At 67.2% G+C, this 56,073-nt stretch carries 51 protein-coding genes and 1 tRNA gene (1 of these 52 only partly in view); 24 read left to right on the forward strand and 28 right to left on the reverse strand.

From position 1 onward, the window contains the following. Positions 1-160: 160 nt before the first annotated feature. From ctrA to lptB, 3 genes are all read right to left on the reverse strand, one after another. A complete protein-coding gene (gene ctrA / locus NBV68_RS00360; protein ID WP_017665026.1) occupies positions 161-856 on the reverse strand; it encodes a response regulator transcription factor CtrA in 696 nt (231 codons plus the stop codon). Positions 857-1,060: 204 nt separating this feature from the next. Then, the gene (gene rpoN, locus NBV68_RS00365) at positions 1,061-2,557 is read right to left on the reverse strand and encodes an RNA polymerase factor sigma-54 (RefSeq protein WP_296306332.1); all 1,497 of its coding nucleotides are present in this window, start codon (positions 2,555-2,557) and stop codon (positions 1,061-1,063) included. Between the two features lie 10 nt (positions 2,558-2,567). Beyond that, on the reverse strand, positions 2,568-3,347 hold the full coding sequence (gene lptB, locus NBV68_RS00370; RefSeq protein WP_296306334.1) for an LPS export ABC transporter ATP-binding protein: 780 nt from the start codon (positions 3,345-3,347) through the stop codon (positions 2,568-2,570). A gap of 243 nt (positions 3,348-3,590) precedes the next feature. Here lptB and NBV68_RS00375 point away from each other — a divergent pair, with 243 nt between their 5' ends. Next, positions 3,591-3,968 (forward strand): hypothetical protein, encoded by a 378-nt coding sequence (locus tag NBV68_RS00375; RefSeq protein ID WP_296306335.1) that lies wholly within the window; start codon positions 3,591-3,593, stop codon positions 3,966-3,968. Positions 3,969-4,198: 230 nt separating this feature from the next. On the opposite strand, the gene ppa is transcribed toward NBV68_RS00375, so the two are convergent. Further along, positions 4,199-4,729: an inorganic diphosphatase gene (gene ppa, locus NBV68_RS00380; protein WP_073974905.1), complete on the reverse strand. Its 531-nt coding sequence runs from the start codon at positions 4,727-4,729 to the stop codon at positions 4,199-4,201. Between the two features lie 126 nt (positions 4,730-4,855). Between ppa and hisS the strand changes: the two genes are divergently transcribed. From hisS to NBV68_RS00415, 7 genes are all read left to right on the forward strand, one after another. Continuing rightward, positions 4,856-6,214: a histidine--tRNA ligase gene (gene hisS / locus NBV68_RS00385; RefSeq protein ID WP_296306337.1), complete on the forward strand. Its 1,359-nt coding sequence runs from the start codon at positions 4,856-4,858 to the stop codon at positions 6,212-6,214. Further along, entirely contained in the window at positions 6,211-7,278 is a 1,068-nt protein-coding gene (gene prfA, locus NBV68_RS00390; RefSeq protein ID WP_296306339.1) for a peptide chain release factor 1, read from the forward strand. Before hisS ends, prfA begins: the two co-directional genes overlap by 4 nt. Before the next feature lie 11 nt (positions 7,279-7,289). After that, entirely contained in the window at positions 7,290-8,111 is an 822-nt protein-coding gene (gene prmC / locus NBV68_RS00395; protein ID WP_296306398.1) for a peptide chain release factor N(5)-glutamine methyltransferase, read from the forward strand. A gap of 263 nt (positions 8,112-8,374) precedes the next feature. Continuing rightward, positions 8,375-9,175 carry a DUF4167 domain-containing protein gene (locus tag NBV68_RS00400; RefSeq protein ID WP_296306341.1) on the forward strand — a complete coding sequence of 267 codons (801 nt, stop codon included), beginning with the start codon at positions 8,375-8,377 and terminating at the stop codon, positions 9,173-9,175. 5 nt (positions 9,176-9,180) lie between these two features. Next, a complete protein-coding gene (lnt, locus tag NBV68_RS00405; protein ID WP_296306342.1) occupies positions 9,181-10,785 on the forward strand; it encodes an apolipoprotein N-acyltransferase in 1,605 nt (534 codons plus the stop codon). Between the two features lie 98 nt (positions 10,786-10,883). Further along, the gene (gene metK, locus NBV68_RS00410) at positions 10,884-12,095 is read left to right on the forward strand and encodes a methionine adenosyltransferase (protein ID WP_296306344.1); all 1,212 of its coding nucleotides are present in this window, start codon (positions 10,884-10,886) and stop codon (positions 12,093-12,095) included. 21 nt (positions 12,096-12,116) lie between these two features. Next, positions 12,117-13,310 carry a DUF418 domain-containing protein gene (locus tag NBV68_RS00415; protein WP_296306346.1) on the forward strand — a complete coding sequence of 398 codons (1,194 nt, stop codon included), beginning with the start codon at positions 12,117-12,119 and terminating at the stop codon, positions 13,308-13,310. Between the two features lie 10 nt (positions 13,311-13,320). Here the strand turns inward: NBV68_RS00415 and NBV68_RS00420 are convergent, their stop codons facing one another. Genes NBV68_RS00420 through NBV68_RS00445 form a run of 6 tightly spaced genes read right to left on the reverse strand, consistent with a single transcriptional unit; the run spans position 13,321 to position 18,281 of the window. Next, positions 13,321-14,472 carry a CaiB/BaiF CoA-transferase family protein gene (locus tag NBV68_RS00420; protein WP_296306399.1) on the reverse strand — a complete coding sequence of 384 codons (1,152 nt, stop codon included), beginning with the start codon at positions 14,470-14,472 and terminating at the stop codon, positions 13,321-13,323. A 2-nt stretch (positions 14,473-14,474) separates the two neighbouring features. Next, entirely contained in the window at positions 14,475-15,359 is an 885-nt protein-coding gene (locus tag NBV68_RS00425; RefSeq protein WP_296306347.1) for an alpha/beta hydrolase, read from the reverse strand. Next, positions 15,359-16,018: a 3-oxoacid CoA-transferase subunit B gene (locus tag NBV68_RS00430; RefSeq protein ID WP_296306350.1), complete on the reverse strand. Its 660-nt coding sequence runs from the start codon at positions 16,016-16,018 to the stop codon at positions 15,359-15,361. The genes NBV68_RS00425 and NBV68_RS00430 overlap by 1 nt, the downstream gene beginning before the upstream one ends. Next, entirely contained in the window at positions 16,015-16,341 is a 327-nt protein-coding gene (locus tag NBV68_RS00435) for a DUF5076 domain-containing protein (RefSeq protein ID WP_296306352.1), read from the reverse strand. Before NBV68_RS00435 ends, NBV68_RS00430 begins: the two co-directional genes overlap by 4 nt. Before the next feature lie 15 nt (positions 16,342-16,356). After that, entirely contained in the window at positions 16,357-17,559 is a 1,203-nt protein-coding gene (locus tag NBV68_RS00440) for a hypothetical protein (RefSeq protein WP_296306354.1), read from the reverse strand. Then, positions 17,559-18,281, reverse strand: coding sequence for a CoA transferase subunit A (locus NBV68_RS00445; RefSeq protein WP_296306355.1), 723 nt, complete (start codon positions 18,279-18,281; stop codon positions 17,559-17,561). The genes NBV68_RS00440 and NBV68_RS00445 overlap by 1 nt, the downstream gene beginning before the upstream one ends. A 565-nt stretch (positions 18,282-18,846) precedes the next feature. On the opposite strand from NBV68_RS00445, the gene NBV68_RS00450 reads away from it, so the two are divergent. After that, complete coding sequence (locus tag NBV68_RS00450; RefSeq protein WP_296306356.1) at positions 18,847-21,153, forward strand: CDC48 family AAA ATPase; 2,307 nt, start codon at positions 18,847-18,849, stop codon at positions 21,151-21,153. A gap of 43 nt (positions 21,154-21,196) precedes the next feature. Here the strand turns inward: NBV68_RS00450 and polA are convergent, their stop codons facing one another. Then, positions 21,197-24,037 (reverse strand): DNA polymerase I, encoded by a 2,841-nt coding sequence (gene polA, locus NBV68_RS00455; RefSeq protein ID WP_296306358.1) that lies wholly within the window; start codon positions 24,035-24,037, stop codon positions 21,197-21,199. A gap of 217 nt (positions 24,038-24,254) precedes the next feature. On the opposite strand from polA, the gene NBV68_RS00460 reads away from it, so the two are divergent. Continuing rightward, a complete protein-coding gene (locus tag NBV68_RS00460) occupies positions 24,255-24,542 on the forward strand; it encodes a hypothetical protein (protein WP_296306360.1) in 288 nt (95 codons plus the stop codon). 88 nt (positions 24,543-24,630) lie between these two features. Here the strand turns inward: NBV68_RS00460 and NBV68_RS00465 are convergent, their stop codons facing one another. Further along, on the reverse strand, positions 24,631-25,677 hold the full coding sequence (locus NBV68_RS00465; protein WP_296306361.1) for a serine hydrolase: 1,047 nt from the start codon (positions 25,675-25,677) through the stop codon (positions 24,631-24,633). 295 nt (positions 25,678-25,972) lie between these two features. On the opposite strand from NBV68_RS00465, the gene NBV68_RS00470 reads away from it, so the two are divergent. Next, positions 25,973-28,312, forward strand: coding sequence for a DUF305 domain-containing protein (locus NBV68_RS00470; protein WP_296306401.1), 2,340 nt, complete (start codon positions 25,973-25,975; stop codon positions 28,310-28,312). Between the two features lie 115 nt (positions 28,313-28,427). Continuing rightward, positions 28,428-28,994, forward strand: coding sequence for a hypothetical protein (locus NBV68_RS00475; protein ID WP_296306362.1), 567 nt, complete (start codon positions 28,428-28,430; stop codon positions 28,992-28,994). 7 nt (positions 28,995-29,001) lie between these two features. On the opposite strand, the gene NBV68_RS00480 is transcribed toward NBV68_RS00475, so the two are convergent. Continuing rightward, positions 29,002-29,865 carry a sterol desaturase family protein gene (locus NBV68_RS00480; RefSeq protein WP_296306363.1) on the reverse strand — a complete coding sequence of 288 codons (864 nt, stop codon included), beginning with the start codon at positions 29,863-29,865 and terminating at the stop codon, positions 29,002-29,004. A 228-nt stretch (positions 29,866-30,093) separates the two neighbouring features. Here NBV68_RS00480 and NBV68_RS00485 point away from each other — a divergent pair, with 228 nt between their 5' ends. Beyond that, positions 30,094-30,786, forward strand: coding sequence for a TonB-dependent receptor plug domain-containing protein (locus tag NBV68_RS00485; RefSeq protein WP_296306364.1), 693 nt, complete (start codon positions 30,094-30,096; stop codon positions 30,784-30,786). Between the two features lie 12 nt (positions 30,787-30,798). Next, complete coding sequence (locus NBV68_RS00490; RefSeq protein WP_366067196.1) at positions 30,799-32,418, forward strand: TonB-dependent receptor; 1,620 nt, start codon at positions 30,799-30,801, stop codon at positions 32,416-32,418. Between the two features lie 66 nt (positions 32,419-32,484). Here NBV68_RS00490 and NBV68_RS00495 read toward each other — a convergent pair whose 3' ends face one another. Genes NBV68_RS00495 through NBV68_RS00525 form a run of 7 tightly spaced genes read right to left on the reverse strand, consistent with a single transcriptional unit; the run spans position 32,485 to position 41,251 of the window. After that, positions 32,485-34,809, reverse strand: coding sequence for a glycosyltransferase family 2 protein (locus NBV68_RS00495; RefSeq protein WP_296306366.1), 2,325 nt, complete (start codon positions 34,807-34,809; stop codon positions 32,485-32,487). After that, positions 34,806-35,198, reverse strand: coding sequence for a GtrA family protein (locus NBV68_RS00500; RefSeq protein ID WP_296306368.1), 393 nt, complete (start codon positions 35,196-35,198; stop codon positions 34,806-34,808). The genes NBV68_RS00495 and NBV68_RS00500 overlap by 4 nt, the downstream gene beginning before the upstream one ends. Continuing rightward, a complete protein-coding gene (locus NBV68_RS00505; protein WP_296306369.1) occupies positions 35,195-37,270 on the reverse strand; it encodes a hypothetical protein in 2,076 nt (691 codons plus the stop codon). The genes NBV68_RS00500 and NBV68_RS00505 overlap by 4 nt, the downstream gene beginning before the upstream one ends. Next, entirely contained in the window at positions 37,263-38,417 is a 1,155-nt protein-coding gene (locus NBV68_RS00510; RefSeq protein WP_296306370.1) for an FAD-dependent oxidoreductase, read from the reverse strand. The genes NBV68_RS00505 and NBV68_RS00510 overlap by 8 nt, the downstream gene beginning before the upstream one ends. After that, on the reverse strand, positions 38,417-39,433 hold the full coding sequence (locus tag NBV68_RS00515) for a hypothetical protein (RefSeq protein WP_296306372.1): 1,017 nt from the start codon (positions 39,431-39,433) through the stop codon (positions 38,417-38,419). The genes NBV68_RS00510 and NBV68_RS00515 overlap by 1 nt, the downstream gene beginning before the upstream one ends. After that, positions 39,426-40,271: a sugar phosphate isomerase/epimerase family protein gene (locus NBV68_RS00520; RefSeq protein WP_296306373.1), complete on the reverse strand. Its 846-nt coding sequence runs from the start codon at positions 40,269-40,271 to the stop codon at positions 39,426-39,428. The genes NBV68_RS00515 and NBV68_RS00520 overlap by 8 nt, the downstream gene beginning before the upstream one ends. Continuing rightward, complete coding sequence (locus NBV68_RS00525; protein WP_296306374.1) at positions 40,268-41,251, reverse strand: hypothetical protein; 984 nt, start codon at positions 41,249-41,251, stop codon at positions 40,268-40,270. Before NBV68_RS00525 ends, NBV68_RS00520 begins: the two co-directional genes overlap by 4 nt. A 185-nt stretch (positions 41,252-41,436) precedes the next feature. Between NBV68_RS00525 and NBV68_RS00530 the strand changes: the two genes are divergently transcribed. Further along, positions 41,437-42,207 carry a hypothetical protein gene (locus NBV68_RS00530; protein WP_296306375.1) on the forward strand — a complete coding sequence of 257 codons (771 nt, stop codon included), beginning with the start codon at positions 41,437-41,439 and terminating at the stop codon, positions 42,205-42,207. Between the two features lie 6 nt (positions 42,208-42,213). Here NBV68_RS00530 and NBV68_RS00535 read toward each other — a convergent pair whose 3' ends face one another. From NBV68_RS00535 to NBV68_RS00565, 7 genes are all read right to left on the reverse strand, one after another. Then, complete coding sequence (locus tag NBV68_RS00535) at positions 42,214-42,582, reverse strand: nuclear transport factor 2 family protein (protein ID WP_296306377.1); 369 nt, start codon at positions 42,580-42,582, stop codon at positions 42,214-42,216. Positions 42,583-42,632: 50 nt separating this feature from the next. Further along, positions 42,633-42,866, reverse strand: coding sequence for a biotin/lipoyl-containing protein (locus NBV68_RS00540; RefSeq protein WP_296306378.1), 234 nt, complete (start codon positions 42,864-42,866; stop codon positions 42,633-42,635). 2 nt (positions 42,867-42,868) lie between these two features. Further along, the gene (locus NBV68_RS00545; RefSeq protein ID WP_296306379.1) at positions 42,869-43,855 is read right to left on the reverse strand and encodes an alpha-ketoacid dehydrogenase subunit beta; all 987 of its coding nucleotides are present in this window, start codon (positions 43,853-43,855) and stop codon (positions 42,869-42,871) included. After that, entirely contained in the window at positions 43,855-44,823 is a 969-nt protein-coding gene (locus NBV68_RS00550) for a thiamine pyrophosphate-dependent dehydrogenase E1 component subunit alpha (RefSeq protein ID WP_296306380.1), read from the reverse strand. Before NBV68_RS00550 ends, NBV68_RS00545 begins: the two co-directional genes overlap by 1 nt. Positions 44,824-44,848: 25 nt before the next feature. Further along, positions 44,849-45,613 (reverse strand): SDR family oxidoreductase, encoded by a 765-nt coding sequence (locus tag NBV68_RS00555; RefSeq protein ID WP_296306381.1) that lies wholly within the window; start codon positions 45,611-45,613, stop codon positions 44,849-44,851. 89 nt (positions 45,614-45,702) lie between these two features. Beyond that, entirely contained in the window at positions 45,703-47,511 is a 1,809-nt protein-coding gene (locus NBV68_RS00560; RefSeq protein WP_296306382.1) for a glycoside hydrolase family 15 protein, read from the reverse strand. A gap of 94 nt (positions 47,512-47,605) precedes the next feature. Further along, a tRNA-Thr gene (locus NBV68_RS00565) sits at positions 47,606-47,680 on the reverse strand. A 115-nt stretch (positions 47,681-47,795) separates the two neighbouring features. On the opposite strand from NBV68_RS00565, the gene NBV68_RS00570 reads away from it, so the two are divergent. Genes NBV68_RS00570 through NBV68_RS00610 form a run of 9 tightly spaced genes read left to right on the forward strand, consistent with a single transcriptional unit; the run spans position 47,796 to position 55,647 of the window. After that, positions 47,796-47,969 (forward strand): hypothetical protein, encoded by a 174-nt coding sequence (locus NBV68_RS00570; RefSeq protein WP_296306383.1) that lies wholly within the window; start codon positions 47,796-47,798, stop codon positions 47,967-47,969. Positions 47,970-48,023: 54 nt separating this feature from the next. Then, complete coding sequence (gene gpmA / locus NBV68_RS00575; RefSeq protein ID WP_296306384.1) at positions 48,024-48,710, forward strand: 2,3-diphosphoglycerate-dependent phosphoglycerate mutase; 687 nt, start codon at positions 48,024-48,026, stop codon at positions 48,708-48,710. Continuing rightward, positions 48,710-49,201 (forward strand): 5-(carboxyamino)imidazole ribonucleotide mutase, encoded by a 492-nt coding sequence (purE, locus tag NBV68_RS00580; protein WP_296306402.1) that lies wholly within the window; start codon positions 48,710-48,712, stop codon positions 49,199-49,201. The genes gpmA and purE overlap by 1 nt, the downstream gene beginning before the upstream one ends. Next, positions 49,201-50,268, forward strand: coding sequence for a 5-(carboxyamino)imidazole ribonucleotide synthase (locus NBV68_RS00585; RefSeq protein ID WP_296306385.1), 1,068 nt, complete (start codon positions 49,201-49,203; stop codon positions 50,266-50,268). The genes purE and NBV68_RS00585 overlap by 1 nt, the downstream gene beginning before the upstream one ends. Before the next feature lie 10 nt (positions 50,269-50,278). Beyond that, a complete protein-coding gene (locus NBV68_RS00590; RefSeq protein ID WP_296306386.1) occupies positions 50,279-50,767 on the forward strand; it encodes a dihydrofolate reductase in 489 nt (162 codons plus the stop codon). Beyond that, the gene (locus tag NBV68_RS00595) at positions 50,767-51,699 is read left to right on the forward strand and encodes a bifunctional riboflavin kinase/FAD synthetase (RefSeq protein WP_296306388.1); all 933 of its coding nucleotides are present in this window, start codon (positions 50,767-50,769) and stop codon (positions 51,697-51,699) included. Before NBV68_RS00590 ends, NBV68_RS00595 begins: the two co-directional genes overlap by 1 nt. Before the next feature lie 45 nt (positions 51,700-51,744). Continuing rightward, the gene (gene ileS / locus NBV68_RS00600) at positions 51,745-54,708 is read left to right on the forward strand and encodes an isoleucine--tRNA ligase (protein WP_296306390.1); all 2,964 of its coding nucleotides are present in this window, start codon (positions 51,745-51,747) and stop codon (positions 54,706-54,708) included. Next, on the forward strand, positions 54,705-55,241 hold the full coding sequence (gene lspA / locus NBV68_RS00605) for a signal peptidase II (protein ID WP_296306391.1): 537 nt from the start codon (positions 54,705-54,707) through the stop codon (positions 55,239-55,241). Before ileS ends, lspA begins: the two co-directional genes overlap by 4 nt. Then, positions 55,234-55,647: a DUF3035 domain-containing protein gene (locus tag NBV68_RS00610; RefSeq protein WP_296306392.1), complete on the forward strand. Its 414-nt coding sequence runs from the start codon at positions 55,234-55,236 to the stop codon at positions 55,645-55,647. Before lspA ends, NBV68_RS00610 begins: the two co-directional genes overlap by 8 nt. A 132-nt stretch (positions 55,648-55,779) precedes the next feature. Here the strand turns inward: NBV68_RS00610 and NBV68_RS00615 are convergent, their stop codons facing one another. Next, on the reverse strand, positions 55,780-56,073 hold the final stretch of the coding sequence (locus tag NBV68_RS00615) for a hemolysin family protein (protein WP_296306394.1). It continues 1,011 nt past the right edge of the window; 294 of the gene's 1,305 nt are visible here — the last part of the coding sequence; its start codon lies beyond the right edge, outside the window — the gene reads right to left on this strand; it ends in the stop codon at positions 55,780-55,782.

Below are 56,073 nucleotides of genomic sequence, written 5' to 3' on the forward strand. Positions count from 1 at the left end.
ACGCCCGGGGCATGACCACCCCGGGCGTCCACATCCCCTCCAAAACGGCGATCCGGCCCGAAGGACCGCGAGGCCACGCGGCCGAGCCGCAGGCGCTCGATCCCGCAGGGATCGAAACAGCGCCGAGGACGAGGGCCCGGATGGGCCCTCGAAAAACCGATTACGCCGCTTCGACCTCGGTCTCGCTGTCGCGCAGCACGTAGCCGCGGCCCCACACGGTCTCGATGTAGTTGTCCCCGCCGCAGGCCAGCGAGAGCTTCTTGCGCAGCTTGCAGATGAACACGTCGATGATCTTGAGCTCGGGCTCGTCCATCCCGCCATAGAGGTGGTTGAGGAACATTTCCTTGGTCAGAGTCGTGCCCTTGCGCAAGCTGAGCAGCTCCAGCATCGCATATTCCTTGCCGGTGAGGTGCACGCGGGCGCCATCGACTTCGACCGTCTTGGCGTCGAGGTTCACGGCGAGCTTGCCGGTGCGGATGACCGACTGCGAATGGCCCTTCGAACGGCGCACCACGGCATAGATGCGGGCGACCAGTTCTTCGCGATGGAAGGGCTTGGTGACGTAATCGTCGGCGCCGAAGCCGAAGCTGCGGATCTTCGAATCCATTTCCGAGATGCCCGAAAGGATCAGCACCGGGGTCTGCACCTTGGCGACGCGCAGCTTCTTGAGCACGTCGTAGCCATGCATGTCGGGCAAGTTCAGGTCGAGCAGGATGATGTCGTAATCATACAGCTTACCGAGGTCCAAACCCTCTTCGCCGAGGTCGGTCGAATAGACATTGAAGCCTTCGGTGGTGAGCATCAGCTCGATCGCCTTGGCGGTGGTCGGTTCATCTTCGATGAGCAGAACGCGCATTGCTGTACCCCTGTCTTACCCCTGGTAACCCCTGCTTAGGAGAGGTTGTCGCCTGTTAACCACGCCACTTCTCACCAAAAAAGGTTAATAAGAAGTTTAGGGCGTTAACTTTTTGGAGTGAGTCTTTCGAGTCACACCCCGGACGGGCGCGATGTCGAAGGCAGGCTAGGCGTTCAGGATTGGACCGTCGCCTGAGGGAAAATGCTAAGAGGCCCCGGCAAGCTTCCTGGCCCGCCGCCGCTCGGCGCTGGAACCCAGACCGATCGCCTCGCGATATTTGGCCACGGTGCGTCGGGCCAGATCGAAGCCTTCCTTCTGGAGCATTTCGGCAAGCTGCTGGTCGGAGAGGATGTTCTTCGCGGTCTCGGCGTCGATCAGCGCCTTGATGCGCGCCTTGATCGCGGCGCTCGATGCGCCTTCGCCGTCCGCAGAGGCCACCCCGCTGGTGAAGAAATACTTCAATTCGAACGTCCCGCGCTCGCACCACAGGTATTTGTTGCTGGTGACGCGGCTGACGGTGCTTTCGTGCATCCCGATCTGCTCGGCCACCTCGCGAAGGGTGAGCGGGCGCAGTTCGGACACGCCGCGGCGGAAGAAGCCGTCCTGCTGCTTCACGATTTCCGCGGCGGTCTTGAGGATCGTCTTCTGGCGCTGGTCGAGCGCGCGGATCAGCCAGTGCGCGTCGGCCAGCTTCTCCTTCAGCCAGCCTTGCGATTCCTTGTTGGTCGCGCCCGCGTTGAGTTCGAGATAATAGCCGCGGTTGACGATCAGCTTGGGCAGCGTCTCCTCGTTGATCGCGATGTCCCAGCCGCCGGCCGCATTGGCGGTCAGCAGGATGTCGGGGACGACGGTTCCGGTGTCGGCCGAGGCGAAGGCGAGGCCGGGGCGCGGGTTGTAGCTGCGCAGCTCGCGCAGCATGTCGGCGAAATCCTCGTCATCGACGCGGCACAGTCGCTTCAATCGCTCGACCTCCCCGCGCGCTACTGACTCGAGATTGTCGATCAGGGCTTTCATGCAGGGGTCGTAGCGGTCGGCCTCGCGCGCCTGGATCGCTATGCATTCGGCCAGATTGCGCGCGCCGACACCCGAGGGGTCGAGCGACTGCACCAGCCGCAGCCCCGCCTTGGCATCGAAGATATCGACCCCGAGGTCGTCGGCGACTTCTTCCAGCGGGACGGTAAGATAGCCCGCCTCGTCGAGCAGCCCGATGATGTGGCGCGCGATGAAGGCGGTCTGCGGATCACTGGCAACGGCGCCGATCTGGGCTTCGAGATGCTCGGCGAGGGTGACGTCGGCGGCGCGCAGCTGCTCCCAGTCGGGCATGTCGTCGAAGTCGCCGCCGGACGCCGAGGCTGCGCCCCATTCGGCATCGCGCATTGAGGGGCCTGCCCCGTCGCCGGTGTCGAAGTCGCGGTCGACCGAACCGAGATCGAGCGGCGCATCGCCCTCACCCCCGCCGGCGAGCATCAGCTGGTCGGCGGTCGCCCCCTCGCCTGCAGGCGCGACGATCTCAATCCGCTCGGGCTCTCCGGGCTCGGCAGGCCCGCCCGTATCGAGCAGCGGGTTGGCCTCGAGCGCTTCGGAAATGAAGGTCTCGATCTCGAGATTGGAGGCCGCCAGCAGCTTGATCGCCTGCTGCAATTGCGGCGTCATCACCAGCGATTGCGTCTGCCGGATATCGAGGCGGGGGCCTAGTGCCATCGCTTGCTCGCTAGAGCGTGAAGCTCTCACCGAGATAGAGCCGCCGCACGTTCTCATCGGCGACGAGCTCCTGCGGCGAGCCGGCGAACAGCACCTGCCCGCCATAGATGATGCAGGCGCGGTCGACGATGTCGAGCGTCTCGCGCACGTTGTGGTCGGTGATCAGCACGCCGATGCCGCGCGATTTCAGATCGCGCACCAGCTCGCGGATGTCGCTGATCGAGAGCGGGTCGATCCCGGCGAAGGGTTCATCGAGCAGCATGATCGAAGGCTTGGCCGCCAGCGCGCGGGCAATCTCGCAGCGCCGGCGCTCCCCGCCCGACAGCGCCATGGCGGGGCTTTCGCGTAGGCGCGCGAGGCCGAATTCGTCGAGCAGGCGCTCCAGTTCGCTGGCGCGGGTCGCCTTGTCGGGCTCGACCAGTTCGAGCACGCAGGCGATGTTCTGCTCCACGGTCATGCCGCGAAAGATGCTGGTTTCCTGCGGCAAGTAGCCGAGCCCGAGGATCGCGCGGCGATACATCGGCAGCTTGGTGACATCCTCGCCGTCCATCAGGATCCGGCCCGAATCCGGCTTCACCAGCCCCATGATCGAATAGAAGCAGGTGGTCTTGCCCGCCCCGTTGGGCCCGAGCAGGCCGAGCACCTCGCCCTTGGCGACGTTGAGCGAAATATCGGTCAGCACCGCGCGCTTGTCGTAGCTCTTGGCGATCGAGATCACCTCGAGCCCGCTGCCGAGCGGCTGGATCGGGGCGGCATCGTCCGGGGCGTCGGAGAGGGTGGTCGTGCTCATATGCCCCGAGTCTTTAGCACCATGGCGGGGTGAGGAAAGTGGCGCAGTGCGTTTGGCAGGATTTTTGCTTAGTGCCGCGGCAATCAGGTCTCAGGCAGCGGAACCCTCCCGCGATTAGAGCGGCTTGCCCCGCACCTCTTGCGCGGCTCGCAACAATCCTGCGTCGGCGCAGGGCTTATTGCAACTTCGGGACAGCTTTGCGATACTGCGTCAGTCACGTCAAACCGTTGGGGAGCGGCACACATGGTGAAAGTTGAAGAGCGCAGCCACGGCAAAGCACTATCCGCAGTCCGCCCGCGCGACTGGCGCAAGGCGATGAGCGATCATGTCGCCTATGGCCTGCTCGCCTATACCGGCTTGCAGATTTTCGTGACCGTCAAGGCGCTGGCCGAGGGCTCCTCGACCGCACTGCCCTATCTGGCGCTGATCGTGCTGGTCGCCGGGATCATCCCGGTGTGCCGCTGGTTCGAGAAGCGCTGGGCGGTGCTGTCCGACGCCGAGGCTGCCGACCCGGCGCTTGCGGGCGAGTTCCGCCGCGATGTGACCGCGCTGTGGGCGATGGCGATCGGCCTGCCCTTCGGGCTGGCGCTGATCTTCAAGATGCTGTTGAGCGTCTTTTGATTGCGTGCCCGCCTCCGCGGGCACGTCCTCGCTAGACGTCCTCCGCTTCGATGCGGACCCGCTGCGGGCGGCCCTTCGGCCTTGTGGCCCGTCCGCTGGCGGACCGAACCAGCGCCAATATCATCGAGCTGCGCTGTTAGCAGCGACGCGCCCGCAGGGCGTGCGAGCGAGGATTTCGCAGCCCGGAGGGGCTGCGGAACACAAAAACCCCGCGGAGGCGGCTGCGCTAACTATGCCCCCTGATACCGCTCGATCGCCTCGATGGTGATCTGCCGCGCCTCGGCGGCGTTGCCCCACTTGCCGACGCGCACCCACTTCTCGGCTTCCAGATCCTTGTAGTGGGTGAAGAAGTGCTCGATCTGCTGGAAGATGATGTTCGGCAGATCGCTCGTCTCGATCACGTCCGCGTAATACGGGAAGGTCTCGTTGACCGGCACGCAGATCAGCTTCTCGTCCCCGCCCTGCTCGTCTTCCAGGTTGAGCACGCCGATCGGGCGAGCGCGCACCACGCAGCCCGGAATGAAGGGCGAGCGCGAGATCACCAGCGCGTCGAGCGGGTCGCCATCGGGCGAGAGGGTGTGCGGCACGAAGCCGTAATTCGCCGGATAGCGCATCGGCGTGTGGAGAATGCGGTCGACGAACAGCGCGCCGCTTTCCTTGTCGAATTCATACTTCACCGGCTCGCCCCCGGTGGGCACTTCGATGATCACGTTGAGATCGTCGGGGGGGTTCACGCCGGTGGGAATCTTGTCGATGCGCATGGATTTGCTCTTCTGGCTGGGCGCCGCGCGTGTTCGCTTGCGGCGGAGAGGTTGATCGCGACGCGCTCCCCTTAATCACTGGCGCAGGATTGCGAAAGGGCCTGTGTGGGCCTAATCCGCGCCCCCATGAGCAAGAAGACACCCCAGGCCATCCGCGGCACCCAGGACATCTTCGGCAAGGATGCCGAGGCATTCGCCTTCGTGGTCGAAACCTTCGAGCGGGTGCGCCGCCTCTACCGCTTCCGCCGCGTGGAAATGCCGGTGTTCGAGAAGACCGAGGTGTTCGCGCGCAGCCTCGGCGAGACCACCGATGTGGTGTCGAAGGAGATGTATTCCTTCGACGATCGCGGCGGCGAGAGCCTGACCCTGCGCCCCGAATTCACCGCCGGCATCGCGCGCGCCTTCCTCACCAACGGCTGGCAGCAATTTGCGCCGCTGAAGGTGGCGACCCACGGCCCGCTGTTCCGCTACGAGCGCCCGCAGAAGGGCCGCTACCGCCAGTTCCACCAGATTGATGCGGAAGTGATCGGTGCGGGCGAACCGCAGGCGGATGTCGAACTGTTGGCGATGGCGGATCAGCTTTTGAAGGAGCTGGGCATTGAGGATGTCACCCTGCACCTCAACACTTTGGGCGATGCGGCGAGCCGCGAGGCGTGGCGGGCGGCGCTGATCGCCTATTTCCGCGAGGTCGAAGGCCAGCTCTCCGAGGAATCGCAGGAGCGGCTGGAGAAGAACCCGCTGCGCATCCTCGATTCGAAGGACCCACGCGACAAGCCGTTCCTCGCCGATGCGCCGAAGATCGACGCGTTTCTGTCGGAGGAGGCTTCGGCCTTCTTCGCCGCCGTCACCAGCGGGCTCGATGCGGCAGGCGTGAAGTGGGTGCGCGCGGAGAGCCTTGTCCGGGGACTCGATTACTACCGCCACACGGCGTTCGAATTCATCCCCGACGAGGGCAGCGCCTCGGCAGCGGCTTTGGGGAGCCAGAGTACGGTGCTGGGCGGCGGGCGCTATGACGGGCTGATGGAAAGCCTCGGCGGCGCGCCGACGCCTGCGGTCGGCTGGGCTGCGGGGATCGAGCGGCTGGCGATGCTGGTGGGGGACAAAGCACCTAAAGACATTCTAAATTGCGCGATTGTTGTCGAGGATGACGAGCTCATCAACGAGGCGAACTACCTTGCTCGCGAGCTAAGATCGACATACTCTTCCGAGGTTGGGCCCAAGGCATATTCCGTCGAGATTTTCGGTAGCGGCTCCCGAAAGAAAAGGTTCGATAAGGCCGTTAAGGCTGAACCTATGGCGATTATCACCCTCAACGCCATGGTAGAGGCAGGGACACTGGCAAACCTCCAGACTAAGAAAGGCGTGGGAGGAACTTTCGGTGCATGGCTCTTCAAGATATTGAACGACAGTTATTTCGTTCGGCAAACCTTGGCTTGGTCGGACGTTGCGGACAACAAGTCGATTGACTTGCTAGCTCGTCGATGACCATCCCCCCCGAACGCCTTGACCAGATCGCGCACCGCTTTGCGGAGCTGGAAGCGCGCATGGCGAGCGGAACGCTCGAGGGCGAGGCCTTCGTGCGCGCCAGCCGCGACTACGCCGAACTCGAACCCGTCGCCAAGATCGCCGCCGAGGTGAAATCCGCGCGTGAGGAGATGACGGGGCTTGCCGACATGCTCGCCGACCCCGAGATGAAGGCCATGGCCGAGGAGGAGCTTGCCGCGCTCAAGGCCACCCTCCCCGATCTCGAACGCCGCCTTGCCGTCGCGCTGCTGCCGCGCGATTCTGCGGATGCAAAGCCTGCGATGCTCGAAATCCGCGCCGGCACGGGGGGCGACGAAGCCGCGCTATTCGCCGCCGATCTCTACCGGATGTACGAGAAATACGCCGCCGAACAGGGGTGGAAGGTCGAAGCCGTCAGCATCGCCGCCTCCGACATCGGCGGGTTCAAGGAAGTGATCGCCAACGTCACCGGCACCGGCGTCTTCGCCAAGCTGAAGTTCGAGAGCGGCGTCCACCGCGTCCAGCGCGTCCCCGTGACCGAGAGCGGCGGACGGATCCACACCTCGGCGGCGACCGTGGCGGTGCTGCCCGAGCCGGACGAGGTGGATGTTTCGATCGAGGAGAAAGACCTCAAGATCGACGTTTATCGCGCGAGCGGCGCAGGCGGGCAGCACGTCAACACCACCGATTCGGCAGTGCGCATCACCCACTTGCCGACCGGCACGGTCGTCACCTGTCAGGACGGCCGCAGCCAGCACAAGAACAAGGAAAAGGCGATGCAAGTGCTGCGCACGCGCCTGTATGACGCCCAGCGCGAGGCCACGCAGGGCGCCGAGGCCGAGGCGAGGAAGGCCATGGTCGGCAGCGGGGACCGCTCCGAACGCATCCGCACCTACAACTTCCCGCAAGGGCGCGTGACCGATCATCGCATCGGGCTGACGCTGCACAAGCTCGAGGAAGTGCTCGCCGGGCCGGGGCTGGGCGAGCTGGTCGATGCGCTGATCGCCGAGGACGAGGGCAAGCGGCTGGCGGCGCTCGCCGAGTGACCGGGGGCGGCATGACCGCAGGCGAGGCGATCCGCGCCGCCGCCGAGGCGCTCGGGTCGGTCAGCGACACCGCGCGTCTCGATGCGGAATTGCTGATGGCGCACCTGTTCGGAGCCACGCGCTCGGAATTGCTTCTGCGCCACATGCGCGACCCCGCCCCGCCGGGCTTCCCCGCGCTGGTCGAGCGCCGCGCAGGCCATGAGCCCGTCGCCTACATCACTGGGCGGCAGGACTTCTATGGGCTGACCTTGATCGTCACCCCCGCCACCCTGATCCCGCGCGGCGACAGCGAGACGTTGGTCGAGGCGGCGCTGGCCGAACGGCCCGATGCGGTGCGCGTCGTCGATCTCGGCACGGGATCGGGCGCGCTGCTGCTGGCGGTGCTGGCTCATTGCGGCGAGAGCCAAGGGGTGGGAATCGACCGCTCGGCGGACGCCGTGGCGGTGGCGCAGCGCAATGCCGAGGCGCTGGGGCTGCGCCGGCAGGCGCGGTTCCTGACGCGCGATTGGCACGCTAGCGGCTGGGCCGAGGGCCTTGGCACTTTCGACCTCGTGTTGTGCAACCCGCCCTATGTGGAAGATAGCGCCGCGCTCGACCGGCAAGTGGCCGATTTCGAGCCCGCCAGCGCATTGTTCGCCGGGCCCGGGGGGCTCGACGATTACCGCGTGCTGATCCCGCAATTGCGCGCGCTGATGAACTGCGGCGGGCTGGCGGTGCTGGAAATCGGGGCGAATCAGGCGCAAAGCGTTGGGGCCCTCGCGGCAGCTGCGGGATTCCGCGTGGCGCTGCGCCGCGATCTGGCAGGCCGCGCCCGCGCATTGCTGCTGACGTGACAGAATTACGCGGGCGGGGCTTGGCAAACCCCTTTCGCATCGCTACGTCTTGCCAAGGCCGGATGGATTGCGAAGGGCGCAAACCGCTGGGCCAAGCTCCTGAACTCAGCTGACACCGCCGTGAGGGCTCGCCCCCGGCAGCACGCAGCGCGGAGCACGCGGCACGCTTCGGCATGATCCGGCGTGACGCTTGGGCAAGGGGTCTGTTGACCGCGCGTATGACCAATGTTTTCGCGGCAGGTCGCTGTTAAGGAACGTTTTCCTTGAATAACAACAACCGGAATAACCGTCGTCGTGGACGCGGCAACCGCAATCAGGGCGGAGGCGGCGCTCAACTGAACCGCATCGACAGCCGGGCGCGCGGCAATGCGCCGCAGATGCTCGACAAGTACAAGAAGCTCGCGCAGGACGCCCACCACAATGGCGACCGCGTGCAGATGGAGTATTACCTCCAGTTCGCGGACCACTATTTCCGCGTGATCGCCGATAACAAGGCCCGCCTGGACGAGCAGCGCGGCGGAAACGGCGCCGGCCGGCGCAATGAAGAGCGCGATCAGAACGAGGAATACGGCGAGGACGATTTCGATTTCGGCCGCCGCAGCGAGGCGCCAACGCGCTCTGCCTACGAACAGCCCGACAATATCGGCAACACCGATCTGAGCGAAGGCGAGCCGGGGCAGGAGGGTGAAAGCTTCCTTTCCGATGACCGTCAGGACGATGAGCGCCAGAACGACCGCAGCGAGGATCGCGGCGGGGACCGCCCGCGCGGCCAGCGTCGCCAGCAGCAGCAGCGCAAGCCCAAGAGCGGCGAGCGCGACGGCAACCGTCCGGAGCGCGGCGAGAAGCGTGCCGAGCGCCCCGAACGCAGCGAGCGTCCGGCCGCAGAACGCCCCGCCCCCGCAGACCGCGCCGACAAGCCCGTGCGTGCCCGCAAGCCGCGCAAGAGCGCCGATGGCGGCGAACATCTGGGCATCGACAGCTCGATCCTCCCGCCCTCGATCCGCGGTGACGACAGCGGGCCAGACAATAGCGGCGACAGCGGCGCGCTCGAAACCGTCGAGTAAGCGTCATGCGGGAGCGGCTGGCAGCGGTCCCCGCGCTGGCGCAGCGTCGCCCGGCGCTGGCCGCGATTGCGCTGGGGCTGATCGCGGCTCTCGCCTACCCGCCGCTCCACGTCTGGCCGCTGGGCCTCGCCGCGCTGGCGGGGTTGGTGTGGCTGATCCACTCCGCCGATAATTGGCGCCGCGCCCTGTGGTGGGGGTGGTGCTTCGGCTGGGCACATCTGACGCTCGCCAATAACTGGATCGCGACCGCCTTCACCCATCAGGCCAAGATGCCCGAGTTTCTCGGATGGCTGGCGGTGCCGCTGCTGTGCATCTACCTCGCAATCTACCCCGCACTGGCGGCGCTCGCCGCGCATCTTCTGGCGCGCAACCGGCCGGTGTGGGCCTTCGGGCTGGTGCTGGCGGGCACGTGGATCGTCACCGAGTGGCTGAGGGGCTGGGTGTTCACCGGCTATCCCTGGCCGCCGCTCGGGCTGATGCTCGTCGGTGACTGGCACGCGCGCGGCGTGGCGACGTTTTTGCCATGGATGGGAACTTACGCCCTGTCCGGCCTCGCTCTCGTTCTGGCGACAGGCTTGCTTGCCAACCTTGCCGGGCGGCGGAGCCCGGGCGTGATCGTGCCGCTCGCCGGGATTGCCTATGCGATGCACGTGCCGGTGTTGCCGGGCCCCGATTCCGACCTCGGCTACACCCTCGTCCAGCCCTATATCCCGCAGTCCGAGATCAACGATCCCGCCAAGTTCGAGGAGCATTTCGCCCGTCTTGCCAAGCTCACCGGCAAGGGCGACGGCCAGCCCCGCATCGTGCTATGGCCCGAGAGCGGCGTCCCCGACTATCTCGAGGACGGCTATCCCGAGCGCTACTACTACGCCATGACCGCCAATGGCGATCCCGACTACGCCCGCCGCCGGATCGGCGCGGTGATCGGCCCGCAGTCCACGCTGCTGACCGGCGTGATCAATCTCAATATCGGCCGCATGCCCGATGGCCGCCCTGGCGCGGTGAGCGCGCGCAACTCGGTGATGGCGCTGGACGGGTCGGGCCGGATTCGCGCCGGCTACGACAAGGCGCACCTCGTGCCCTATGGCGAATATCTGCCGATGCGCGCCATTCTCGAACCGCTCGGCCTGTCGCGGCTGGTGGCGGGGAGCATCGACTACCTCCCCGGCCCGGGGCCGCGCACATTGGAGCTTGAGCAATATGGCAAGGCGGGGGTGATGATCTGCTACGAGATCGTCTTCTCGGGCCATGTCGCCGACAAGACGAATCGCCCCGACTACATCTTCAATCCCTCGAACGACGGCTGGTTCGGCTGGTGGGGCCCGCCGCAGCATCTTGCGCAGGCGCGGATGCGGGCGATCGAGGAGGGGCTGCCGGTGCTGCGCTCGACCACCACCGGGATCAGCGCGGTGATCGACGCCGATGGCGTGCTGCGAGGGGCTATCGGCATGGGCAAGGCCGACAAGCTGGAAGGCTTCGTCCCCGCCGCCAATCCGCCGACGCTGTTCGGCCAGTGGGGCCACGCCTTGACCCTTGCCTGGGCGGCGCTGTTTCTCGCGCTTGGCCTCGGCGTACCGAGAGTGCTTGCGCTTGCTCGCGCGCGCGGCTAGGGCCTTGCCCAGACAGGCGGGACATAAAGGTTTCCTTATATCTCTATAAGGCACCCTGTTCCGCCCAGAACCGCCCATTCCAGCCCCCGGGGGACATCATGCGCAACGACTATCTTTTCACCTCCGAAAGCGTTTCCGAAGGCCACCCCGACAAGGTTTCGGACCAGATTTCCGACGCCATCGTCGACCTGTTCCTCTCCAAGGACCCCGAAGCACGCATCGCCTGCGAAACCCTGACCACCACCCAGCTGGTGGTGCTGGCGGGCGAAATCCGCTGCAAGGGCGTGTTCGAGAACGACGAATGGGCCCCGGGCGCGCAGGAAGAGATCGAGAAGACCGTCCGCGAAACCGTGAAGCGCATCGGCTACGAGCAGGACGGCTTCCACTGGGAGAAGTTCGAGTTCATCAACCGCCTGCACGGCCAGTCGGCGCACATCGCGCAAGGCGTGGACGCGGGCGAGAACAAGGATGAAGGCGCGGGCGACCAGGGCATCATGTTCGGCTACGCCACCGACGAGACCCCGGGCCTGATGCCCGCGACGCTCTATTACAGCCACAAGATCCTCGAGCGCATGGCCGCCGACCGCCACTCGGGCGCCGCGCCCTTCCTCGAGCCCGACGCCAAGAGCCAGGTGACCCTGCGCTACGAAGGCTCGCTGCCCGTCGCCGCGACCGCGGTGGTCGTCTCGACCCAGCACGCGCCGGGCTATGACGAGAACGATCCGGCCAAGCAGGCGGAACTCGAAACCTATGTGCGGGGCGTAATCGCCGACGTGATCCCGCCGGTTCTTCTCCGCGAGACCGAATACTTCATCAACCCGACCGGCAGCTTCGAAATCGGCGGCCCCGATGGCGACGCGGGCCTTACCGGCCGCAAGATCATCGTCGACACCTATGGCGGCGCCTCGCCCCACGGCGGCGGCGCGTTCAGCGGCAAGGATCCGACCAAGGTTGACCGTTCGGCGGCCTACATCACCCGCTACCTCGCCAAGAACGTGGTCGCCGCGGGCCTCGCCACGCGCTGCACCATCCAGATCGCCTATGCGATCGGCGTGTCGAAGCCGCTCTCGCTGTATGTCGATACCCACGACACGGGCACTGTCGGCGACGACAAGATCGAACAGGCAATCCTCGGCATCGCCAAGCTCGGCGGGCTGACCCCGCGCGCGATTCGCACGCACCTTGGCCTGAACAAGCCGATCTATCAGCCGACCGCCGCCTACGGCCACTTCGGCCGCACCGCGGAAGGCGACTTCTTCCCGTGGGAGCGTCTTGATCTGGTCGACGATCTGAAGGCTATTCTCGGCTGATTTTGCGGTAGGGTGCTGTCCGTGACGGCACCCTCACCTGCTGCGGAACGCATCCTCGCGCTCGACGCGCTGCGCGGGATTGCGGTGATCGGCATCGTCGGCATGAACGTGCTGGCCTTCGCCCTGCCCGGTCCGGCCTATTACAACCCCCTGAGCTTCGGCGGCGTCGGCCCGGCCGATTACTGGGTGTGGCTGGCAAGCTTCGTCTTCATCGAGGACAAGTTCCGCACGCTCTTCGCGATGCTGTTCGGCGCGGGGTGCCTGATCCTGATCGAGCGGAGCGGCGCGCATCCATGGCGTGCGCATTATGCCCGCATGTTCGTGCTGTTCGCGATCGGCCTCGTCCACGCGATCCTCCTCGCCAGCAACGACGTGCTGCGCGCCTATGCGCTGGCGGGCCTTGCCCTGCCGCTGCTTGCGGGGCTCAATGCGCGCGCGCTGGTGACGGTGTCGCTCGGGCTGCTGTGCGTTCACGTCTTCCTCGGCATGGCGCTGCTCGGGCCCTCGCTCGCCGCTTGGGTGCAGGATCGCCAAGGCTCCGACTTGCTGCTGTGGGCCGAGCGCCAGTTCGGGCGCGATCCGGCGGTGATCGCCGCGCTGCTCGAACAGGGGCGCGAGGTCTTAGGCGAGCGGGTGGTGCGCCGCACGCTCGGCATCCCGGCGCAGATGACCGCGCTGGTGGCGGCGCTGCCCTTGAACCTTTCCGCGATTGCGCTCGGGATGGGGCTGTGGCGCGGAGGGATGCTCAAGGGCGAGTGGCGCACCTTCCGGCTCCAGCGCGTGGCCGGGCTGGGCGCGCTGGTGGCGCTGCCGGGGCTGCTGGTGCTGGCCGGATGGCTGGTGAGCACCGGCTTTCCCGCCGCGCTGGTCGGCCCGGTGGCGCTGCTGCTCTCCGCCCCCTTCGACATGGCGCTGGCGGTGAGTTATGCGGCGCTGGCGATGGCCTTCCTCGGCGGGAGCGGCGCGGTGACGGCAAGGCTTGCAGCGACAGGACGGTTGTCGCTCACCAATTATCTGCTGACGAGCGTGATCCTCGCGGGCGTCTTCGCCAGCTGGGGCCTCGGCCTGTTCGGCGAGGTCAGCCGCTGGCAGGCTTTCGCGATCGGGTGCGTGCCGGTCGCGGCGATGCTGGCGTGGTCGCCCGTGTGGGTGGCGAAAGCCGGACAGGGGCCCTTCGAGCGGCTGTGGCGCAGGGCGGCGCGGACGCTGTCCTAGCCGTGCTCGCCTAATTGTCCTGGCCGTGAAGCGGCGAGGGGCAATCGAGCGCGAGTTCGGCATCGGAGAAGGTGAACGGGCTGCGCACCCCCGCCATCCCGCCAAGCTCGACGCGCATGCCCCGTGCGATCACCTGCGGATCGGCGAAGACCTCGTCCAGCCGGTTGATCGGCCCGGCGGGCACCCCTGCCGCATGGCAGGCATCGAGCAGCCCCTGCTTGCTCCACCCCGCCGTGGCGGCTGCGATTGCGGCATCGAGCGCCTCTGCGTTGGCGGTGCGGTCGCCGTTGGTGACAAAGCGCGGGTCGCTCGCAAGGTGCTCGAGCCCCAGCACCGCCATCAGCTTGTGGAACAGACCGTCGTTCGCCGGGGCGAGGATGACGTGACCGTCCTCCACCGCGAACACCCCGTAGGGCGCGACCTGCGCGTGGGCGTTGCCCATGCGCGGCGGGTTCTCGCCGGTGGTGAAGAGGTAGGTCGCCTGGTTGGCGAGGAGGCCGACCGAGCAGTCGAGCAGGCTCATGTCGACCTGCTGGCCCCGCCCTGTCCGCGCCCGCATCAGCAGCGCGGCCTGCACGCCGTTCGCCGCCCACACGCCGGTCGCAAGGTCGCTGATCGAGATGCCCATCTTGACCGGGTGGCCCTCGGGCTCTCCGGTCAGCGACATGAGGCCGCTCATCCCTTGCGCGACGAAGTCGTAACCCGCCTCATGCGCCCTCGGCCCGGTCTGGCCGAATCCGGTGATCGAGCAGTAGACGAGGCCGGGTTTGGCCGCGGCAAGGCTGGGGTAGTCGAGGCCGAACTTGGCAAGGCTGCCGGTCTTGAAGTTCTCGATAAGGACGTCGGCCTCGCCGCACAGGTCCTTCACCCGCGCCAGATCATCGGCGTTGGAGAAGTCGGCGATGATGCCGCGCTTGCCCCGGTTGCAGGCGTGGTAATAGGCCGCCTCGCGGTGGACCTTGCCGCTGGCATCGGTGCGCTCGACCCAGGGCGGGCCCCACAACCGGGTGCCGTCGCCCTCGGGGCTTTCGACCTTGATGACGTCGGCGCCCAAGTCCGCGAGGATCTGTCCGCAGAACGGGCCCGCCAGCACGCGGGCGAGTTCCAGCACCTTGAGGCCCGCCAGCGGCGCGTTGGGGTTGCGAGGCTCGGGCAGCCACATGGTCATTCGCCCAGATGCCTGCGCAGAAAGGCAACGCTGTCCGCCAGCACCGGGCCCTTGCTGCGGAACGGCACCGAGAGCGCCATCACCACTTCCTCGTGGTTCAGCGGGCCGTAGTTCTTCACCTCGACCGGCGCGCCCAGCCCGCGCAGCTTCGCGCCGAGATTGTTGGCGTTCTTCGGGCGAACAGTCTCATCGCCCTCGGACGTCACCAGCAGCAGCGGCGGGGCATCGGCGCGGGCGAAAGTGATCGGCTGGGTCTCCGCAGGGCGCGGCCATTGCGAGAAGGCGGCGATCGACCGTTCGGAGGTGAAGGGGTGGAAGTCGTAAGGCCCGGACAGGCCGACGACGGCCTTCACATTCGCCGGATCGGCCCCCGCCGCGGTCAGCCGCTTGGCGTCGAGCGCGAGCATCACCGCCTGATAGGCCCCCGCCGAGTGGCCCATGAAGGCGATCCGCTCGCGGTCACCGCCGTGCTGCGCGATGTTGCCCTGCACCCACGCCGCCGCCTCGGCGGCGTCATCGACGAAGGCGGGGAAGAGGACGTCCGGCACCTTGCGGTAGTCGGGGATGACGACAAGGAACCCCTCGCGCGCCAGCGCCCGCCCGGCGAAGGCATAGGAAGTGCGGTCGCCCTTGGCCCAGCCGCCGCCGTACCAGAAGATAACGACCGGGAGCGGGCCTTCACCTGCGGTTTCGGGCTTCCAGATGTCGAGGCTCTGCCCGCGGGAACCGAAAGCGGCGCCCTCGGCCACCAGCCGCGCGCCAGAGGTGCCGCCCGTCAACCGGTCATACCAGGACAGTAAGCGCGGCGGCGAGGTGAAGGCCAGCACGCCTCCCACCGCCGCGGCCAAAGCGAGGCCGCCGATCGTGAGCTTGCGCTTCATCAGGCGACGTAATGCGCGGTGGTGGTCGCCGCGATATCGGCCTCGGTCACGCCAGGGGCCATCTCGATCAGGCGGAAAGGCTCGCCCTTCCCCGGTCGCTGGAACACCGCGAGGTTGGTGATCACCATGTCGACCACGCCCGCGCCCGTCAGCGGCAGGGTGCAGGCCGGGATGAACTTCGGCGTCCCGTCCTTGGCGGTGTGGTCCATCACGACGATGATCTTCTTGACCCCGGCGACGAGGTCCATCGCCCCGCCCATGCCCTTGATCATCTTGCCCGGGATCATCCAGTTGGCGATGTCGCCATCCTGGCTGACCTCCATCGCGCCCAGCACGGTGAGGTCGATATGCCCGCCGCGGATCATCGCGAAGCTGGTCGCCGAATCGAAATAGGCCGAGTGCGGCAGCTCCGAGATGGTCTGCTTGCCGGCGTTGATGAGGTCCGCGTCGACCTCGTCGTCATAGGGAAACGGCCCGATGCCGAGCATCCCGTTCTCGCTCTGGAGCGTGACCAGCATGCCTTCGGGAATGTGGTTCGCCACCAGCGTCGGGATTCCGATGCCGAGGTTGACGTAATAACCGTCCTTCAATTCGCGCGCGGCGCGGGCGGCCATCTGGTCACGGGTCCAGCCGGCAGGAAGGGTGGGGGCAGTATTCATGAGTCGAGCTTCCCGTGGTTCTGGATCGTTTTGATCGGACTGGTGTGCCGGTCGCGTTCCGCTTCAAGGCCGGCCCAGATCCGGGTCAGCGCGGCGTCTTCGGTCATGCCGTAGCGCTGGGCATAGGCACGCGCGGCATGGCGGACGGTGTCGACCATCAGCATCCCGAACAGTTCCGGTTCGCGCAGCAGCCCCGGGTCGATGATGCAAGTGGCGGGCCCGCCGTTCTGGACCCACAGCCGCGCGACTTCGACCGAGCGGTCGAGGAAGTCATAGCCTTCGACATGGATCTGGCGCTTGGCCAGCGGCACCGGCTCGCTCATGTTGGACGCGTATCCCTACTGGCCCAGCAGCGGTTCGATCAGGAACCAGCCGTCGCCGATCAGCGGCTCGATCCCCGCGCCCGCCTCGGCATTGCGCAGGTATTTGAAACGCGTGTCGAAATCCTTGCGCTCGTCCCCGGCGATGGCGACGACGCAGGCGATCCCGGCGAGGTTGGCGCGGCGCTGGTCCTTAGCATCGCCCTCGTCGCGGCGCAGCGAGATGATGTCCTGCCCGCGCGGGTCGAGCCCCGATTGCTCGAGCGCGGTGCGAAGCGCGCCCGACTGGGTGGTCGAGAGGTCCGAAAGCCAGGCGATCTCCACCCCTGCCTCGCGCAGCACCGCAAGGCCGAGCGCAAGGCCGGGTTGCCGCGCGGGGCTTGCGGGAGGCACAAAGGCGCCGCCTGCCGGATCGAGATCGATCACCGCCACCAGCGCCTCGCCCACCGAGCATCGACGGCGCTTGCCGTCGAGCGCGATCGGATCGCTGAGGATCGCCGAGGGCAGCTCAGCCCCTTGCGCAGCCTGACGGGCAGAGGCCTGACCATAGCGCACGAAGCGTGCGAAGTTGGTCTGCCCCTCGGGAATCGGGCGCGCGGGATCGGGATAGGCGGTCAGCGGCCCGAGCGCCGTCGCCGCGGACGCGGACGCCACAGGAGCAACGGCCGGAGCGGGGGCGGGGGTCGGCACGTTCGCCGCAACACGCGGGAGTGCGGGCGCGGGCGCGGGCGCAGGCGTCGGGGCAGGCGTCTGGGCAGGACGGGGCGCCGCGACCACGGCAGGGGCCGGAGCCGGAGTGGGCGCGGGACGGACGGGGGCCGGGGCGGGCGCAGGTGTCGGAGTCGGTAAGGGTGCCGCAACCTTGACAGGGGCCGGGGCCGGGGCCGGAATTGGCGTCGGCGTCGGCGTCGGCACAGGGGCCGGGGCCGCTGCCGGGGCGGGAACGGGGGCTGCCATGGCCACCGGAACCGGCATCTCGGAAACCGGCGCGGCGGGCGTTACAGTGACGCTTGGCACCGGGCTTGCCGCTGCCACGGGCGCTTCCGCAGCCTCCGCAGCCGCCGCGTCCGGAGCCGCCTCGTCCTTCTTTTCGTCGTCCTTCAGCACCCGCGAGCCGATCATTGTCGAACCCGCAATCGCCGGGATCACCGCCGCCACGCAACCCGGCAGCGCCGTACCCGCCAGCAGCAGCAGCGGCAGCGCCGCCAGCCTCTTGTCCATCACGCCGTCTCCCTCTCCCGCACGGTCCGGAATTCAATCTTCTTGTCGTAGGGGCTGCCTAGAACAAGCCTGTTCACAAATACGCCCGCAAGGTGGATCTGGTCGGGGTCGAGCGCGCCCGCAGGCACCACTTCCTCGACCTCGGCGACGCAGATCTTCCCGCAGGTCGCGGCCGGCAGGTTGAAATTGCGCGCGGTCTTGCGGAAGATCAGGTTCCCGGTCTCGTCGGCCTTCCATGCCTTGACGATTGCGAGGTCGGCGAAGATCCCGTGTTCGAGGATGTAGGTCTGCATCACCCCGTCACGGTCGGGAAAGTCCTTGTGCTCCTTGCCCTTGGCGACCTCGGTGCCGACGCCGGTGCGGGTGTAGAAGCCGGGGATGCCCGCGCCCCCTGCCCGCATCCGTTCGGCGAGCGTGCCTTGCGGGCAGAACTCGACCTCAAGCTCGCCCGCCAGATATTGCCGCTCGAACTCCTTGTTCTCTCCGACATAGGAGCTGATCATCTTCTTCACCTGCCGCGTGCGCAGCAGCTTGCCGATACCCTCGTTGTCGATCCCGGCATTGTTGCTGGCGAAGGTCAGGCCGGTGACGCCGCTGTCGCGAATCGCGTCGAGCAGCCGCTCGGGCAGGCCGCACAGGCCGAACCCCCCGGCGGCGATCAGCATGTCATCGCGCAGCACGCCGGCGAGCGCGCTGGCGGCGTCGGGATAGAGCTTGGTCATCGCAGCCTGCCTGTCTCTCGTGGTGTCGCCCAAGGGCGATCCCTGATAGCGGGATCGGGAAGTTGATTAGAGCGTTCGCGGGGCTCTGTCACGCCTCGCGCGAGTCGAAGTCGAATCGACTTTCATGTTGCGACGCAATACGGTCGCAAAGCGGTTTTCTGCCCACGTTTTGAGCGACTGCCGCGATTTTGGGCAGAATTCTGCAAGTTTGCGCACAATTCTGCACCAGATCGGCCATGAGTTGCGTTCTTTGCAATTTGATACGCGTCTTTCGCACTTGCACAATCGGCTCATCTGCGGCATTTGGAAGGTGCCTTTCAGGCATCCTCTCCCAAACTTTCCAAGCCCGGCACCCAGTGCCGGGCTTTTTTCTTGCCCGGCACAAACTCCGCAGAAGGAACGCGCCCGGCTATTTTCTTGCCCGGCTCAGACCCGGCAGCAGGAGCGCACCGGGAGAAGGTAGCGCTATCGTACCCCCGCCTCCGCACAACCTGTCGCAGATTGCATTCATCTGCCCCCGTTCCTAGCTTGGCAGCTACACCCGTTTGGACAGGAACTCCTCCCGATGGCCGACGCCGAAACCGCCGCACCCGCCCGCACCGTCCGGCTCCAGGTCGCGCCCGCGCGGCAGGAGGAATCGGGGGCCGGGATCGCGCGCATGCCGCGCTCTGCCTTCCAGAAGCTCGGAATCACCGAGGGCGACGTGGTCGAGATTCGCGGCAAGCGCGTCACCGCCGCGATCGCCATGGCCGCCTACCCGGAAGATGACGCGCTCGACGTGGTGCGATTGGACGGGCTCCAGCGCGCGAATGCCCAAGGCGGGTCGGGCGAGCATGTCGAGATCGCGCGCGGCGAATCGCGCCCCGCCACCCGCGTGGTCTTCGCCCCCGCCCAGCGCGAGATGCGGCTGCAGGGGCCGACGCAGGCCTTGAAGCGCAACTTCTTCCGCCGCCCTCTGGTCGCCGGAGACCTCGTCGCCACCACCGGCCAGCAGCCCGTCCAGAACATGCCCGCCGATGTGCGCCAACTGCTGCGCGCGCCCGCCTATGCGCTGACCCAGATCCGCCTCACCGTCGCCTCGACCAGCCCCAAGGGCCTCGTCCATATCGACGAGAACACCGAGGTGGAACTGCGCGCCGAGTTCGAGGAGCCGCGCGATGGGCGGGCCGTCGTCAACTACGACGATGTCGGCGGGATGGAGGAAACCATCCGCGCGCTGCGCGAGATGGTCGAGCTGCCGCTGCGCTACCCCGAGCTGTTCATCCGCCTCGGCGTGGAACCACCCAAGGGCGTGCTGCTCCACGGCCCGCCGGGCACCGGCAAGACGCGGCTGGCCCAGGCCGTGGCGAATGAATCCGACGCCGAGTTCTTCACCATCAACGGCCCGGAAATCATGGGCTCGGGCTATGGCGAATCCGAAAAGCGCCTGCGCGAAGTGTTCGAGGAAGCGACCCGCGCCGCGCCTGCGATCATCTTCATCGACGAGATCGACTCCATCGCCCCCAAGCGCACCCAGGTGCCGGGCGAGGCGGAAAAGCGCCTCGTCGCTCAGCTGCTCACGCTAATGGACGGGCTGGAGAAGCGTGCCAACCTCGTTGTCATCGCCGCCACCAACCGTCCCGATGCCATCGACGAAGCATTGCGCCGTCCGGGCCGCTTCGACCGCGAGATCGTGATCGGCGTCCCCGACCAGCGCGGGCGGCGCGAGATCATCGGCATCCACACCCGCGGCATGCCGCTGGAGAGCGAAGTCGACCTCGACGAGCTCGCCCGCGTCACCCACGGCTTCGTCGGCGCGGACATCGCCGCCCTGGCGCGCGAGGCCGCGATCGAGGCGGTGCGCCGGATCATGCCGCGCCTCGACCTCGACGAGCGCACCGTGCCCCCCGAGGTGCTCGAAGACCTGTGCGTCACCCGCGACGATTTCCTCAGCGCGTTGAAACGCGTCCAGCCGAGCGCGATGCGCGAGGTGATGGTGCAGGTGCCCAATGTCGGCTGGGACGACATCGGCGGCATGGGCGAAGCGACCGAGAAGCTGAAGGAAGGCATTGAACTTCCTCTGAAAAACCCCGACGCCTTCCGCCGCCTCGGGATCCGCCCGGCCAAGGGCTTCCTGCTCTATGGCCCGCCCGGCACCGGCAAGACCCTGCTCGCCAAGGCGGTCGCCAAGGAGGCCGAGGCGAACTTCATTTCCATGAAATCCAGTGACTTGCTCTCCAAGTGGTACGGCGAGAGCGAGCAGCAGATCGCCAAGCTCTTCGCCCGCGCACGTGCGGTCGCGCCTTGCGTGGTGTTCATCGACGAAATCGACAGCCTCGTCCCTGCGCGCGGGTCAAGTCAGGGCGAGCCGCAGGTGACGGGCCGCGTGGTCAACACCATCCTCGCCGAGATGGACGGGCTGGAAGAACTGCAATCGGTGGTCGTCATCGGCGCGACCAACCGCCCGACGCTGGTCGATCCCGCGCTGCTGCGCCCGGGCCGCTTCGACGAGCTGGTTTACGTGGGCACCCCCGACAAGGCCGGACGCCAACATATTCTCGGCATTCACACCGCCAAGATGCCGCTCGCCGACGATGTCGATCTGGCGAGCCTCGCGGCCGAGACCGAGCGTTTCACCGGCGCCGACCTCGAAGACCTCGTCCGCCGCGCCGGCCTTGCCGCGCTGCGCCGCGTGGGGAGCGAAGTCAGCGTGGTCGCTGCCAGCGACTTCGCCGCCGCGCTCAAGGACTCGCGTGCCACGGTGACGCCCGAGATGGAGGACGAATACCTCAAGATGCGCGGCGAGCTGAAGAAGCGCGCGGCGGCCGTGCAGCCGATCGGGTTCCTGTCGCCCGACATGCTGACCCCGACGCGGGAGAAGAAGCACGATTGATGTTCGCCAAATGTTTCACGTGAAACATTGAGCGGGGCGCAGACTAGTGTGCCGCGTCCCAGCTCAGTCCGGTGCCGATATCGACCCCTAGCGGCACGCTGAGCGCGACCGCAGGCAGCGCCGCCTCGGCCATCACCTGCCGGATGATCGGGGTGGCGGCCTCGACGCGGGCTTCGGGCAGTTCGAACACCAGCTCGTCATGCACCTGCAACAGCATGCGTACGTCGTGCAACCCTGCGTCAACCAGTGCGGGAAGCATCCGCGCCATCGCGCGCTTGATGATGTCGGCGCTGGTGCCCTGGATCGGCGCGTTGATCGCGGCGCGCTCTGACCCCTGCCGCTCGGCCTGGTTCTTGGAATTGATCCGCGGGAACCACGTCTTACGGCCGAACAGCGTCTCCGAATAGCCGCGCGCGCGGACGCTCTCCAAGGTCTCGTGGATATAGCGCTGGATGCCGGGGAAGCGCAGGAAGTAGGTGTCGATCATGCCTTGCGCTTCTTCCGCGGAGACCTCCAACCGCCCCGCCAGCCCCCAGCGCGAGATCCCGTAAAGTATTGCGAAATTTATGGTTTTAGCCCGCGCGCGGGTGTCGCGGGTGACCTCGCCGAACATCTCGCGGGCGGTGCGGGCGTGGATGTCCTCGCCTTGCGCGAAGGCCTCCTTGAGGCTGGCGACATCGGCCATGTGCGCGGCAAGGCGCAGTTCGATCTGGGAGTAGTCCGCGGCGAGCAGCACATTGCCGGGCTCGGGCACGAAGGCCTCGCGGATCTGGCGGCCGATCGCGGTGCGGATCGGTATGTTCTGCAAGTTCGGGTCGGTCGAACTCAATCGCCCGGTCTGCGCGCCCACCAGTGAATAGCTGGTGTGCACCCGCCCGGTATCGGGGTTGATTGCCGCCTGCAGCGCATCGGTATAGGTCGACTTCAATTTGGCGAGCTGCCGCCACTCCAGCACCTTGCGGGCAATCGGCGCACCTTCCACCGCGAGCTTTTCCAGCACCGAGACATCGGTCGAATATTGCCCGGTCTTGCCCTTCTTGCCGCCCTTGTAGCCCAGCTTGTCGAACAGGATCTCGCCCAGCTGCTTGGGGCTGCCGACGGTGAATTCCTGGCCCGCAAGAGCGTGAATCTCGCCCTCCAGCCGCCCGATCTCGATGGCGAATTCCTCCGAGAGCCGCGCCAGCCGCGCGCGGTCGACGCGGATGCCTTCGCGCTCCATCCCTGCGACCACCGCGATCAGCGGGCGGTCGACGCGTTCGTAAACGCGGCTACCCCCCTCCACTGCGAGGCGTGGCTTGAGGTGCGCGTGGAGCCGCCAGGTGATGTCGGCATCCTCGGCGGCATAGGCGGTGGCGCGGTCGAGCGGCACTTCGGCAAAGCTGATCGCCTTCTTTCCGGTGCCGCACAGGTCCTTGAACGGGATCGGGGTGTGGCCGAGGTGGCGCTGGCTCAATTCGTCCATCCCGTGGCCGCCACCGATGCCGTCCTCGCCGCGCCCCGCGTCGAGATCGAAGCTGATCACCATCGTGTCGTCGATCGGGCTGACTGCGATCCCCTGCCGCGCGAGCACGTTGAGGTCATACTTGCCGTTCTGGAAGATCTTCAGAACCGCCTCGTCCTCGAGCAGCGGCTTCAGCAGAGCGATGGCCTCGGCGAGCGGCACCTGCTCGGGCTTCTGGGCGAACATGTCCGTCCCCCCATGGCCCAGAGGAATGTAGCAGGCATCATTGGGCCCCAAGGCGAGGCTCACCCCGACCAGATCGGCGCGCATCGCGTCCAGCGAGGAGGTCTCGGTATCGACCGCCACGACCTGCGCGGCGCGGGCGCGGGTGACCCATGCTTCGAGGCGCTCCAAGGTCTGCACCGTCTCATAGGCGGCGTGATCGACCGGCGGCATTTCGGGGAGCGGCTGGCGGTTGCCCTCGCCGGCCACCGGCGCCGCCGCGCCCGCGGTGGAAGGCTTGGGCGGGTTCAGGTCGGTCGTGCGCGAAGGGCTCCCCGACCCCGCATCCAGCCGCCGCAGCAGCGAGGTGAAGCCGTGGAAGCTGAGGAAGGCCGCAAGCGGATCGGGCGGGATCGGGCCGAGCACCATTTCCTCGAGCGGTTGGGGGAGGTCGCAATCCTCCTTCAGTGTCACCAGCACCTTCGAAAGCTCGGCATCGCCGCGCCCCTCGATCAGCCGGTCGCGCAGCTTGGAGGGCTTCATCGCGGGCGCCGAATCGAGCGCCGCGGTGAGCGAGCCATGCTCGGCGATGAGCTTCGAGGCAGTCTTTGGGCCGATCCCGAAAATGCCCGGCACATTATCCACGCTGTCGCCCATAAGCGCGAGCACGTCGCCCACCAGCTCGGGGCCGACGCCGAATTTCTCCTCGACTTCCGCCAGCCAGATGCGCTGGTTCTTCATCGTGTCGAGCATGTCGATGCGGGCACCGTCCCGCTCGCCGATCAATTGCATCAGATCCTTGTCGGAAGAGACGATGGTGACATCCCACCCCCGTTCCTGCGCGCGGCGGGCGTAGGTGGCGATGAGATCGTCGGCCTCGAGCCCCTCGACCTCGATGCAGGGCAGGCTGAAGGCGCGGGTGGCGTCTCGGATCAGTGGGAATTGCGGCTTGAGATCCTCGGGCGGCTCGGGCCGGTTGGCCTTGTAGAGCGCGTAGAGATCGTTGCGGAAAGACACCCCGCTGGCATCGAGGATCACCGCAAGATGCGTCGGCCCGTCGGCCGCGTCGAGATCGGCGGCGAGCTTCCACAGCATCGTGGTATAGCCATAGACCGCGCCCACCGGCGTGCCTTCGGGGTTCGTCAGTGGGGGCAGGCGGTGATAGGCCCGGAAGATGTAGGACGACCCGTCGACGAGATAGAGGTGCTGCTTTTCGGCCATGGCAGCCTGCTAGCAGGCGCGGGCGCGCGCGGGTAGGGGGCTGCGTGCAGCTGGGCTTGCGGTGAAACTGCGGCAAATGTGGCAGGATTGCGGCGAAAGTGCCTTGTGTGCGAGGCCCGCGCGGCCTAGATTCACCCTCGAACCGGATCATCAGAACACCGGTCGGCGCGTCCTTGGGAGGGCGCGTGCCATTCGCAAGGACAAAGGACCACACGTCATGCGCAAGATCATCCTCGCCGCCGCCGTCGCCACCGCCGCGCTCGGCCTGTCGGCGTGCAGCAACAACACCGAAACCGAGACCGACGAAACGGTCGAGGAGATGACCACCGAAGCAGACGCGGCCGACAACGCTGGTGAAGCCATCGAGGACACTGCCGTCGAAAGCACTCAGGAAATCAAGGACGCCGCCGCCGAAGCCGCGAACCAGGCCGAGAAGACCACCGACGAAGTCGGCGACGACGCGCTGAGCGTGGTCGACCAGGCCGAGGAAGCCGGCGCCGAGTAAGCGCCTCGCTTCTCAGGAGGTCGGAACAAGCGAAGGGCGGCTGCCGAACGGCGCCGCCCTTTTTGCTGCCCGCCCTGTCGAAGGAGCCTCAGCCCCCGGTGGCGTAAGGCGCGCTCGCCCAGTTGCGGGTCGGATCCGCTTGGGCCTTGACCGCAAAGCCATCATAGAGCGCGCGGGCGATCGCGGCGATGCGCTCCTCGCGGGCCAGCTTGGTGCCCTGCCCGGTGACGTAGATCGCCACCGCGATCACGCGCCCGTCCGGGCATTCGATGAGGCCGATGTCGCTCGAGGTGTTGTTGAGCGAGCCGGTCTTGTGGCTCACCCGCGCTTCGAGCGGCATGGCGGCGGGGATGCGGCGCTTGCCGGTAACCGTGCGGCTCATCGCGCCGAGGATCACCTGGCGGCTCTGCTCGGAGAGATATTCGCCGCGGTAAAGCCCGGAGAGCAGGCGTGCCATGGCGCGCGGGGTGGCGGCATCGCGGCTGTCGATGTGGGTGGCGGGATTGTACTCGCCGTCATCGCGCACCAGCGTGGCGATGTCGCGGTTGATCGAGAAGGGGGCGATCCCCTTGCGCGCCATCCAGCTGTTGACAGCCTGGGGCCCGCCGACCGCGGCCAGCAGCGCGTCGGTCGCCGGGTTGGACGAGCGGGTGATCATGATCTCGATCAGGTCGATCGCCGGCATGTACTGCCCGGGCCGGACCGGCGCCTTGGCCGAGGAATACTTTGCCGAACGCACCGGCAGCATCAGCGGGAATTCGGATGTGAGCGAGTAGCGGCCCTGCTCGACCATCTCGAGATAGGTCGCCGCGATCGCGATCTTGCTGGTCGAGGCCATCGGGAAGAGCTGGTCGCCGAGCACCATCACCTCCTCGCCCGTCGCCAGATCGACCGCAGCCACACCGATGCGGCCCAGAGCCGGATTGGCGAGCTCGGCGATGCGCTGCTCGAAGGTCGAGGCGTAGACCGCATCGAAACTCTGCGGATCGCGCGGCTGGGTGCCGAAGGTGGTGTCGAAGGTCGCCTGCAGCTCGTCCTGGCTGTTCGCCGCAGCCGGGCTGGCGAGCGCCGCGAAGGAGGCCAGAAGGCCGGTGAGGGCCCCAATCATGCGGGAACGAAAACGGGGGCGTGCCATGGGGGCAAGTCTACTCCGACAGGGTTTCGGCGGGCTTAACGATGCACTTAGCCATGCGCGATTCGACGCGGCAAGGCCTCGTTCCGGCGCGTGCGGCAAACGGTGCGCCCAAAGCGATGGCGCGCAGGGGAGGCTGCGACCGGGGCGCTGCCACGCGCCGCAAGCGCGCCCAAGCCCCTGCTCGACGCGGGTCGGGGGTTCGTCGATTTCCATCTTGCGGGCCATTTGGCGGACTTGACTGCGCGAGGCACCGCGGCAGTCTGCAAGTCAATCTGATCCAAGGGGACCTATCGTGATGACCGACACCGCCTCCCGCCGCGCCGCGCGCGCCGGCCTTGCCGCCCTGCTGCTCTCCGCATCGGGCCTTGCCTTTGCTCAGAGCGCGGGGGCACCTGTGCCGATCGTGAAGCCCGGCGCGCCCGGGCAGGCCTCGAAAACGCTCTCGGCCGAGGAGGCGACCAAGCTTGCGCAGGCGAGCTACACCCCGGCGGATGTCGCGTTCATGCAGAGCATGATCGTCCACCACCAGCAGGCCGTCGACATGGCCAAGCTGGTCAAGGGCCGCACCAACACCGAAGAGCTCCAGACCATCGCCGGCCGCATCGAATCGAGCCAGGCGGATGAGATCACCTTCATGCAGACCTGGCTGAAGGAGCGCGGCGAGCCGCTCGAAGACCCGATGATGAAGGGTCATGCCGAGCATATGCACCACATGATGAAGGGCATGGCCTCGCCCGAGGCGCTGAAGGCGCTCGCCGCGGCCAAGGGCACCGAGTTCGACCGCCAGTTCCTGACCCTGATGATCGCCCACCACGATGGTGCGCTGACCATGGTCGAGGAGCTGCTCGACGAGGACGGCACCGCCGCCGATCCGGTGCTGTTCCAGTTCGTCGGCGATATCGAGAGCGAGCAGAAGGCCGAGATCGGCAAGATGGACAAGCTGCTCGCCGGGCTCTCGGGCGATCCGCGGGTCGGGCTGGCGGCAGGCTTCGACAATGCGGGCGAGGCGATCATGGGCCTCGTCAAGGTCGCGACGCTCGCCAAGCCGGCGGGCTTCTTCAACCCCGAGAACCCGGCCGACCTGCGCCCGCCGGTGCCGTCCAAGAAGGGCGAGGACGAGAAGGCGAAGATGGAAGAGGTCTCGCCTGCGGAAGCCGCCGCGTCCATAGTTGCGGACATCGCGGAAGATACGGCGGCCGCGCCCGCCGCAGCCCCTGCGGCCGCCGCCGCCACGCCCCCGGCGCGCGAGGAGGAAGACCTCACCGAATTCGCCGAGCGTTCCCCCCTGCTCGATTTCGCCAACACCGACATGGCCTTCTTCGGCGATGTGATGGTCGCAGGCTCCTATCACGGGTTCAACATCTACCAGCTGGGCGCCGACGGTGTCCCCGCGCTCAAGAGCAGCGTCGTCTGCCCCGGCGGGCAGGGCGATGTCTCGGTGGTCGGCAACCTCCTCGTCATGAGCGTCGAGCAGACCCGCGGGCGGATCGATTGCGGGCTCGAGGGCGCGCCGGGCAAGATCAACGAGGACCGCTTCCGGGGCCTGCGCATCTTCGACATCTCCGATCTTGCCGCCCCGCGTCAGGTCGGCGCGGTGCAGACCTGCCGGGGAAGCCACACCCACTCGGTGGTCAGCGCCGATCCCACCCGCGTCATCGTCTACAACTCGGGCACCTCGGGCATCCGCGACGAGAAGGAGCTGGCCGGCTGCATAGGCAGCACCCCGGGCGACAGCCGCACCGCGCTGTTCTCGATCGACGTGATCGAGATCCCGGTCGCGGACCCCTCCAAGGCGCGCATCGTCAAATCCCCGCGCGTCTTTGCCGACGAGACCACCGGCGAGATCGCCGGGCTCTGGAAGGGCGGCGATCACGGCGACGGCACGCAGAACACCTCGCGCACCGACCAGTGCCACGACATCACCGTCTTCCCGGCACTCAAGATCGCCGCCGGAGCGTGCTCGGGCAATGGCATCATCTTCGACATCGCCGATCCGCTGAGCCCCAAGCGCCTCGACGTCGTCACCGACACCGGCTTTGCCTATTGGCACTCGGCGACCTTCAACAATGACGGCACCAAGGTGATCTTCACCGACGAATGGGGCGGCGGCGGGCGGCCGCGCTGCAAGGCGTCCGACCCCAAGACCTGGGGCGCCAATGCAATCTACGACATCAAGGACGGCAAGCTCGTGTTCCGCGCGCATTACAAGATGCCCGCCCCCCAGACCGACAAGGAGAACTGCGTCGCGCACAACGGCTCGATCATCCCCGTGCCTGGCCGCGATCTGTTCGCGCAGGCCTGGTATCAAGGCGGCCTCTCGGTGATGGACTTCACCGACAGCGCCAACCCCAAGGAGATCGCCTATTTCGACCGCGGGCCGATCGACACGAAGCAGATGATCGTCGGCGGCTACTGGTCGGTCTACTGGTACAAGGGCCACATCTACGGCACCGAGATCACCCGCGGGATCGACGTCTTTGCGCTCAAGGCGGGCGACGAAATGACCGAAGCCGAAATCGCCGCCGCCAAGGCCGCCAAGTTCGAGGACAACCGCTTCAACCCCCAGACCCAGACCCGCGTGACCTGGGACAAGAGCGTGATCGAAGCGGCAGAGGCGAGCCGCAAGGGGGGGTGAGGGTCAGGAGCATTTGCCGGTTACAGGGCACAGGGGCAGCAGAGATTTGTTCTCGCCGCCGCTGTGCCAGACCGGACGGAAAGGGGGCTGGAAGATGCGATTAGGGGCGTTCTGCTTGATGCTGCTTGCCTTGGCCGGTGCGGGCAAAGCCTGTGCTCAACAGACTGGCACCTATTCTGTCGACAATCCGGACGACATCCGCCACCTTTGTCACGCAGTTGATGGCCAAGTTCTCAATGACAAAGGTATTGCATTCATTCGGGAGCCCGGAAGGATCGGTCAGTTCCCGCCGCCGGGCCGGAATTATCGGGTGTACGAGGACATTTTTCACTCGATGGCGGGCGTGATCCCGGGCGATACGCCCGAGATGATCAAGGCAAAAATGCAAGCCTTCTGGCTGCGTGACCGGGCAAAGCTCAAATGCCAGATGCTCGGCTTCAGCATCACTGGCGGCAACATTCTCAAACTGGCCGTCGAGAAGAACAGCCATCTGGTGCTCGGCGATGTGACGCGGCGCTGGAACCTCGATCTGAACCTGGTCGATCCTGCTGACGGCGAGACCTTGCTCGATTATGTCGACCGGGAATTGATCCGAGCGACAGGAAACGGGATGGAAACGGTGCTACGGCGCCACCAGGCACAGATTATAAAGTACGGAGCAAAGCGGGCCCGCGAGCTTTAGGGTTAGCCTACCCCTCAGCCACTTCCTTCTTCTCCAACAACGGCCTGAGCGGGAACAACCATTGCTCCTTGATCGACAGGCGCTTGCGATCATCCTGCCCGACGATCGCGCTCTCGCCGTCCTTGTAGGTGCCGAACACGCGGTCCCAGAAGATCACAGAGTTGCCGTAGTTGCAGCGCGTGTCCTCGTAGCTCGTCGCGGTGTGGTGCAGCGAGTGGTTGCGGATCGTGGTGAAGAAGTAGCCGTACCAGATCGGCGGATTGGCGCTGACATTGGCGTGGGCATAGGTCGCGATCACGCCGCCCGCCGTGATGCTGGCGAACAGGGCGCCCATGTCCACGTCGAGCAGCGCGGTGATGCCGATGCTGATCAGGAACAGCTCCACCGGGTTGCCGACGAAGCCCTTGGCGGCGTTCAGCTGCGTGATGTGGTGATGCGGCGCGTGGGTCAGCCACAGCGGCGTCCAGTTGTGCATCGCGCGGTGCATCCAGTACTGGCCGAGCTCGAACAGGAACAAGAGGATCATCGTCTGCACCAGGAAGGGCAGTTCCGCGAGCCACGGCGTGGCGATGCCCCAGCTCTCCTTCAGTGCGCGCAAGGGCGAGTTGATCAGCGCATCGGAGGCATAGCCGATCGCGGTGAAGCTGAGGGCGACATAGAAGATGTCGGTCGCCAGCTCGCGCCCGTTGATGCGCCAGCCTGCGTGGCGCTCGAACACCAGTTCGAGGGCTTGCACGAAGACGAGCGTGCCGAGCCCGACCGCCAGCAGCGACCATGGCGCCTCGACCCATGCGGCCGGCGCAAGGCCCCAGAAGGCGATGACCGCCGCGAGCGTCGCGGGCGGCAGCAGGTTGATGAGCGACTGTTTCACCGGATCGTTCCCCTGTTCGATCATGAGGCTCTAAGACCGCGTCCCTAAGCGAGAGAATACGCCATTGTGCGCAGAGGGCCAAGAGGGCGGCGGAGCGCTCTGTGACCGGCGGGCAACGTCCCCGAACCGTCACCTAACTTTCGTTATCTTGCCATTGATCCGCCCACGATCCGCAACATCGCGGGCCTAGGCGCGGCCCCCGCAACCACAACAAAAGGGGCACAGTCCATGAAAACCTCCGCACTGCGCAACGCGTTCCTCTCGGGCACCGCACTCCTCGTCCTCGCCATTCCCGCGCAGGCCTTCGCCGCCGAAGCCGAGGCCGAAACCACCGCTGCCGAAACCACCGACGAAGAAACCGCCGACGAAATCGTCGTCTACGGCAAGGGCGAAGTGCGCCAGGTGACCGAGATCGGCGCCGCCGACATCCAGCTGACCACCGCCGGCTCGAGCCCCTTCATCGCGCTGCGCAAGCTGCCGGGCGTCAACTTCCAGTCGGCCGACCCGTTCGGCACCTATGAATGGTCGACCCGCATCACGCTGCGCGGCTTCAACCAGAACCAGCTGGGCTTCACGCTCGACGGCGTGCCGCTGGGCGACATGAGCTACGGCAACACCAACGGGCTGCACATCAGCCGCGCGATCATCGCCGACAATATCGGCCAGACCCGCGTCAGCCAGGGCGCAGGCGCGCTCGGCACCGCCTCGACCTCGAACCTCGGCGGCACGATCGAATTCTTCAGCCGCGACCCGCAGGACGAGCTCGGGATTGCCGGCAACCTCACCTATGGCGACAGCAACACGATCCGCGCCTACGGCACGCTCGACACCGGCGATCTCGGCGGGTTCAAGGCCTATATCAGCGCCGCCCATATCGACGCGGAAAAGTGGAAGGGCTTCGGCACGCAGCGTTCGACCTAGGTCAACGCCAAGCTGGTCGCCGATGTCTCGGACAGCACCACCTTCACCGCCTTCGTCAACTTCTCCGACCGCAAGGAGAATGACTATCAGGATCTCAGCCAGGGGATGATCAACCGCCTCGGACTGGATTGGGACAACATCTCGAACGACTGGCCGCTCGCGGTGCGCCTCGCCTTCATCGGCGCCAACCGCGGCGATACCGGCGTGGTGGTCGGACCGAACACCTTCGGCACCACCTACCCTGCCCCCATCACCACGATCGACGATGCCTATTACGACGCAGCCGGCCTGCGCCGCGACTGGGTTGCCAGCGGGCGGATCGACCAGCAGTTCGGCGATACGGCGTCGGGCGGCCTGCAGGTCTACTACCACACCAACAAGGGCCAGGGTTCGTGGATCACGCCCTACCGCGCCAGCCCCGGCGGCCTGCCGATCAGCTTCCGCACCACCGAATACGAGATCGAGCGCATCGGCGTGCTCGGTGATGTCGAGATCGCATTCGGCGCGCACACCTTCAGCGTCGACCTGTGGTACGAGAACAACGACTTCGAACAGGCCCGCCGCTTCTACACCATGGGCACCAGCCAGACCGTGCCGGGCGCCAGCGCGCTCGACTACCAGACCAACCCCTTCTTCACCCAGTGGAACAACGCCTACAACACCCGCACCTTCCAGTATGCGGTGCAGGACGAGTGGGCCGTGACCGACGCGCTGACCGTGACCGCCGGGGTCAAGGGCCAGTCGGTAAAGCTCGAGGCGACCGCGATAAACCCCGTCCCGGGCCCGCTCGCGCTCGGCGAGATCAAGTCGGAAGACTTCTTCCTGCCCCAAGTCGGCGTGCTCTACACGCTTGGTGGCGGCAACGAGATCTTCGCCAGCTTCACCCAGAACCAGCGCGCCTTCACCGCCGCCGCGACCACTGGTCCCTTCGCGACCTCGGCCGCCGGCTTTGCCGCGCTGCGTGACCGGATCGAGCCGGAAAAGACCAACACCTACGAAATCGGCTTCCGCTTCGGCGAGGGCCAGTTCAGCGGCGTGATCGCGGCCTATCTGGTCAACTTCTCGAACCGCCTGCTCGCCATCCCGCAGGGCCCGGGCATCGTCGGCAACGCCGCGCTGCTCTCCAACGTCGGCGATGTGCGCTCGATCGGTGCGGAAATCGGCCTGCAGTGGCAGCCGGTGCCCGATTTCACCGTGACCGGCTCCTACGCCTATAACGAGAACACCTACCGCGACGATGTCGTCAACCAGTCGGGCACGGTGGTTCAGGCAATCAGTGGCCGCACCGTGGTCGACAGCCCCGAGAGCATCGCCAACCTCGAACTGGCCTATGACAACGGCACCTTCTACGCGCGCGCCAACGGCAACTACACCTCGGAGCGCTTCTTCACCTACTCGAACGACCGTTCGGTGGATGGCCGCGTGCTGGTCGATGCGCTGATCGGGGTGCGCCTCAACAGCGACAATCGCTGGCTCGACGGCCTCGCGCTCGAAGCGACCGTGACCAACCTCCTCGACGAGGACTATGTCGGCACGATCGGTTCGAACGGCTTCGGCTTTGCGGGCGACAACCAGACCCTGCTCGCGGGCGCGCCGCAGCAGTTCTTCGTGACGCTGCGCAAGGACTTCTGATGAGGGCCTGACACCTCATCGCTTTCTGGGGGTCGGCGGGCAGATGCTCGCCGGCCCCTTTTTCGTTCAGGGTTTCAGGCGGGCGAGCGCCAGCGGGCAACCGGCGACCGGAGTGACGGGGAAGGTGGCCGCGACGAAGCCCGCGCGGGCCGGATCGGCGGCGAGCACGTGGGTGACACCGAAGCGCGCGGCAACGGCGCGGGCGCCTGCGGGATCGAGCCGCCCCTCGGCGAGATTGCGCGGCGCCATCATCGCCGCGATGCCTCCCTGTGCCCCGGCGCGCGCGGCAAGGTTGTCGTCGCCGAGCACGAGCACGCGGGCGTCCGGTGCGCCGACGAGGCAGGCTTTCAGGGCGGTGACATCGGCGGGCTTGTCGAAGCGGGCGGCGTCCTGTTCGCGCGGTGCCGTCGCCGCCAGGACCACCGCCGCCAGCAAGGCGGCAAGGCCCGCGCCTCGGCCAAAAATCGCCCGCTGGTGGAGCGCGCCGCTCTGCGCGATCCCGAAGCACCCGGCCGCCAGCAGTCCGGCCCACACGGCGGCGCTGAAATAGCGCTGCTCGACATAGCCGGTGAGCACCTGAGGGGCGAGCATGAGCGCCATCAGCACCGCAAACCCGGCCAGCACGCCGAGCGCCGCATGCTTGTGTGGCTCCCCGCGGCACAGCCACGCCAGCGCGGCGGGGAAAGCGAGGAACGCCGCCGCCACAAGGCCGAGCGGGCTCAGTGCGAGCCCCGCCGCGATGTAGGCGAACCGCCCGAGATTCGCGCCGACCTTGCCCGCCCATGCCAGCGGATCGTCGGCAAGGGTCGGTTGCGGGGTCGGCCACCAGTCGGTCACATAGGCGCGAGGGTCGAGCGCGGCCGCGATCCCGGCATTGTCGGTTGCAAAGGGGGTGCCGAAGGTCGCGAGCGACCATGCCGCCCACGGCGAGACCGCGACAGCCGAGGCCGCCAGCGCGGCGAGGCCCTTGGCAGGCGAGCGCGTCAGCCAGCCGATGGCGAGCGCAACCGGCACGGGCAGCAGCACGGCGTCGAAGCGGCCCAGCACCGCCAGCCCGGCGACAAACCCGATTGCCGCCGATTGCCCCAGCGTGATCGCCGCGCCCCGCACCAGCCCCCACAGCACCAGCGCATAGAGCAGCAACTGCAGCGGGATCGTTCGCCCCGCCTGCATCTCGATGAGCAGCATGTTCGGCCCCGCCAGCAGCACCAGCGCCGCGCCGAGGCCCAGCCACGCCGCTCCCGTCACCCGCCGCGCGATGGCTTCCGAGACCAGCGCGAAGCCCGCGAAAGCCGCGAAGGCGAGGATCAGCCCGGTGCGCGGGCCGATCCCGAGCACCGCGTCGATACCTGCGATCAGCACCGGAGTCAGCGGCGGGAAACTCGCTGAATATGGCAAGTCGCTCGCATAGGAGCGCCAATGGGTGAAGCGGTAGAAATCGCCGAATACCGTCTGCGACAGCTCCCACAGCGCCCATGAGTCCGGCGAGTAGGGCGGCGCGGCGATCACGCCTGCAAGCAACACCCCCAGCAGCGCGAAGAGCACCGCCACCGGAGCGAGCCACCCTGCACGGCGCACGGCGGCATCGGGCGTGTAGCCGCCGGTCGCCGCGACGAAGGTCTCCTTGAGCAGCGCCAGCTTGGAGGCAAACCCGCCGATCTTGGTCGGCACCTTGCCGTCGTCCGGGTAGCGCCGCACGGCCGAGACGTCGGCGACCTTCAGCCCCAGCTGCCCGGCCCGGACGGTGAGGTAGAACAACAGGTTGTAGACCGAGAACACCTCGCGGAAGGGCTGCACATCGGGGTGCAAGAGATAGGCTGCGGAATAGGCGCGGAAGCCGTTGGTGGTGTCGGTGAACCAGTGCCGCCCGGCGAGGCTCAGCATCGGCGCGTGGATCAGGCGGTTGGCGATGGTGCGCTCAAGCGGCGTGTTCTCCGCCGCTCCGCCCGGCAGATAGCGCGAGCCCTGGACATAGTCGCAGCCCTCCTCGAGCCTCGCGACCATTGCCGCGACCGCCTCGACCCCGTCCTTGCCGTTGCCGTCGATGGTGACGATCCCGGCATAGCCTTGGCGCAGGCACCACGAATAGGCCATGCGCAATTGGGCGGAGAGCTTGCCGGGGCCGGTCTTGGTCAGCACCGCACGCACGCCGACCTCGCGCATGAAGTCAGCATCGAGCGAGCCGTCGGTCGACCCCCCGTCGGCGATCACCACGTCGACCGCCAGACCCGCTGCGGCAATGCGGCGGAGCTGCCCGCGAATCCGCTCGCCCTCGTTGATGACGGGGATGACCAGCGCGTGGCGGTGCGCGCGCGGGGCATAGAGCGCGGCCGCGTGCGCGGGCACCTCCCAGGCGGCATCGTCGAGGATCGCGGGCGACTGCATGGTCATGTCCGCTTCCCCTCGGGCGCAGGCGCGAAGACGACCCGCTTGGAGAGCACGAAGTTGACGCAGAAGGATCCCCCCGCGCCTGCGACCAGGATCGCCAGCGGCCAGGCTCCGGGAAGCAGCCGGTCGAGCAGCGCGACGATCGTCACACGCACCGCCAGCGTAGCGAGCGCGACCACCGCGTAAAGCCCCGCCCGCCGCAGCGAGAGCGGGCCGGCTCTAAAGCTCCAGGTCTGGTGGATGACGTAATTCGCCGAGGCCGCCAGCATGAAACCCGCCGCCGCCGCCAGCCATAGCGGCGCGCCGGCCCAGTGGTGGAGCGCAAAGGCGATGGCGAGGTCGAGGATAACCCCCAGCACCGTCACCGCGAAGAAGCGGATCAGCTCGCTCATCGGGTGCCTTTCGGGAGGTGGCGGGCGATGCCCTCGCTCAAGGATGGAAGCGCGGCGAAGTCGATCTCGGGGAGCACCGAGGCGGTGCAACTCGCGTTGCCGACCGCCGAACCGTCGAGGGTTTCGAGCGTCAGGCGGGTGGCGCGGTCCGGGGCAACGGGGGCCATCAGCTCCAGCGCCGCGACATTGGCGATGCCGTAGCGGGGGAACCCGGCCCAGCGGTCGGTTGTGTCGATTGTGTCAGGAGAGTCCTCCACCACCGTCAGCATCGCGCCCCGCCCGCTGGCAAAGGGCGGCTGGCGGGTGACGCTCACCGCGGCAAGGCCCGGCGCGGGCGCGGCAACTTCGAGCACCAGCCGCCCCTCATCGCGCGCGGCGACGCGGCAGGTGGCGGGCGCCGGGGCCGCGCGCTTGCCCTCGGCACGCACCCAAAGCACCTGCTGGTCGTTTCGGGCGAGCGGCGCATAGTTCTCCCGCAGCGCGCGGAAGAACGGCCAGCTTGCGCGGGTGAGCCACCCCTCCCACCCGCTGTAGTCCGGCGCGATCGTGGTCACGGCGTTGACCTGCGCTCGCGCGACCAGTGCGGTGAACGCGGCGCGCTTCTCCGGCCCCAGCGCGTGGATCAGCGAGCCGACATCGGCGGGGCTCCTGACCCCTGCGGCGATGTCGAGCGGCGAGGTGTAGACCGAAAGCAAGCGGCGCTCGGCCGGAATGCCAGCCGCATCCCACCCCGCCGCCAGCTTACGCATCGCGGCAAGGTCTGCGGCATATTCGGGGGTGACGTGGAAGCCCAGAGCGGGGTCAAACACGGTGCGCTCGGCACGTTCGGGCAAGGCCGCGAGGCGAGCGGTCTCGGCCCCGACCATCGCCAGCGCGGCGACACTCGTCAGCACGGTCAAGTGCCTCGGGGTTGCGAGCCGCAGCACGCACCGCGCCCGCCGCCACACCCCCGCAGGCAGGGCGATCAGCGGCGCACAGGCGGCCAGCACGAAGGTGATCCCGTTGTATTCCGCCCCGACATGCCCGCCAATCTGCGGCACCAGCGCCGTGCCGAGGAGGCTCGCGCCGACGAACACGAAAGCGCTCCCCCGCACCGGCGCGCTGCGGCGGCGCAGGCGCTGCACCGCGGCAAAGGCGAGGCTGAGCGCCAGCACCACCAGCCCGAGCGCCGCCAGCGGATCGGCATGGGCGAGGATCTGCGGCAGGTCGGCGGGCGAGAGGATGCGCGTGGCGCGCTCCCACGGCGCGAAGAACCAGAACTGGTCGGCGGCAACGTCGCGGAAATTGTATCGGAGCCACGGTCCGGGCGAGCCGTGGGTCACCGCCAGCAGGGTAGCGCCCGCCGACGCCGCCACGCCCAGCCCGAACATCGCGAGGGTCTTCGCCAGCAACACGGGCCGCTCCCACAGCGCCAGCACCAGCGCAGCCGCCAGCGCGATGACCAACGGAATGCCCGCGTCGTTCGACCACAGCAGCCCCGCCCCCGCGACCAGCCCCAGTGGCAGGCCTCCGGCAAGCGCATGGCTCTCCAGCACCACCCGCCGCACCAGCACCACGAAGAACGGCAGCACGAAGAACGCCAGCGCCCCGCGCAGGGGCCGCAGCGAGACGCCGGGATCGAGCGTCGCGGGCCAGGCGATCCCGCTCGCATGGCCTCCTATCGGTCCGGCGAAGTAGAACAGGAACAGCAGCACCAGCGCCGCCTGCCACCGCGTGCGCGGCGGGATCGGACGGATCAGCCAGGCGCAGGCGTAGCTGCAAGCAAAGGCTCCGGCGAGCACCAGCGTGTAAGCCGCCAGAGTCGAGGCGAACAGCGTCTTGCCGAAGCCCACGAACACCGGCAGCAGCGCCAGCACCATCGTGATGCCGAGATAGGACTGGAACGCCGTCCCTAACTGCTCCCCGCGCGCGAAATGATCGGCTGCGAACCACGTCTGCAGCGCTCCGTCGATCGAATTGAGGCTGTGCGCGTGCAGCAGCCAGCCCCCGCGCAAGGCGGCCAGCACCGCAAACACCCCGCCAAGAGCGGCGAAGCCGCGCGAGCGCCCCCTCAGCCGGAGAATCTCAGGCATGGACCCGCCCGAACACATGCCCCGGATCAAGGCGCGCGAAGGCCCCGTCTGTGTCCTTCACCGCTTCGAACAGGTCGTAGATATTGTCGATCTTGCCGCCCAGCACGGAGATCACCCGGCTGCCTTCCGGGCTGCGCTGATAGAGGATCGGCCGACCGTCATCGCCCTCGTTCTTGATGAGGACGGTCTTCACCTCGTAGATCGAGCGGCGATAGGTCGCCCCCGCAAGGCACGGCAGATAGAACTGCGCATCGCGCTGCATGAAGGCAAAGCGGCTCTCGGGCTCGAGAGCGGCAAAATGCCGGTAGGGATCGCGCGCCGCGGCATTGTCGGCCCAGCTGTCGTGGGGCGTGTAGCGGACGTGGGTGAGCGAATAGAGCCCCTCGGCGGGGTAGGGCATGGCCGAGAAGAACGGCCCGTCCATCACCGTGACACCGATGCGTTCCAGCTCGCGCGGGGGCTCGATCAGGGCGAGCTCGGCGATCTCGTGCTTGAGGCGCGCGGGCGGCAGGCCGGCCTTGGCCAGCACCGCGTTGATCTGCGAATAGGTGATGTTGAAGGCATAGGTGGCGGAGACCTCGCTGCCGTCGGCCAGCCGCGCCACGACGCCGCCGCGGTGGTCTTCGAGCCCCACGGCTTCGGTCGAAAGCCGCACCTCGATCCCTGCTGCCGCGAGCCTTTCGCCCACCAGCCTGCCCAGGACCTTGTGATCGAATGCGACCTCGTGGCAGGCGAAGACCTCCTCGATCCGCTCGGCATCGAACAGCGCGCGGTGGGCGGGGCTTGCTACCTCGATGGGCGCGCCCATGTCGCGGAACATGCGGTGGAATTTCTTCGCGGTCACCTTCGAGCGCCGCCGCGCGATGGCGTAGAGCATCTGGAAATCGCCGACCACGGCCTCGGGGAAATCAGCGAGGAAGCGGCGGTGGAGCAGCATCGACTTGACCGCCGTCGCGGCGCTGCGCGGGTAGTGGAAGCCGGTATGCACCCGCGCCTGATTGACCCGCGAGGCGCGTTGCATCAGCGCCTCGCCCGCCTCCACCAGCAGCACCCGCGAGGAGATCGAGCGCAGGTAGAGCGCCAGACAGCAACCGTAGAAGCCGCCGCCGATGACGATGTAATCATAGGAGGTCCGCTCCCCGCTCATCACCCCTCCGAAGGAGGCGGCGTATCGCTCTCCAGCACCACGTTGAGATCGAAAGCGACCTGCTGGAACAGGTCGATGCGGTTGACCTCCTCGGGCACCAGCGCGCCCTTCAACCGGCGCTGCTGCTTGAGCAGATGTTGCAGGCCGAGACTGAGGCCGAGGGTCGAAAAGCCCATGAACACCGCGCTCACCGCCAGCATCGCGTTGGTGGTCAGCCAGCCCGGAGCAAGCTGGTCGACCAGCAGCACCGCGCCCACGATCCATGCCGCATAGGCAAGGCCCACCAGCGTCAGCAGGCCCGAGGACACCGCCACCACCGACAGCATCGTCGGCGTCAGATAGACCAGCAGCGTCTGGAGCAGCGCCAGCCTGCGCCCGATGCCGGTAAAGGCATTGCGGCTCTCGACATTCACCGTGGTCCGGAACCACTCGCGCGGCAGGCGCGGATCGCGCGGGGGGAAGCGCAGCGCGAGGCGGGGCTCGTCATGCGCAAGCAGCAGGTTGAGCAGCGTGCGCGGCACCGCGATCGACTGGAACTCGGCCGGATCGACATTGAAGCCCGCCAGCTTGCCGAGGCCGATGAACGGCCAGGCGAGCAGCCGCTTGAAGGGTTGTTTCGCCGGGCGGAAGGCCATCGTCACCGCGTTCTCGCTTTCCGCGAAATCGAGGAAGGCGAGCACATCGAGCGCGGCGAGCTCGTCGAGATTGCCGAGCACCACCAGATCGCCGATGGCTTCCTCGGCGGCGATCACGCGGCGATCATAATACTCGGTGCCGCGGCGGACCACGAACAGGCGGGTGTTGGGCACGTCGCGCACCAGATCGAGGAAGGCCTCGCGCTGGGTGTCGTCGACGACGAGGATGATCTCGCGGAAGCGGTAGGCGCCGTCGAGCCTGCCGGCGAGGTCGCGGAGCGCCGCGAAGGTGGCGGGGGTGGCGGCAAGTTCGGAGAAGCACACCGAGACCACCACGTCCTCGCGCGGTTTCCTGAACTGGTTGGCGTCGGGTTCACGCATGGGCTGCGTCCATGGCGTCACGCGCCGCAGCGAGCGCCGCGACCGCGCGGCGGACGGCAGCGAGGCCCTCGGGCGCGCGCTTCATCTCGATCGAGACGGCGCGCGCGTATCCGGCGGCGCGCAAACCGCCCAGCACCGGGGCGAGCGCGGCGGGATCGGCGGGGGCAGGGGCGAGGTCGGGCTCGCTGACATGGACGTGGGCAAGGCGCGGGGCGAGCGCGGGAAGGCGGTCGGGCACGCTCGCGAAATCACCGTTCATGTGCATCGCGCCCAGATCGAGGTGCGGCACGATGGCGGGGTGCGCGACGCGGTCGACGAAGCCGAGCGCCTCGTCCAGCGTGGTGCAGAAATTGGTGCCATAGGCCGCCGGATTGGCCTCGATGGCGATGCAGGTGTCGGCGGCGGCGGCGGCATCGCCGAGCTTGCGGAACACCTCGGCGGCCTCCTCCCAAGCGTCGGCCATCGCCAGGCCCTCGGGCACGCGGCGTTGCAGCGGCGAGCCGAAGACGAGATTGGGAATGCCGAACCGGTCGGCCAGCGCGATGGTGCGGCGCATGCCGGTCTCGAAGGCGGCGCGGGCGTCCGCCCCCTCGAACAGCGCCGCCCCGGTGACGCCGAACAGCAGCGATTGCATCGAGACGAGGCCGAGCCCCGCATCCGCCGCCTCGACCCGCGCGGCCCGCGCGCTGGCGGTGTCGGGGACGAAGGGGTCATCGGCCGCGTGGAAAAACAGCCCCGGCGCGATCTCGAGCCCGGTGAAACCCGCCTCGGCAAGGATCGCATAGGCCCCGAGGCGTTCCTCGGGGGCCCAGGCGATGTTGGACATGGAGAACTTCATGCCGCCTCCCCGCGCCGGCCGGCAAAGAAGGCGGCGAGGCTCGCGAGCGTGTCGGCGGCGGCGAATTGATACGGCCCCCCGGCCCCCCACAGGCCCGCATGGCGCGTGCGCATATCCTCGCGGTGGAGACGCGCAGGCGTCTCGGGCATTGGGCGGCCGGTGACGGCGGCATGGATCACGGCAGCAGCGAGCGGCTCGGGGGCGAGGTGGAGATGGGTGACGCCCGCCTGCCAGGCGATGCCGATATCCTGCCACAGGCGGTCAATCGCGTAATACTGGTAAGTCGTCTCGCGGTGGTGGAACTGGGTCGCGGTTGCCCCCAGCGCATCGAGCGCGGCCTCCAGCGCCGCGCGGCGGGGATCGGCGTTCAGCGCAGGCCGGTCGAGCTTGAGCAGTCCGGTCGTCGCATCGGGCGCATAGAGCGCCGCAAGCCAGCCGGACAGATCGCCGTCTAGCGCCGCCAGCAGCGCCGCATGCTTGGCTTGCGCCAGCATCGAAGGGACGGGATTCATCAGATCGAACAGGAAATTCTTGCGCAAGCCAGCGCCGAACAGCGCAGGCAGGCGGACCACGAGGCTGCCGGGGAAGCGCTCCTCCACGAAGGCCTCGAGCGCGCGGCGGTGGCGGCCATAGGCGAGGTCGCGCTGATAGGCGGAAGTGCCCTCGTCATCGCCGCCCGCGAAGTCCGCCAGCACCGCAATCGAGGAAATCAGGACGAAGCGATCCGCCTCGACGCGGGAGAGCCGCGCGATCAACGCGTCGATCGCCGCCTTGTCCCGCTCGGGCGCGCGGTTGGCTTCGAGCATCGATCCGGGCGCGGCGGCGCAGACCAGCGTGCCGAACGCCCGGCCCTCGATATCGGCAATGTTTGCACTGTTATAACATGTCGAAAATCGCGCCTGACGCAGCAGCGCGCTCCCGACAAAGCCGGTATGACCGATCAGGCCCTTGGGGGCAGGAGAGGCATCGGGGGCAGTCATCGCAAGTGGTAGCCGAGTGCTTTCGGGGTCGACACGGAGGGGCCGTGCCGGACCCCGCTTCCGTCTCGCGATAATTAACATTGTTCTATATAAGGTTAACCAAGGCGAGGCACTCGCTTGCCGCGCAGCGAAGGGCGCGGCTATGGTTACGGCGAACCGGCGCGCCGCCGGTGGGGGGCTTCGCCATGCGCTTTCTCAAGTCATTGCTCGGCAAGCAATCTGCGCCCGAACCGCCGCGTGGACCAGCCAAAGGGCCGATCAGCGACGCGGAGTTCCGCCGCAACGTCGCGCGCGGTGCGGCAGACGGCGTGGCGGCCAACACTCAGCGCCTTGCCGAGAAGCTCGCGGCCACCCCGCCGGCGCATCCCGGCGATCTGTTCTACGTCCTCGGCCGCCTGTCCCACTCTGCGATGATGTCGGCGCTGATCGACTGGCAGGGCGGGATCGACCCGCGCCCGCGTCTTGCGGTGATCCCCGAGGCGTATAACCGGGCGCTGGCGGTGCGGCCTGATATCCTTGTCGGCCACGCCAATCCCGGGCTGGTGGCGGTGCTGTCCGGCATGCTCGGCTGGGGCCTGCCGTTCGAGACCGCTCCGCCGCCAGAGGAGGAGCGCAAATTCGCGCTGCTGTGGCTCGACCGCTGGGTGATCGCCGGACTGGCGAGCCCGGACTGCTGGCCGGCCATGGCCACGGCCACGCCGCTCAAGGGCACCTTCATCGCCAAGACGCTCGGCGATTACCGGGCGCTGCTCACCGGCGAGGGCGATCCCCAGGTGGCGATCCGCCGCTGCATCGCCAATTTCGAGCGCCGCGCCACCCACCCCGCCTTCACCAATGCCGCCACCGAGATGGGGCCGGGGCGCTACAATATGCTCAGCATCGACGTGGTGCTGGCGACTATCATGAAACAGCGCGGCCTCGTGTCGGGCACGGTCCACGACTGGGTGTGGGATTAGGAAACCCTAAGCGCGCGCGGCGATTTCAGCGGCGTCGAAATAGTGGATGCGCAAGCTCCGCAGCAGCCCGTCCTCGAAGGTGCCCGCCTCGCAGATCGTCTGGTTGAAGGGCTCGGAGCCGTCCTTGGGGTGCATGGTGAGGCGGATCACCATCACCGCGTACGCGTCGCCCCCGGTGCAGTCGAGGATCTCGAGCTTGGTGTCCGCCCAGGTGCCATACATCGCCGCCGCGCAGCGCTGGAGCGCGTCCTTGCCCCGCCACTCGCCCGCGAAGGGGAGCGAATTGGCCTCGTAGAGCACGAAATCGGGGTGGATCAGCGCCTCGACCGCATCCCAATCGCGCGTGCCGGCGGTGGCGTAGACCTTCGCCAGCATCTCGCGCGGCGTGAGTCTTTGCTGTCCTACCGCTTCGCTACTTGAGGACATCACTCCTCGATGGTCCCGATCAGATCGCCGACCTTGTAGACCGCGCCTTCCTCGCCGGTCGGGTGGATGATCCCGCTGGCCTGGGCTTCGATCTCGGTGGTGCTCTTGTCGGTTTCGACGGTGTAGATGATGTCCCCCTTCTCGACCCGCTCGCCGGGCCCAAACATCCATTCGACGAGGGTCATTTCAACCGCGCTCATGCCGAGCTTGGGGATGCGGATTTCGGATGCCATTTTCAGAGTTTGCCCATTGCAGCTTTGATCTGTTCGACGATTTGCGGCTTGGTCGGGATCCACGCCTGTTCGAGGTGGCTGGCAAAGGGCACGGCGGAGAAGGTTCCGCCGATGCGCCGGACCGGGCCCTTGAGATCGTCCCAGCACTTTTCCTGGATGTTGGCGGCAAGTTCCGCGCCGGTGCCGAAGGGGCGGACCGCTTCGTGCAGGGTCAGCGCGCGGCCGGTCTTGCGGACCGATGCGAGCACAGTCGCCTCGTCGTAAGGCGCGATGGTGCGCAGATCGACCACCTCGACCGAGATGCCCTCCTTGGCGAGGTCATCGGCCACGCTGAGCGCGTCGAGCACGGTGCGGCCATAGGTGATGATCGAGATGTCGGTCCCTTCCCGCGCGATCGCCGCCTTGCCCAGCGGCACGCGGTAGCCCGGGCCGGGATCTTCCGCCTTGAGGCCGTAGCACAGGATGTTCTCGATGAAGATCACCGGGTCATTGGCGTCGATGCTCGCCCGCATCAGCCCGCGCGCGTCGGCGGGGTTGGAGGGGGTGACGACATGAATGCCCGCGACGTGGGCGAACCACGCCTCCAGCATATCCGAGTGCTGCCCGCCGAAGCCGACGCCTACGCCGGTGGTGGTGCGGATCACGATCGGGCACGGGGTCTGCCCGCCGCTCATGAAGCGCAGCTTGGCCGCGTGGTTGACGATCTGGTCCATGCATACGCCGACGAAGTTCATCAGCATGATCTCGGCAATCGGACGCTGGCCCGCCAGAGCGGCACCCACCGCCGCACCGATGATCGCGGTCTCCGAAATCGGCGTCGCGCGGATGCGGTTCGGCCCGTATTTCTCGGTCAGGCCCGAGGTGATCTTGAACACCCCGCCGCCCTGCTTGGCGGCGACATCCTCGCCAAGGCAGAACACGCCCGGATCGTCGGCCATCGCCTCGTCGATTGCGAGGTTCAGCGCCTGGGTCATGGTGATCTGGGCCATCAGGCGGTCTCCTCGAGCACGTCTTTGTAGATTTCGTCGGTATCGGGCAGCGGCGCGGCCAGAGCGTGCTCGACCGCCGCGTCGATCTGCGCGTTGATGTCGGCGACGATGGCGTCCAGCTCCTCTTCGGTGAACTGGTGCTCCAGCATCACCTTCCTGAGCTTGGGCAGCGGGTCTTCGGCCTTCATCTCGGCGATGTGTTCAGGCGGCATGTAGCTGAAGTCGGCGCCGAAGAAGTGGCCCATCATGCGGTAGCACATGGCCTCGACGAGCGTCGGCCCCTCGCCGCGGCGGGCGCGCGCGACGGCCTCGACCATCGCGGGGTAGATCTGGTGGACGTCGTTGCCGTCGACTGTGACGCCAGGCATCCCGTAACCCGCCGCGCGGCTCGCGATGTTGGGGCTGTCGGTGTGGTCGGCATAGGCCGTGTGTTCGCCGTAGCGGTTGTTCTGGCACAGGAAGATGACCGGTAGCTTGTAGAGCTGGGCCATGTTCATCGCTTCGTGGAAGCCGCCGATATTGGCCGCGCCGTCGCCGAAGCTGACCAGCGTCACGCGGCCATCGCCGTTGTTCTGGCTCGCCATCGCGAGGCCATTGGCGATGGGGAGACCCGAGCCAACGACGCCGGTAGTGACCATGATCCCCGTCTCGGGATCGGTGATGTGCATGGTGCCGCCCTTGCCCTTGCAGGTGCCGGTCGCCTTGCCGAGGCATTCGCCCCACCACTTTTCCATCGGGATGCCCTTGGCGGTCTGCTCGCCCTGCCCGCGATAGGTGCAGACGACGTAGTCTTCCTTCTCCAGCGCCGCCATTGCCGCGGCCGAGACCAGCTCCTGCCCGCGCACGCAGTAATACATCACCGCCACCTTGCCGCCCATCAGCAGCTCGCGGAATTTTTCGTCCGTGCGGTTCACCTTCATCGTGCGGGTGTAGATGTCGAGCAGCTTGTCGCGGTCGATCTCGGCCATGGTTTATCGCCTTGCTTGGGGGGAGTTAGAACTGGACGCGCTGGGTGAAGCCGCCATCGACGACAATATTCGCGCCGGTCATGTAGGGCACAGCCGGGCTCGCCACGAAGACGATCGCCTTGGCGACCTCGACCGGCTCGCCGAAGCGGCCCATCGGCATCTTGGCGAGCGTGCCGTCAAACAGCGGCTTCATGTGCTCCTCGATGATCTCCCAGTTGCCGCCCTTGTAATAGATCGCGCCGGGGCTGACGGTGTTCACGCGGATGCCCTTGGACGCATAGGCCTGGCTGAGCTGCGAGGCATAGGTGATCAGCGCGGCCTTCAGCGCGTTGAAGGGATTGGGCGCGATGAAGGTCTCGAGCGCGGCGGTGGACGAGAGCATCACGATCGAGCCGGTGCCCGAGGCCTCCAGATAAGGCGTCAGCGTCTCGACCGCATAGGCTGCGCCCTTGATGTCCATGTCGAGGCAGGCCTGCCAGTCCCCCGCCCCCCCGGTGCCCGAGGCGCTGGCGGTGTGGACGAAGATATCGCACCCGCCGAGTTCCTGCGCCGCCTTCTCGAGCCACGCCTGATAGGCTTCGGTACCGGTCGCCATGTCGAACACCTCGGCGAACACCTTGCCGGGCCCGGCCGCGTCGATCTCGGCCACTGCGGGGGCGATCTTGTCTTCCTTGCGGGAGAAAAAGGCGACGTCAGCGCCCTCGGCCGCGAACAGCTTGAGCGACTGCAGCCCGAGGCCATGCGCCCCGCCGTTCATGATGACCTTCTTGCCCTTCAATCCCAGATCCATAGCGCCTCTCCCCGGCATTTGCTTGTAGCCTGAGGGGATAGCCGAGTGGGGGGGCGGGGCGTATCGTCAATTTTGGGGGGTAAGCCCGCTCAGCGCACGCTGCTCCACGGTTTCGACAGCAGTCCCGCGCAGTTGATCACGCCCACCAGCGAATAGGTCTGCGGGAAATTGCCCCACAATTCGCCGCTGTTGTAATCGAGATCCTCGCTCAGCAGACCTGACGCGGTGGTGTGGCTGAGCATGGTTACCAGCAGCGCACGCGCCTCGTCGCTGCGGCCCACGAGATGCAGCGCCTCGATCAGCCAGAAGGTGCAGACGTTGAATGCGGTCTCGGGCGCGCCGAAATCGTCCTCGGCGGCATAGCGGAGCATGAAATCGCCGCGCCGCAGTTGCGCCTCGACCGCTTCGAAGGTCGACAGGAAGCGCGGGTCATCGGGCTCGAGGAAGCGCAATTCGACCATCTGCAACAGGCTCGCATCAAGATAGTCGCTCTCGAAGCTCGCCCCGTAATGACCGCCTTCGTCGCCGTCAGGCACCCAGGCTTCCGCCTCGATCCGGGCGCGGATCGTGTCGGCCCGCTCGCGCCAGAGCGTCGCGCGGTCGGCTCTGCCGAGCCACTCCGCCGCCATTGCCAGCCGGTCGCAGGCCGCCCAGCCCATCACCGCCGAATAGGTGTGCACCTCCTTGCGGGTGCGGAACTCCCAGAGCCCCGCATCGGGCTGGTCGTGCATCGCGAAGGCCATCTCGCCGACCTGCTCGAGGCTTGCAAAATCGCGTTCGTCCGCAATGCGCAGCAGGCGCTGGTCGATGAAGCCCTGCACCGTCGGCAGCACGATCTGTCCATAGCAGTCGTGCTGGACCTGCAGATAGGCAGCGTTGCCGACCCTGACCGGCCCCATGCCACGATAGCCCGCCAGCGCGGGTGCGGCGACCTCGTGCAGCTCGGACACCCCCATCACCGAATAGAGCGGCTGGATCTGCCCGCCCTTGGCCGCATCGACGATGTTGCGCAGATAGGCGAGATACTTCTCCAGCACATCGAGCGCGCCCAATCGGTTCAGCGCCTGCACGGTGTAGTAGGAATCGCGGATCCAGCAGTAACGGTAGTCCCAGTTGCGCTCCGAATGCGGCGCTTCGGGAATCGAGGTGGTCAGCGCGGCGACGATCGCGCCGGTCTCCTCGTGCTGGCACAGCTTGAGGGTGATGGCGCAGCGGATCACCTCTGCCTGCCATTCCACCGGCGTTGCCAGCCCGCGCACCCAGCGCTGCCAGTAATCGCGCGTCGCCTGCTCCATGCGGCGGATTTCCTCACGCAGGGGCCCACCGAAGGGTTCGTCGGGGCCGAGGAAGAAATGCATGTCCTGCTCAAGCCGGAAAGGGCGGCCTTCGAGGATGTAGCCGACCGGAGCATCGGTGGTCAGCCGCAGCGCCTCGGGTCCGAGCAGGTAGCGGATATGATTGGTGCCGCGCGTCGTTTCGGCAGGCGCCGCGCCGTAATCGCGCATCGGGCTGAGCACCACGCGGATGCGCGGGCTCCCCGCCACAGGGCGCACGATCCGGCTGATCGCGACGGGCCGGTACATCCGCCCCTTGCCCTCGTGGCGCGGGCAGAAATCGAGCACCTCGATAGCACTCCCGTCCTCGGCCTCGAGCCGGGTGACGAGGATGGGCGTGTTGCGGATATAGGCTTGCTCGGCGCTGACCTGCCCCACGAGTTCGATCCGCCAGACGCCGGCATCGCGGCGTTCGTCGTTCATCAGAGCGCAGAACACCGGGTCGCCATCGACCCGCGGCACGCAGGACCACACAATCCCGCCGGTGCGGTCGATCAGAGCGCTGATCTGGCAATTGCCGATCGGCCAGAGTTCGAGATTGGAAGGTTGAGAAGAGAATGCCACACCAGGTCGCATAGGGCCTTGACGGACGAGGTCAAAACCCGGGCCCGGCATCCGCCACGAAGCGTTGCCTCGCGGCGACAATCTGCCTGAATACTGGTGCTGCTGGGGAGGATTGAACTCCCGACCTCACCCTTACCAAGGGTGCGCTCTACCACTGAGCTACAGCAGCGCCGGAAACAGGCGCGCCCTATTGTCGCGCCTTGTAACAATGTCAAGCGGGCGTTCTTGTCGCGCTACCGCTTTGCTACTTGAGCGCGCGGATTCTTAGCGGCAAGGCGTTTCATATGAGTGAAGACTCTCGCAAGAACATGTCCTCGGCCAAGGCCAGGGAGGAACGGCTCGCAGCGAAATTGCGCGAGAACCTGCGCCGGCGGAAGGCGCAGGCGCGGGCGGTTACCGACGCGGGGGACGATTCGGATCGGACGCAGCCCCTTCCCAATTCGTCCGCCGAGGGCTAACGCGGCGCGCTCTTGCTGGTTGCTCATCGATCCCACCGGAACCCCGGAGACAAAATGCCCAAGCTCATCCTCGTCCGCCACGGCCAGAGCCAGTGGAACCTCGAAAACCGCTTCACCGGATGGTGGGATGTCGATCTCACCGAGCAGGGTGTCGCCGAGGCGAGTGCGGCGGGGGTGCTGCTGAAGGACAAGGGCGTGCTGCCGACCTATGCCTTCACCTCGCTCCAGACCCGCGCGATCCGGACGCTGCATCTGGCGCTGGAGGCGGCCGGACGGGCGTGGATCCCCGAGGTCAAGGACTGGCGGCTCAACGAGCGGCACTATGGCGGGCTGACCGGCCTCAACAAGGCCGAGACCGCCGCCAAGCACGGGGACGAACAGGTCAAGATCTGGCGCCGCAGCTTCGACATTCCCCCGCCGGTGCTGGAAGCGGGGAGCGAGTTCGATCTCGCCGCCGACCCGCGCTATGCCGGGATCGCCATTCCGAACACCGAGAGCCTCAAGCTCACCATTGAGCGCGTGCTGCCCTATTGGGAAAGCGCGATCCTGCCGGTGCTCGCGAGCGGCGAGACGGTGATCATCGCCGCCCACGGCAATTCCCTGCGCGCGCTGGTCAAGCACCTCTCGGGCATTTCGGACGCGGACATCACCGATCTGGAGATCCCGACCGGCCAGCCGATCATCTACGATTTCGACGGCGCCGCGCCCTCAGGGACCCGCTACTATCTGAAGGACGCATGATGGAAGCCTCCGGGGGGAAGGTCGCAATCGTGATGGGCAGCCAGTCCGACTGGCCGACCATGAGGCACGCCGCCACTGTGCTCGACGAGCTGGAAGTGCCCTATGAGGCGCGCATCACCTCGGCGCACCGCACGCCCGACCGGATGGTGGCCTTCGCGAAAGGGGCCGAGGGCGAGGGGTTCAGCGTGATCATTGCCGGCGCAGGGGGCGCGGCGCATCTGCCCGGCATGATCGCCAGCATGACCCATCTGCCGGTGCTCGGCGTGCCGGTGCAGTCCAAGGCCCTCTCCGGCATGGATAGCCTGCTCTCGATCGTGCAGATGCCCGGCGGCGTTCCCGTCGGCACGCTGGCGATCGGCGAGGCGGGGGCGAAGAATGCAGGCCTGCTCGCCGCGTCGATCCTCGCGCTCTCCGACGAGGCGCTGTCCGAGCGGTTGCAGGACTGGCGCGCGGCCAAGACCGCTGCCGTCGGCGAGGTGCCGGAGGATTGATGCTCGCGCCCGGTTCCACCATTGGCATTCTGGGCGGCGGACAGCTCGGCCGGATGCTGGCCGTCGCCGCGCTGCAGCTCGGCTACAAGGTGGTCGGCTACGCGCCCGAGGGTGACAATGTCGCGGCCGATGCCTGCTCCGACTTCGTCACCGCCGATTGGGACGATGCGGCGGCGCTCGCGCGGTTCGCTGAGGCCTGCGACGTGGTGACCTGGGAGTTCGAGAACGTCCCCCTCGCCACTGTCGCCGCCCTGCCGCAGCACCTCCTCGCCTGCCCGCCGCGCGCGCTTGAGGTGGCGCAGGACCGGCTCAGCGAGAAGGCCTTCGCGATCGATCTCGGCGGGGTGCCTGCGCCCTATGCTGCGGTCGAGAGCCCCGAAGAGCTCGCCGCTGCGATTCTCGGCATCGGCACCCCCGGCATCCTCAAGACCGCGCGCGACGGCTATGACGGCAAGGGCCAGTGGCGTGTGCGTTCGGGCGTGGAGGCGGGCGCGCTCGCCTTCCCCGGCGTCACCTGCATCTATGAAGGCTTCATCCTCTACGAGACCGAGTTCTCGGTGATCCTCGTGCGCGGGGCGGACGGGCAGGTGAAGTTCTGGGATTCGACCGCGAACCTGCACGATGGCGGGATGCTCGCGCAGTCGATCCTGCCCGCGGGCGCGCTGGTCGAGGCGCAGGTTTCGGCAGCGCGCGAGCTTGCCCGAAAGGTGGCGAACGCATTGGGCTATGTCGGGGTGCTGACGCTGGAGTTCTTCGCCACGCGCGAGGGCCCCGTCTTCAACGAAATGGCCCCGCGGGTGCACAACTCGGGCCACTGGACGATCGAGGGCGCGGCCACCAGCCAGTTCGAAAACCATATCCGCGCCATCGCCGGCCTGCCGCTGGGCGGCACCAAGACCCGGTTCGAGGCGATCGAGATGCGCAACATCGTCGGCGCGGATGCGCTGGACGCCCACCTGATCCTCGCCGAACCGGGCGAGCCGCACTTGCACCTCTACGGCAAGCGCGAGGCGCGCGAGGGGCGCAAGATGGGCCACGTCACACGCGTGGGGCACGCGCTGAAGTGAGCATGGGCCGATGACTCCCGAAATCGTGCTGATCTACGCCCGCGCCGCCAATGGCGCGATCGGCAAGGATGGCGACCTGCCGTGGCGGCTGCCTGCTGACCTCAAGCATTTCAAGGCTTTGACCATGGGCTTGCCGATGATCATGGGCCGCAAGACCTTCGAGAGCCTGCCGGGCCTGCTCCCCGGCCGCCGCCATATCGTGCTCACGCGAGAGCCCGAATGGGCCGCGCAAGGCGCCGAGACCGCCGCGACCCTTGATGAGGCGCTGGCCCTCGCGGACGCCGAGACCATCGCGATCATCGGCGGGGCGGCGGTGTTCGAGGCCTTTCTGCCGCGCGCCAACCGGGTGGAACTCACGCAGATCCACGCAGACTACGCAGGCGACACCTTCATGCCCCCGCTCGGCCCCGAATGGGCGGAAACCGCGCGCGAGGATCATGCGGCGGACGGGCCCTACCCAGCCTTCTCCTTCCTCACCTATCGCAAGGTTGACGCCTGATGCGCTGGCTCGATCACCGCGAACCCATGCCCGACAGCCTTCGCGGCGCGGTCATCGCGCTCGGCAATTTCGACGGGTTCCACCGCGGGCATCAGGCCGTCGCGGGTGAGGCGATCCGCTGGGCGCAGGCGGAGGGCCGCCCCTCGATCATCGCGACTTTCGATCCGCATCCGGTCACCTTCTTCAAGCCCGATCTGGCGCCCTTCAAGCTGACGACCCTCGAACAGCGGCAGGAGCTGTATCTGGCCGCAGGCGCGACCGCGATGCTGGTGTTCCACTTCGACGCCGAACTGGCCGGGACCAGTGCTGAGGACTTCATTCAGGCCATCCTCATTGACCGCTTCGGCGCGCACGGGGTGGTGACGGGCGGTGACTTCACCTTCGGCAAGGGCGCGAAGGGCAATGTCGATCTGCTGCGCACGCTCGGCGGCGAATTGGGCCTGCAATCGCGGGTGGTGGCAGCGGTCAGCGAGGGCGACGAAGTGGTCTCCTCCAGCCGCATCCGAGCCGCGCTGCGCGACGGCGATCCGCAGGAGGCCGCGCGGCTGCTCACCCGGCCCTTCGCGATCCGCGGCATCGTCGAGCACGGCGACAAGCGCGGGCGCACCATCGGCTATCCCACCGCCAATCTCGGGGTCGAGGACTACCTGCGCCCCAAATACGGCATCTACGCCGTGACGGGGCGCATTCTCGCCACCGGCGAGGTGCTGCAAGGCGCAGCCAATATCGGCATCCGCCCGCAGTTCGAACCGCCCAAGGAGCTGCTCGAGCCGTTCTTCTTCGATTTCAGCGGCGACCTCTACGGGCAGGAGATCGAGGTGGCCTTCCACCACTACCTGCGCGGCGAGGCGAAGTTCGACAGCCTCGAGGCGCTGATCGAACAGATGGACAAGGATTGCGCCGAAGCGCGGCGGCTGCTGTCCTCGCGATGACGAGTCTTTGCACTGGCAGCGCGAACGGCTAAGGCCCCGCGCACGATGACCGAAGAGACCTCGCAGCGCGATTACCGGGATACCGTCTTCCTGCCGAAGACCGATTTCCCCATGAAGGCCGGCCTCCCCCAGAAGGAGCCGGGCATTGCCGCGCGTTGGGAAGCGATTGGCCTCTATGACGCCCTGCGCACCGCGCGCCGGGGCCGGGAAAAGTTCATCCTCCACGATGGCCCGCCCTACGCCAATGGCGACATGCATATCGGGCACGCGCTGAACCACATCCTCAAGGACATGGTCTGCCGCACCCAGAACCTGCTGGGCCGCGATGCGCCGTATGTGCCCGGCTGGGACTGCCACGGCCTGCCCATCGAGTGGAAGGTCGAGGAGCAGTACCGCAAGGAGAAGAAGGCCAAGCCCGTTCTCACCGGCGCAGGCCGCGACGAGGCGGCGGTCAAGGCGTTCCGCGACGAGTGCCGCGCCTATGCGCAACGCTGGGTCGATGCGCAGCGCGGGCAGCTGAAGCGCCTCGGCATCATGGGCGATTGGGACCACCCCTACCTCACCATGCAGAAGGAGAGCGAGGCGGTGATCGTCGCCGAGCTTCTGAAGCTGGCCGAGGCGGGGAATGTCTATCGCGGCTCGAAGCCGGTGATGTGGTCGCCGGTCGAACAGACCGCGCTGGCCGAGGCGGAGGTCGAATACGAGGACATCACCTCGACCCAGATCGACGTGGGTTTTCGGATCACAGAAGCGCCGAATTGCGCAAAGCTGTCGGCGTTGCTGAATGACGGTTGGGGAATCTACGGTGTCATCTGGACTACCACCCCTTGGACGATTCCCGTCAATCAGGCGCTGGCTTATAGCCCCCACGCCAAATATCGGATCGTTGCCGAGGGCGGGATGAAGCTAGCTTATCTCGTCGCAGACGATTTGTGGGAGAACCACTTTTACAAGCGTGCGGCGGCCTTCGGCGGGCCTGTTTCTTACGTTGAGCCATTGGATGGATACCCTGGTGGAGAGGAAAGCCTGATTGATGGCTCCGAACTCGCCGGCACCCTCGCCCGCCACCCGATGCACCACCTCGGCGGGTTCTACGCCACCCCGCGCCCGCTGCTGCCCGGCGACTTCGTCACCACCGACAGCGGCACCGGCCTCGTCCACATGGCGCCCGACCACGGCGAGGACGACTTCGACCTGTGCAAGGCGAACGGCATCAACCCCGTCTTCGCGGTGATGGACGACGGGCGCTACCGCGACGACTGGGGCTGGCTCGGCGCTGCGGACGAGCGGCGCATGAGCGTCATCAACCCCAAGTTCAACGCGCCCGACGGCCCGATCTGCTCGGACCTGCGCGAAGCGGGCGCGCTGCTTGCGGCGAGTGCGGATTACCAGCACTCCTACCCGCATTCGTGGCGCTCCAAGGCCAAGGTGATCTTCCGCTGCACGCCGCAATGGTTCGTGCCGATGGACAAGCCGCTCGGCACCGGCGACTTCGAGGTGATGCCGACCGGCCCGTTCGGCGGGGCGATCGCGCCTTTCGTGAGCTACGACCACTCGACCTTGCGCGAGCGCGCCTCGGCCGAGATCGAGCGGGTGCAGTTCATCCCCGAAAAGGGCCGCAACCGCATCGGCGCGATGGTCGAGGGGCGGCCCGACTGGGTGCTCTCCCGCCAGCGCGCCTGGGGCGTGCCGATCACGCTGTTCGTCCGTCCTGACGGCTCCTACCTGCAAGACGCCGCCGTCAACGCCCGCATTGTCGCGGCGGTGAACGCGGACGGCATGGACGCGTGGAACAGCGCCAACAAGGCCGCCTTCCTCGGCGAGGGTTACGACCCCGCCGACTATGAGATGGTCACCGACATTCTCGACGTGTGGTTCGATAGCGGCTGCACCCATGCCTTCGTGCTCGAAAGCGGACGCTGGCCGGACCTGCAATGGCCCGCCAACCTCTACCTCGAAGGCTCGGACCAGCACCGCGGCTGGTTCCAGTCCTCGCTGCTGCAATCCTCGGCGACGCGGGGCCGCGCGCCCTATGATCAGGTTCTCACCCACGGCTTCACGATGGATGCCAAGGGCAAGAAGATGTCGAAGAGCCTCGGCAACACCATCGATCCCTTGAAGGTCATGGAGACCTACGGCGCGGACATCATCCGGCTGTGGGCGCTTTCGGTCGACTTCACCGAGGATCACCGCATCGGTGACGAGATCCTGAAGGGCGTCGGCGACCAGTATCGCAAGCTGCGCAACACCTTCCGCTACCTCTTGGGCGCGCTCGACGGGTTCGTGGGCGACATGAGCGATGGCGGGGAACTGCCCGAGCTCGAGGTCTATATCCTCGCGTTGCTCGCCGCGCTGGATGGCAAGCTGCGCGCGGCCGCCGAAGCCTATGACTTCAACACCTACACCCGGTTGCTGGTGGACTTCTGCAACGAGGACCTCAGCGCCTTCTTCTTCGATATCCGCAAGGACAGCCTCTATTGCGACGGGCCGGACAGCACCACGCGCAACGCCTATCGCACCGTGCTCGACCTGCTGTTCCACGCGCTGGTGCGCTACGCCGCGCCGGTGCTGGTGTTCACGGCGGAGGAGGTGTGGCTTTCGCGCTATCCCGAGGACGGCGAGCAGGATGACGCCGGCCAGCGCGGCTCTGTCCACCTGCTCGAGTGGCCGAGCGTTCCGGGCGTGGTGGTCGAGACCGCCAAGTGGGAGCAGCTGCGCGCCCTGCGCGATGCCGTCAACGAAGCGATCGAGCCGCTGCGGCGCGACAAGACCATCCGCTCCAGCCTCGAGGCCGAGGTGGTGGTGCCCGCCAGCGCGGTGCCCGAGGGGGTCAGCGACGAACAACTCGCCGAGCTGTTCATCACCGCGACAGTCTCCCGCGGGCAGGGCGAGGGCGTGACCGTCTCCAAGAGCCACCACCACAAATGCGGCCGCTGCTGGCGGCTGCTGCCTGACGTCGCCGAAGACGGGGCGTTGTGCTCTCGTTGCGATGCGGTTGTCGGTTCATGAGCGCGCTGTTCACCCGCAACCGGCTGATCGGGCTTGGTCTTGCCGCGCTGGTCGCGCTCGTCGACCAGGCGGTGAAGTGGTACGTGATCGGCCCGCTCAAACTGCGGCAGGTGCTGCATATCGACCTCCTGCCGTTCTTCGACCTCACCTATACCGAGAACCGCGGCGTCTCGCTCGGCATGTTCGAGGCGAGCAGCATGGAGACCCGCTGGCTGCTGGTGCTGGTCACCGCGCTGATCGCGGGCGTGGTGCTGGTGTGGATGATGCGCGAGCGGCTGCTGGGCGAGATCGCGGGGCTTGCGCTGATCCTCGGCGGGGCGCTCGGCAACATCCACGACCGGTTCGAGCTGGGCTACGTGATCGACTATGCGGACTTCCATATCGGGACCTTCCGCCCCTTCCTGATCTTCAACATCGCCGACGCCGCGATCACCATCGGCGTCGTCATCATCCTTGCGCGCAGCCTGCTGGTGCGCGACAAGGGCGACACTGCAACCGGGGAGAGCCCCCGTGGAGAGTCACACAATGCGTAAGACTGCACCCCTGATCCTGCTGGCCGGTTCGACGGCGCTGCTCGCTGCGTGCGGCGGCGATGGCGGTGTGTTCAACCGCGCGCGGCCCGACGAGTTCGCGGTGCAGCGTCAGGCGCCGCTGGTGGTGCCGCCCGATTTCACCCTCACCCCGCCCGCCCCCGGCGCCCCGCGCCCGTCCGAAGGCACCGCGTCCGAGCAGGCTCTGGACGCGCTGTTCGGCGGCCCTGCTCCGCGCAGCCGCGTCGAGGCGAGCGTGATCGACCGCGCCGGCCGCGCCGATCCGAGCATCCGCAGCCAGGTCGGCGACACCGGCACCAACACAGTCGCCAAGGGCAGCCTGACCCGCGACATCGTCGCCGCGCCCGAGGGTGACGGTCAAGCGGCTTCGACGGTGATACCTTCTTGAGTTCCGCACGCCATACGGCGTGCGAAATCCTCGCTCACACGACCTGACGGTCGCGTTGCTGCGGGCTCGCGTTCGCGCTTGCGGTTGCTGCGCGACCGATACCAGCGCTTAACATGAGCAGGTGGGAACCCCTCAGTCCCCCTCCCGCACCCGGCTCACCAGCAACTTGTCGATGCGGCGGCCGTCCATGTCGACCACCTCGAAGCGCCAGCCCTGATCGGTGAAGTGCTCGCCCTCGTGCGGGAGCTTCTTCATCACCGAGAGGGCATAGCCCGCCGCGGTGCCGAATTCGCGGTCCTCGCCGTAGTCGAGCCGCAGCCGGTCAGCCAGCGCATCGGCTGACAGCGAGCCCGAGACCAGCAGCGAGCCGTCCTCGCGCTCGACCACGCTCGGCAGATCGCCATCGTCCGAATCGCTGGCGAAATT

This window comes from Erythrobacter sp., assembly GCF_023653175.1.
Taxonomy (GTDB): Bacteria; Pseudomonadota; Alphaproteobacteria; order Sphingomonadales; family Sphingomonadaceae; genus Erythrobacter.

What these genes read in the sequence shown, in the direction of transcription:
- ctrA (WP_017665026.1), bottom strand. Translation starts at nt 856, where the DNA reads ATGCGCGTTCTGCTCATCGAAGATGAACCGACCACCGCCAAGGCGATC.
- rpoN (WP_296306332.1), bottom strand. Translation starts at nt 2,557, where the DNA reads ATGGCACTAGGCCCCCGCCTCGATATCCGGCAGACGCAATCGCTGGTG.
- lptB (WP_296306334.1), bottom strand. Translation starts at nt 3,347, where the DNA reads ATGAGCACGACCACCCTCTCCGACGCCCCGGACGATGCCGCCCCGATC.
- NBV68_RS00375 (WP_296306335.1), top strand. Translation starts at nt 3,591, where the DNA reads ATGGTGAAAGTTGAAGAGCGCAGCCACGGCAAAGCACTATCCGCAGTC.
- ppa (WP_073974905.1), bottom strand. Translation starts at nt 4,729, where the DNA reads ATGCGCATCGACAAGATTCCCACCGGCGTGAACCCCCCCGACGATCTC.
- hisS (WP_296306337.1), top strand. Translation starts at nt 4,856, where the DNA reads ATGAGCAAGAAGACACCCCAGGCCATCCGCGGCACCCAGGACATCTTC.
- prfA (WP_296306339.1), top strand. Translation starts at nt 6,211, where the DNA reads ATGACCATCCCCCCCGAACGCCTTGACCAGATCGCGCACCGCTTTGCG.
- prmC (WP_296306398.1), top strand. Translation starts at nt 7,290, where the DNA reads ATGACCGCAGGCGAGGCGATCCGCGCCGCCGCCGAGGCGCTCGGGTCG.
- lnt (WP_296306342.1), top strand. Translation starts at nt 9,181, where the DNA reads ATGCGGGAGCGGCTGGCAGCGGTCCCCGCGCTGGCGCAGCGTCGCCCG.
- metK (WP_296306344.1), top strand. Translation starts at nt 10,884, where the DNA reads ATGCGCAACGACTATCTTTTCACCTCCGAAAGCGTTTCCGAAGGCCAC.
- NBV68_RS00420 (WP_296306399.1), bottom strand. Translation starts at nt 14,472, where the DNA reads ATGTGGCTGCCCGAGCCTCGCAACCCCAACGCGCCGCTGGCGGGCCTC.
- NBV68_RS00425 (WP_296306347.1), bottom strand. Translation starts at nt 15,359, where the DNA reads ATGAAGCGCAAGCTCACGATCGGCGGCCTCGCTTTGGCCGCGGCGGTG.
- NBV68_RS00430 (WP_296306350.1), bottom strand. Translation starts at nt 16,018, where the DNA reads ATGAATACTGCCCCCACCCTTCCTGCCGGCTGGACCCGTGACCAGATG.
- NBV68_RS00435 (WP_296306352.1), bottom strand. Translation starts at nt 16,341, where the DNA reads ATGAGCGAGCCGGTGCCGCTGGCCAAGCGCCAGATCCATGTCGAAGGC.
- NBV68_RS00440 (WP_296306354.1), bottom strand. Translation starts at nt 17,559, where the DNA reads ATGGACAAGAGGCTGGCGGCGCTGCCGCTGCTGCTGCTGGCGGGTACG.
- NBV68_RS00445 (WP_296306355.1), bottom strand. Translation starts at nt 18,281, where the DNA reads ATGACCAAGCTCTATCCCGACGCCGCCAGCGCGCTCGCCGGCGTGCTG.
- NBV68_RS00450 (WP_296306356.1), top strand. Translation starts at nt 18,847, where the DNA reads ATGGCCGACGCCGAAACCGCCGCACCCGCCCGCACCGTCCGGCTCCAG.
- polA (WP_296306358.1), bottom strand. Translation starts at nt 24,037, where the DNA reads ATGGCCGAAAAGCAGCACCTCTATCTCGTCGACGGGTCGTCCTACATC.
- NBV68_RS00460 (WP_296306360.1), top strand. Translation starts at nt 24,255, where the DNA reads ATGCGCAAGATCATCCTCGCCGCCGCCGTCGCCACCGCCGCGCTCGGC.
- NBV68_RS00465 (WP_296306361.1), bottom strand. Translation starts at nt 25,677, where the DNA reads ATGGCACGCCCCCGTTTTCGTTCCCGCATGATTGGGGCCCTCACCGGC.
- NBV68_RS00470 (WP_296306401.1), top strand. Translation starts at nt 25,973, where the DNA reads ATGACCGACACCGCCTCCCGCCGCGCCGCGCGCGCCGGCCTTGCCGCC.
- NBV68_RS00485 (WP_296306364.1), top strand. Translation starts at nt 30,094, where the DNA reads ATGAAAACCTCCGCACTGCGCAACGCGTTCCTCTCGGGCACCGCACTC.
- NBV68_RS00495 (WP_296306366.1), bottom strand. Translation starts at nt 34,809, where the DNA reads ATGACCATGCAGTCGCCCGCGATCCTCGACGATGCCGCCTGGGAGGTG.
- NBV68_RS00500 (WP_296306368.1), bottom strand. Translation starts at nt 35,198, where the DNA reads ATGAGCGAGCTGATCCGCTTCTTCGCGGTGACGGTGCTGGGGGTTATC.
- NBV68_RS00505 (WP_296306369.1), bottom strand. Translation starts at nt 37,270, where the DNA reads ATGCCTGAGATTCTCCGGCTGAGGGGGCGCTCGCGCGGCTTCGCCGCT.
- NBV68_RS00510 (WP_296306370.1), bottom strand. Translation starts at nt 38,417, where the DNA reads ATGAGCGGGGAGCGGACCTCCTATGATTACATCGTCATCGGCGGCGGC.
- NBV68_RS00515 (WP_296306372.1), bottom strand. Translation starts at nt 39,433, where the DNA reads ATGCGTGAACCCGACGCCAACCAGTTCAGGAAACCGCGCGAGGACGTG.
- NBV68_RS00520 (WP_296306373.1), bottom strand. Translation starts at nt 40,271, where the DNA reads ATGAAGTTCTCCATGTCCAACATCGCCTGGGCCCCCGAGGAACGCCTC.
- NBV68_RS00525 (WP_296306374.1), bottom strand. Translation starts at nt 41,251, where the DNA reads ATGACTGCCCCCGATGCCTCTCCTGCCCCCAAGGGCCTGATCGGTCAT.
- NBV68_RS00530 (WP_296306375.1), top strand. Translation starts at nt 41,437, where the DNA reads ATGCGCTTTCTCAAGTCATTGCTCGGCAAGCAATCTGCGCCCGAACCG.
- NBV68_RS00535 (WP_296306377.1), bottom strand. Translation starts at nt 42,582, where the DNA reads ATGCTGGCGAAGGTCTACGCCACCGCCGGCACGCGCGATTGGGATGCG.
- NBV68_RS00540 (WP_296306378.1), bottom strand. Translation starts at nt 42,866, where the DNA reads ATGGCATCCGAAATCCGCATCCCCAAGCTCGGCATGAGCGCGGTTGAA.
- NBV68_RS00545 (WP_296306379.1), bottom strand. Translation starts at nt 43,855, where the DNA reads ATGGCCCAGATCACCATGACCCAGGCGCTGAACCTCGCAATCGACGAG.
- NBV68_RS00550 (WP_296306380.1), bottom strand. Translation starts at nt 44,823, where the DNA reads ATGGCCGAGATCGACCGCGACAAGCTGCTCGACATCTACACCCGCACG.
- NBV68_RS00555 (WP_296306381.1), bottom strand. Translation starts at nt 45,613, where the DNA reads ATGGATCTGGGATTGAAGGGCAAGAAGGTCATCATGAACGGCGGGGCG.
- NBV68_RS00570 (WP_296306383.1), top strand. Translation starts at nt 47,796, where the DNA reads ATGAGTGAAGACTCTCGCAAGAACATGTCCTCGGCCAAGGCCAGGGAG.
- gpmA (WP_296306384.1), top strand. Translation starts at nt 48,024, where the DNA reads ATGCCCAAGCTCATCCTCGTCCGCCACGGCCAGAGCCAGTGGAACCTC.
- purE (WP_296306402.1), top strand. Translation starts at nt 48,710, where the DNA reads ATGGAAGCCTCCGGGGGGAAGGTCGCAATCGTGATGGGCAGCCAGTCC.
- NBV68_RS00585 (WP_296306385.1), top strand. Translation starts at nt 49,201, where the DNA reads ATGCTCGCGCCCGGTTCCACCATTGGCATTCTGGGCGGCGGACAGCTC.
- NBV68_RS00590 (WP_296306386.1), top strand. Translation starts at nt 50,279, where the DNA reads ATGACTCCCGAAATCGTGCTGATCTACGCCCGCGCCGCCAATGGCGCG.
- NBV68_RS00595 (WP_296306388.1), top strand. Translation starts at nt 50,767, where the DNA reads ATGCGCTGGCTCGATCACCGCGAACCCATGCCCGACAGCCTTCGCGGC.
- ileS (WP_296306390.1), top strand. Translation starts at nt 51,745, where the DNA reads ATGACCGAAGAGACCTCGCAGCGCGATTACCGGGATACCGTCTTCCTG.
- lspA (WP_296306391.1), top strand. Translation starts at nt 54,705, where the DNA reads ATGAGCGCGCTGTTCACCCGCAACCGGCTGATCGGGCTTGGTCTTGCC.
- NBV68_RS00610 (WP_296306392.1), top strand. Translation starts at nt 55,234, where the DNA reads ATGCGTAAGACTGCACCCCTGATCCTGCTGGCCGGTTCGACGGCGCTG.